Origin of the sequence: Oerskovia sp. NPDC057915, from assembly GCF_042887685.1 — a bacterium.
In the GTDB taxonomy this organism is placed as follows: Bacteria; Actinomycetota; Actinomycetes; order Actinomycetales; family Cellulomonadaceae; genus Oerskovia.
In genome coordinates, this window is sequence record NZ_JBHVOS010000026.1 from 1 (window position 1) to 57671 (window position 57671).

The window sequence follows — 57671 nt, forward strand, 5'->3', positions numbered from 1 at the left end:
GTGGGCCGGGTGAGGTCACCCGGCCCACGCCGTCCGTCGTTCGCGTCAGGTCGCAGGAGGACCGATCAGGTCCACTGCGTGAGCTTGCGCCCCTCCTTGTCGCGGAAGGCGCCGACGATCAGCATGACGAGGTCGATGAGCGTCCACACGCCCAGTCCGCCCGCGGTCAGGATCATCAGGATGCCCGTGCCGATCTTGCCGACGTAGAAGCGGTGGATGCCGATCGTGCCGAGGACGAGGCACAGCAGGACGGCGGGGAGAAGGAGCTTGGGGCTCGTGGTCTCGGCCTGGTAGGGGGCGGTGCTGGACATGGCTTCCTCCGAGGAGATGAGTGGCGGGCTTTCCGTCCGTCACGACGGCGGGCCGTAGCGTAGCGCGCACGAACCCGCCCAGGACAGGGCGTTCCTCGCACATCGCACGTTTTCACCCGCTCACGGCCTGCCGAGCGCCTGCGCCCGAGCCTCGGCCGCTCAGTAGTCAACCGGGTCCACGCGCCGGAGCACGATCGCGAGCAGCTCGCCGAGCTGGTCGCGCTGGTCGTCGGTGAGCCCGTCGAGCGCGGCCCGCTCGCGGTCGAGCTGGGCGGGGAAGAGCTCGTCCACGAGCCGTTCGCCCTCCTCGGTGAGCGAGAGCAGGATCCCGCGCCGGTCGCGCTCGACGACGGTCCGCTCGACCAGACCTTCGCGCTGGAGGTGGTCGAGCCGCTTGGTGATCGAGGCGCCGGGTGCTCGGGTGATGGTCGTGACCTCACGTGCCCGCAGGGGGCGCCCCGCGCGGCGGAGCGCGGTGAGGACCTCGAGCTCGGGCCGGGTCAGCGAGCGTTGCGCGAGGGCGGCGTCGCTCGACTCGGCCAGCAACGCAGCGATGCGCGTGATCCTGCCGATCGAGTCGACGGGCGAGACGTCGACGTCGGGCAGGCGCTCAGCCCACTGCTCCCGTAGGCGCTCCACGTAGTCCACGGGACCAGCCTAGGGCCTCGGCGAGGATAGTTCACTTGTGAAACATCTACGAACCAGGCGTACCCTGGACGGGATGCCCACCTCCTCCCCTCGCCTCGCTCCCCCGTCCACGCCGCTCACGCCACCCACGGCCACGCCGGCCCGGCAGGCGTCCGTACCGGCACCGGCCGTCCCTCGCTCGCCCGTCCGCGCCGCCGCGCGCGAGGTCCTCGACCCCGCGCACCTGCGCACCGCCCTGCGGCTCACCTCGGTGGACGCGACGCTCGTCGCGGCCCTGCTGTGCGGGGCGAGCGTCGCGATCACGCTCGTGATCGCTGCGACGAGCGGCCACGAGGACCTCGCGGGCTTCGCGGCTCTCGGCGCCCTGACCTCGCTGTACGGGCGCTTCGACCCGTACCGGCGCCGAGCCGCGCTGCTCGCGTCGGTCGGCGCGATCCTGGTCGGCTCGATCCTGCTCACGACCGCGGTCACGGCGGTCGGCGCCCCGACCTGGGTCACGCTCGCGGTCGTCGCGCTCCTCGCAGGCGGCATGACCGCGCTGTGCCAGCTCCTGCGCACGGGCCCTCCCGGCGCGACGATCGTCGTCTTCGCGGCGGGCGCCGGCCTCGCGGGGTCGCCCACGTTCGCCGACCTCGCACCCCGGGGGCTCGCCGGGCTCCTGGGCGTCGCGGTCGCCTGGGCAGTGTGCGTCGCAGGTTTCCTGTTCCGCCCGAGCGGGCCCGCGCGGCTCGCCGTGCGTCGCGCGACGCTCGCTGCCGAGGCTGCAGCCCTCGTTCCCGACGACCGTGGCGCCGTCGGGCGGGCGCGCGACGCCGTGGCTCACGCGCGGACCGTCCTCGCCGACGACGCGTCCCACCGGCGCACGCGCGCGACGGCGCTGCGTCTCGCGGACGAGCTCTCCGGTGCCGCCGGGACGACCGCCGCCCTGCCACCCCGCCAGACCCTGCGCGCGACCGCGCGCGCGTCCCTCGCAGCACCCGGCTGGCGCCTGCGCTCCGTGCGCGTGACCCTCGCGGCCGCCGCTGCGGCAGCGGTCGCGCACGTCGCGGGGTTCGGCCACCCCGCCTGGGCCGCGATGGGCGCGACCGCGACGCTCCAGGGAACGACGACGCAGCACGCCGTGGTCCGCGCGCTCCAGCGGGCGCTCGGCACGGTCGCCGGCGCCCTGATCGCGTGGCCGCTGCTCGACGCGCACCTCGGGTTCTGGGCGACCGCGGCTCTCGTCGTCGCGCTGCAGGTCGTCACCGAGATCGTCGTGGGGCGTCACTACGGCCTCGCGATGCTGACCATCACGCCCATGGCCCTGCTCATGACGTCGCTCGGAGGGTCGAGCGAGGGCATCGCGCTCGACCGGGCGCTGGACACGGCGGTGGGGGCGGTCGTCGGCATCCTCGCGGTCGTGCTGGTCCACGCGCGTCGCCGTCCAGTCCCTCAGAGCGCCGGGCGGGCCGCTGCCTGACGGGCGGGACGGCCTGAGGGGCGAGACGGCCCGCGTCGTGGCCCGGTCCCGCGGACCGGACCACGACGCGGGCCTGACCTGCCGAGGCTCAGACCTCGATGCTCTCCAGCATCTCGGTCACGAGCGCCGCGACGGGCGAGCGCTCGGACCGCGTCAGGGTCACGTGCGCGAACAGCGGGTGCCCCTTGAGCGCCTCGATGACGGCCGCGACGCCGTCGTGCCGACCGACACGCAGGTTGTCGCGCTGCGCGACGTCGTGCGTGAGGACGACGCGGGAGGACTGCCCGATGCGCGAGAGCACCGTGAGCAGGACGTTGCGCTCGAGGGACTGGGCCTCGTCCACGATCACGAACGCGTCGTGGAGCGAGCGTCCACGGATGTGGGTCAGGGGCAGGACCTCCAGGACGTCGCGGTCCACGACCTCGTCCATGACCTCCTTGGAGACGAGCGCGCCCAGGGTGTCGAAGACCGCCTGCGCCCACGGGTTCATCTTCTCGGCCTCCGAGCCCGGCAGGTAGCCGAGCTCCTGCCCACCCACGGCGTACAGGGGGCGGAAGACCATGATCTTGCGGTGCTGCCTCTTCTCCAGCACGGCCTCGAGGCCCGCGCACAGCGCGAGCGCCGACTTGCCCGTCCCGGCCCGACCACCGAGCGAGACGATCCCGATCTCCTCGTCGAGCAGCAGGTCGATCGCGATGCGCTGCTCGGCCGAGCGGCCGTGGACGCCGAACACGTCCTGGTCACCCCGGACGAGCTGCACGTGCTTGTCGGCCGTGACCCGGCCGAGCGCCGAGCCGCGCGGCGAGTGGATCACCAGCCCCGAGTGCACCAGGAGCGGCTCGGCGGCCGCGACCGTGGCGGCGTCGAGCGCCGAGAGCTCGACCGACTCGTGCTCCCACAGGCTGGCCATCTGCTCGTCGCTCACGTCGATCTCGCCCATGCCGGTCCAGCCCGAGTCGATCGCGAGCTCGGCCCGGTACTCCTCGGCACGCAGCCCCACCGCGGACGCCTTGACGCGCATGGGCAGGTCCTTGGACACCAGGGTCACGTCGCAGCCCTCGCTCGCGAGGTTGGCCGCGACCGCCAGGATGCGCGTGTCGTTGTCGCCCAGGCGGAACCCGGCGGGGAGCACGCCCGAGTCCGTGTGGTTGAGCTCGACGCGCAGCGTCCCGCCGACGGCCCCGACGGGCAGCGGGGCGTCGAGGCGGCCGTGCTTGACCCGCAGGTCGTCGAGCATGCGCAGCGCGCTGCGGGCGAAGTACCCGAGCTCGGCGTGGTGGCGCTTGGCCTCGAGCTCGGTGATGACGACGACGGGGAGGACGACGTCGTGCTCCGCGAAGCGCAGCATCGCTCGCGGGTCGGACAGGAGCACGGACGTGTCGATGACGAAGGTGCGACGCCCCGTGGGGGCGTCGGGGTTCGTCGTGTCAGGGGACGCGTCCCTGACGTCGGGTGCAGCTCCAGAAGCAGAAGCGGTTCGGACCACAGCAGGCTCCCTCCGGCGCGCGGCGCCGTTCGTGCTGGTGGGGCAGGCGACCGGCCGACGAAGGGCCGGTGCCGGCCCTCCTGCGCGGAGCAGAAACTCCATCGGATGGCCTCCCGGAGGACGACGTGTGTCGTCCGTCACGTTCGAAACTACGCCCGTGTGGTTCGCCGGTGTCGAGGCAACACGCCGCGCGTCCGAGATGTCACCTGCCGTTCACACGAGGACGTCCCGCCCACCCCCTGGGACGGGGTGGGCGGGACGTGAGACCCACCCGGCCGGCCCGACGACGGCGCTGGCGTGCCGCCGTCGGGCCTGGTGCGTGGTGGGCCGGCTCTGGTGGGCGCTCGGCCCGGCCGTGCTCAGTCCGCGTGCGCGACGTGCGTCGCACGCATGCTGAGCGCCGCGACGAGCCCGATCACCAGGACGCCCGCCGTGACGAGCAGGGTCTGGCCGACCGCGAGCGAGAACCCCTGGTGCAGGGCCGTGGTCGCGGCCTCGCGGATCTGGGCGGCCGCCTCGGGCGGGATGCCCGGCGGAAGCTCCATGTGCTGCGCTCCCCCGGTGAACGAGCCGCCCGCCGCGGCGAAACCGTCGACGAACTGCTGGCGGAGCTCAGCGGGCAGACCCGCCGAGGCGTCGCGCGCGGCGGCAGGCAGGGTCGCCGAGAGCCGGCTCGTGAGCGTCGCGACGATCGCGGCCGAGCCGATCACGCCGCCCACCTGACGGAACGTGTTGAACGCACCCGCGCCCGCACCGGCCGTGCGGTGGTCGAGCCCCGACGTCGCGAGGTTCGCGAGCGGCGAGAAGAGCGCGCCCGTCCCGATCCCGAACAGCGTCATGGGGGCGACGATCGCCCAGGCGCTCGCGTCGGGCGTGGCCGCGACGCTGAGCCACACGACCGAGGCCGAGAGCAGCGCGAAGCCCGTCGCGACGACCCACTTGCCCGGGACCCTGTCGGAGAGCCGGCCCGCGAAGGGGGCCACGACCCCGGACACGAGCGAACCGGGCAGGTTGATGAGCGCGGCCTCGAGCGGCGAGAGACCCAGGATCGACTGCAGGAAGATCGTCAGCGGGAAGAAGATCCCGATCATGCCGAACGACACGGCCATGCCCGACACGTTCGCGAGCGAGAAGTTGCGCGAGTGGAACAGCGTGAGCGGCAGCAGCGCCCGCTCGCCGAGGTGGCGCTGCCACAGCACGAAGGCCGCCAGGACCAGCACGCCCAGACCGATGATCGTCCAGATGTTCAGCGGCCCCACGACCGTGCCCCAGTGGTACGTCTCGCCCTCCTGCAGGCCGAACACGAAGAGGAACAGGCCCACGATCGACAGCGCGACCCCGACCATGTCGAAGCTGCGCTTGTTGGTCGGCAGGGACGGCAGGCTCCGCAGCGCCAGGACGAGGGCCACGACTCCCACGGGGATGTTGACGAAGAAGATCCACTCCCAGCCCCAGGTCTCGACGAACACGCCGCCGAGCAGGGGGCCTGCGATGGTCGCGACGCCCGCGACCGCGCCCCACAGCCCCATCGCGGCACCGCGCTGACGCGGCGGGAAGACGCGCGTGATCATCGACATGGTCTGCGGGGTCATGAGCGCGGCGCCCACGCCCTGGACCGCGCGCGCCACGATGAGCATCTCGACCGAGCCCGACAGGCCGCACCACAGCGAGGCCAGCGTGAAGACGACGAGACCGAGCACGAACACGGGCTTGGGACCGAAGCGGTCGCCCAGGCGCCCGGCGAGCAGGAGCAGCACCGCGTACGTGAGCAGGTAGGCGCTGTTGACCCAGCCCACCGCGGTCAGCGTCGTGTCGAACGTGTCGACGAGCGTCGGGACGGCGATGTTCACGATCGTCGTGTCGACCATGATCATGAAGAAGCCCAGGCACAGGGCCGGGAGGATGCTCCACGGGCTGCGCCCGCCGAGGTCGACGAGCGGGGGTCCGGCCGGCGCACCGGCGGACGGACCAGCGGGCGCGGTGGCCGCGGTGGACGGCGCGCCAGGGTCCGACGGTCCCGCGGACGCCGTGGTGCGGGTCGCGGGCAGGCTCCCTGAAGGAGGGGTCGTGGTCATGGGGTCCTCTGAGGTCGAAGAAGGGCAGGGGTGTTCAGGAGGCTGCGCGAGCAGCCGCGGCCGGGCGCGATCCCGGCCGCTGGTCAGGGCACGTGGTCCGTGGTCTGTGCCCGCGAACGGGCGGCGACGAAGTCGCGGAAGGACTGAGGGACGGGCTCCTCCCAGTCCAGGGCACCGGAGTCGAGGTCGGCGAGCAGGCCGTCGAGCCACGCGAGCTCGGACTCGATCCGGTGGAGGTCGTACTCGACGTCGAGCAGGAGGCGACGTGGCAGGCCGTGGCCCCGCACGACGTCGTACCTGCGGGTCCAGGCGGCGAGCTCCTCGGCCGTCGCGGCGCGTCGGTCCCGGAGCGCCGCGACCGCGCCCGACCGGTCGATCGCGTGGGCCTGCGACAGCGCGAGCGGGAAGCAGGGGTGCTCCTGCCGGGGTTCGCCGAGCAGCAGCGCCGTGCGAGCCGCGAAGGCCTCGCGCCCCGCCTCGGTCAGCCGGTAGGTGGTCCGCTGGGGACGATTCCCCTCGCGGTCGGTGCCGACGGCCTCGACGAGGCCGTCGGACGCGAGACGGTCCATGGAGTGGTAGACCGAGCCCGGCGTGATGCTCGCGAGCCGGTCGTCCCCGCGCTGCTTGAGGGTCTGGTGGACCTGGTACGGGTGCATGGGGCGCTCGTGGAGCAGCCCGAGGAGGAGGAGCGCAGCGGCGGAGAGCTCCTTGCGTGCCATGCGTCTCGCCTCCTCGTGGTCGTCGTTCCCGGTGGAATACTCCGGCTGGAATATACGCCTCGGGCAACCGTCAGGTCGAGGGTTCCGGGACGGTCGTGAGCGGCGTCACCTGCGATGCCGGGAACGGGCACGACGGCCCGACCTGCCCGCACCGAGGGCAGACGGGTGACGGCCTCCGGCGCTAGGGTCGGGGGAAGCAGGTCGCGACTCACGGACGGCGGAGCGTCGCTGCAGGTCAGCGCGCCCATCGGGCCGAGCCGACAGGCGGCCCGGAGTCCGCCCCGGTCCCGCCGCCGACGGCCGCGGGCATCATCGAGAACGAGCTCGACACGAGGAGACGCATGGACACGACCGCGGGCACGTCACCGACGGCCCCCTCGGCAGGAGGACCAGCACGTGAGACGCCTCGGGACCCCGAGGGCGACGGTGCGGCCCTCTCGCCCCTCGTCCCGCTGCCCGGCGGCTCGTTCCGCCGCGGCTCGACCGAGTTCTACCCCGACGAGGGACCCGTCCACGAAGCCAAGGTCGCGCCGTTCGAGATCGAGCGGCACCCCGTGACCAACGCGCAGTTCGCCGCGTTCGTCGCCGCGACCGGCTACGTGACCGTGGCCGAACGCCCGCTCGACCCGGCCGACTACCCAGGCGTCGCGACCGAGGACCTCGTGCCGGGGGCGCTCGTGTTCACCCCGACGGCGGGGCCCGTCGACCTCTCCGACTGGCGGCAGTGGTGGCGTTGGCAGCCGGGCGCCCGGTGGAGCGCGCCGCACGGTCCCGGGAGCTCGATCGAGGGCCGCGAGGACCACCCGGTCGTGCAGGTCTCGTTCGAGGACGCGTCGGCGTACGCCGCGTGGGCGGGCCGCTCGCTGCCGACCGAGGCCGAGTGGGAGTACGCGGCCCGGGGAGGGCTCGACGGCGCCCGGTTCGCCTGGGGTGACGACTACCGGCCCGAGGGCGAGCTCCTCGCCAACCACTGGCAGGGATCGTTCCCGTACCGCAACACGGGTGCGGCGGGATGGGTCGGGACGAGCCCCGTCGGGACGTTCCCCCCGAACGGCTTCGACCTGGTCGACATGATCGGCAACGTCTGGGAGTGGACCACGTCGTTCTACACCCCGAACCATGCGGCCGAGGCCCGGTCAGCGGCCCAGGTCGAGGCGGCCCGGTCCGCGCTCACGGTCGAGATGCCCGCGTGCTGCTCGCCGAGCGCCGACCAGGCTCGGCCTGCGCAGCACGACAGGGACGTCGCCCGCTCCCCCGCCGGCCCGTCCGAGGCGTCCGACGACCCGCGCGCCGCCGCGAGCGCCGAGCCCGGCTCGACGATCCCCCGCAAGGCCCTCAAGGGCGGCTCGCACCTGTGCGCGCCGGAGTACTGCCTGCGCTACCGGCCCGCGGCCCGCTCGCCGCAGGCGGTCGACACGGCGACGAGCCACATCGGCTTCCGCTGCGTGGTGCGTCCCCCGGTCGCCGTGGCCCCTGCCGCGGCATCGATGCCGGCCACCGCACGCAACCTGCTGGGCTGAGCCGTGACGTCGGGGTTCGCGGTCCTGCTGCGGGGCGTCAACGTGGGTGGCGGTCGCAAGGTCCCGTCGGCGGACCTGCGCGCGCTCGCGCAGGACGCCGGTTTCGCGGGGGCGCGCACGCTCCTGGCGAGCGGGAACCTCGTCGTGGCCCCGGGCACGTCGGGAGCCACGTGGCCCGACGACGTCACGCGCCTGGTGCGGGCCGGCCTCGCCGACCGCCTGGGCCTCGACGTCGACGTGCTCACGCTGACCGGCGTGGACCTGGCGGCCGCGATCGCGGCGAACCCGTTCGACGACGCCGCGCGCGAGGACCCGTCCCACCTGCTCCTGACGTTCCACCCGCACCCGCCCGCTCCCGACCGGCTCGAGGGCTTCGACCCCGCCCGCTACGGCATCACCCACATGGCGTGGTCGGGCGCCGTGAGCTACACGTGGTTCGAGGGCGGGGTCGGCACCTCGAAGCTCACGCCCGCCGTCCTGCTCAGGGCGCTCGGGGTGTGGGGCACGGCGCGGAACTGGAACACCGTGAACAGGCTGGCCGTGCTCGTGGACGACGCGGGCTGACCTCGCGGGCCTCAGGCGCGCCGCTCGACCCCGACCGCACCGGCCCCGGCCCCGTCGGCCGCCAGGCGCCAGTGCTGGACCGTGCCCTCGTCGCGCACGACGACCCCGATCGCCGCGAGGTCGTCGCGCACGTCACGGACGTGCGCGTCCTTGCCCGCCTCGAGGAGACCGGCCCGCGCACGGAGCAGCGCGTCCGCCCCGGCGGGCAGCGTCTCGTCGCCGACGTCCCATCGGCGGTACGCGGCGCGGAAGGGGTCCCCGCCCTCGCGCCACGGCCAGCCGTGGTCCGTGAACGCCGCCGCGACCTGCCGGGTCGGCAGGTCCGCAGGCCACCGGTGGACCTCACGGCCGCCGCGCAGCAGCACGATCTCGGTGCCCTCGACGAACACGTCGGTCACCTCGGTACGCCCGACCGTCTCGAGCGTGTCCTTGTTCTTGAACCCTGCCCCCGTTGCCGTGACCGCGATCCGGCCCATGTTCTCCACGAGGTGCTGCGCGAAGCACGCCCCGGCGACGGCGCCGAGGGCACCGAGCGCCACGAGGCTCCACGTGCCCCACACGTCGGCCAGGGCGTCGACCGAGCGGGCCAGCCCCTGCCACGGGACCCACGGCAGGCTCGCCATCCAGGCGGCCAGCCAGCGCAGCCCGACACCCGCCGCCACGCCGAGGGCCGGCACGACGATCCGGAGGAAACGGGTCTCGCCCGAGGCGGCCCCGACGACCGTCTCCGTGGGGTCGTGAGAGACGGTGTCCGTGGTCAAGGATTCGTGGATCTTCTCGTGCACCCCGTCATGCTCCCGTGGGTCGCGCGCCCGAGACATCCCCCTTTCGGCGGACTTCCGGTCCGGTCGACGTCCTCCTTCCGGCGTGCCGGGGCACCGCGGCTCGGCCCGCCGGGCCGACCTCCCGGTAGGATGGGAGGCTGGTGTGCCGGGAAGTCTGGTCGGCGTGACGTCGACGACCCCTCAACCACAGGAGACCTGTGACCGCGCACGAGCAGCACACCCCCACCCCGGACGAGACCCCCCGCACGGGCGACCCGACCCCCTCCACGGGAGCGACGGCGTCGGGTCCCCTGCCCCTCACGACGACCGACCGGCCGAGCGCCTCGCGCCGCTGGAAGCGCTGGGTCACCCAGGAGACCACGGGCGGTGCGCTCCTCATCGGTGCCGCGATCCTCGCGCTGCTGTGGGCCAACTCGCCCTGGCGCGCGGCGTACTTCGACCTCGCGGCGTTCACGGTCGGCCCCGAGGCGCTGCACCTGAACCTGTCGCTGTCGACGTGGGCCGCCGACGGCCTGCTGGCCATCTTCTTCTTCGTCGTGGGCGTCGAGCTCAAGCAGGAGTTCGTCGCCGGCTCGCTGCGCAACCCGCGCGAGGCGGGCGTGCCCATGCTCGCGGCCGTGGGCGGCATGATCGTCCCGGCGGTCCTCTACGTGACCGTCGCGCTGTGGGGCGGCGGCGCGGACGCCGTGCACGGCTGGGCCATCCCGACCGCGACCGACATCGCGTTCGCCCTCGCGGTCCTCGCGGTGTTCGGCCGCGGCCTCCCGACGGCGATCCGCACCTTCCTGCTGACGCTCGCCGTGGTCGACGACCTCCTCGCGATCGTCGTCATCGCCGTCTTCTACACCGACACCCTGCACTGGGCCCCGCTCGGCCTCGCCCTCGTCGGCGTCGCGCTGTTCGCGTTCCTCGTGCGCCGACGCCGCACGCACTGGTGGCTCCTGCTGCCGCTCGCCCTGGTCGTGTGGGCGCTCGTCCACGCGTCCGGCATCCACGCGACCGTCGCGGGCGTCCTGCTCGGCTTCATGGTCCCCGCCCTCGCGATCCACGGCGAGAAGACCTCCCGGACGCACCGGTACGAGCACCGCATCAAGCCCGTCTCCGCGGGGATCGCGCTGCCGATCTTCGCGTTCTTCGCCGCGGGCGTCTCCCTGGTCGACGGCGGCGGGATCGGCGAGATGATCGGCCAGCCGGTGGCGATCGGCATCATCGTCGGGCTCGTCCTCGGCAAGGGGATCGGCGTGCTGGGCGTCACGGCGCTCGTCACGCGGCTCACGCCGCTGCGCCTCGCACCGGGGATCGGCGTCCGCGACCTGCTGCCCGTGGGGCTGCTCGCCGGCATCGGCTTCACCGTCTCGCTGCTCATCGCCGAGCTGTCCTTCCCCGACTCCGCGCACACCGGGTCGGCCAAGGCGGCGGTGCTCCTCGCATCGGTCGCCTCTGCCCTCCTCGCCGCTGCCGCGCTGCGCTGGGACGCCCGGCGCAAGCGCTCCGACGACATGAACGAGGACGGGCGGCCCGACGACGTCACGACGTACATCGGTGACGCAGCCGACCAGGAACGCTGACCCGGCAGGTCTCCGTCGACGCTCCGCCGCCGGAGACCTGCTGACGCCCGGGGCAACTGCATTGAGAGAGCATGCGCGACTCTCTGACCTCGACCGTCGACCGCACCTGCACCGCCGGGTGCGACGAGAACCTGTGCCGGTGCGAGGCGTCGCCGGGCGCCGGACAGGCCCGACGACGTCGGACGCTCGGGGCCCGCCTCCTCGGGGTCGCTCTCGTCGTCGTCCTCGCGAGCGGGACGGCCGCGATCCCCGGCAACCCGGCGGTGAGCACGGGCAGCCCCCTGACCGCCGCGACCGGCGACACCGAGCGCGCGAACGCCCAGGAGAAGGCGAGCAGGTTCGTCGAGCGCGCGACCCGCACGGTCGAACGGGCCGCCGGGAAGGTCGACGAAGGTCTGCGGAGCGCGCTGCGGAGCGCGGTCGACGAGGTCGGCGTGCAGGCCGAGAGCGCCGCACGCACGCCCCGTCCTCTCCTCGCGCGAGGGCTCGCACGGCTCCGCAACGCCGTCGAGCACGCCGAAGGTCTCGACGCCCAGGTCCGCCTGGCGATCGCGACCTTCGAGTTCGAGCAGTCCCGGGTGGCCGCGGCGGAGAAGGCGGCCGCAGAACAGGCGGCAGCGGAGCAGGCAGCCGCCGAGCAGGCCGCAGCCGAACAGGCAGCGGCCGAGCAGGCCGCAGCCGAACAAGCCGCCGCGGAGAAGGCCGCAGCCGAACAAGCCGCCGCGGAGAAGGCCGCAGCCGAGCGAGCCGCCGCGGCTCAGGCGGCCGCCGCGCAGCAGGCCCCCGTCACCCCGTCCGCTCCTCCGGCCCCGTCGCAGTCCATCCAGGAGATCGGCGAGGCGACCCTGCGCAGCCTCCCCGGCAACGGCGGCGTCTCCCTCTCGTGGGACGACCCGGGCCTCTCGGGCCACCTCGGAGGCGTGTGGAAGGGCAACACCTCGACGATCCTCGTCAACGCGTCACGGCTCGCCGGTCAGCCGTCGAAGACGAAGGACGTCATCCGGCACGAGATGGCGCACATCTACCAAGGACGTCTCATGGCTGCGCACGGCATGTCGTGGTCGCAGATCGACGGTCTCCTCGCAGGCGCCTTCGGCTCCAACGCGAGCGAGAAGGTCGCAGACTGCGTCGCGATCCGCTTCGGCGCCTCCTGGGTCAACTACACGAGCGACTGCTCGGGCGGGGACAAGCAGGCATGGGTCGACGCGCTCATCGGCGGCTACCTGCCCTGAGCGGCATGTCCCGCCCGCAGCGCTCTCGGTGGCGCGATCCCACCAGCCCCGTACGATCGCACCCGTGACGCCAGACGCCCCGCGCCGGTCGGAGACCGCCCCGAGCACCACGACCGCGACGGCCGCGGAGGACGTCCTCCCGGCCGGTACGGCAGCCGCTCCCGACCCCACGACCGCCCCGGGCGCGTCGAGGCAGGACACGCCCCCGGAGGGCGAGCGACCCGCCCGACCCCCGCTGCGCCGTCGGGCGTGGGCGTGGCTCCAGCACTACGCCCGGCGCTTCTCCACGACCGGCCTCGTCCTCGCCCTCCTGTTCTTCTGCTACTCCCTGACCCCCTCGCTCATCCCCCGCGCCTGGTACTACCAGGCGCTCATCACGGGCATGAGCATGGTCGGCGGGTACGGCATCGGGGCGTTCGTCGAGTGGTTCGCCCTCAAGGTCGGGCTGCGGATCCGGTGGAGCCCGCGCGTGAGCCGCGTCGCGTGGTGGGTGCTCGGCGCCGCGACGCTCGTCCTCGTGCCCCTGTTCCTCGTCCTGGGCGCGCGCTGGCAGCACGAGCTGCGCGACCTGTTCGGCATGCCCGAGCAGCCACCGGCCAACGACGTCGCGACCGTGTTCGTGGCCCTGATCATCGCGATCGGCGTGCTGCAGCTGGGTCGAGCGCTGCGGCGCGTCGCGCAGTGGGTCAGCCTGGTGGTCGACAACGTGATGCCCAAGCCGATCGCCCGCTTCCTGAGCGGGGTCATCGTCGCGGTCGTGGTCGTGCTGCTGTTCAACGGCGTGATCTGGGCCGGTGTGCTGCACATGCTCAACAACGTCTACGCGAGCGCCAACGAGCAGATCGACCCGAACCTCTCCCCGCCGACCTCCCCCGAACGGTCCGGATCCCCGGCGTCCGGCTCGTCGTGGGAGTCCCTCGGTGCCGAGGGCCGACGCTTCGTCACGCTGGGCCCGACCCAGGACGAGCTCGCCGAGTTCGCGGCAGGCGGCGACGTGGTCGACCCGGCCGACGTCCAGGTGCCGATCCGCGTGTACGCGGGCCTCGACCCTGCGGGCGACCTCGACGCGACCGCGCAGCGCGTCGTCGACGAGCTCGACCGGACGGACGCGTGGGACCGGTCGGTCCTCGTCGTGGCCACCACCACGGGCACCGGCTGGGTCGACCCCGGCATGAGCAACTCGCTCGAGCTCATGCACGGCGGCGACACCGCGATCGCCTCGATGCAGTACTCGTACCTGCCGAGCTGGATCAGCTTCGTGGGTGACCGCAGCACGCCGCCGGACGCGGGCAAGGCCCTCTACGAAGCGGTGTACGCGGCCTGGTCCGAGCAGCCCGAGGACTCCCGGCCGAAGCTCATGGCGTTCGGGATCTCGCTCGGATCGTTCGGCGCGCAGGGCGCGTTCAGCGGCCTGCAGGACATGACGACCCGTACCGACGGCGCCATGTTCGTGGGCACGCCCAACTTCACGCCCAACTGGACCTACTTCACCGCGAACCGCGACCCGGGCTCGCTCGAGTACTCGCCCGTCTACGAGGAAGGACGCCAGATCCGCTGGGGCACCGAGGTCTCGAGCGCCGCGAACATCTGGTCCGTCCCCGGCAGTTGGGAGTCCCCGCGCGTCGTGTACGTCCAGCACGCGTCCGACGGCGTCACCTGGTGGTCGCCCACGACCCTGTGGTCCGAACCCGACTGGATGCGCGAGCCCCGCGGCCCCGACGTGCTCGACGCCGTGCAGTGGCGCCCCGTGGTCACGTTCTGGCAGCTCACGGGAGACCTCTTCGTCGCGGCCGCCTCCGACATCCCCGCAGGTCACGGGCACGTGTACTACCTCGAGTACGCCGACGGCTGGTCGGCGCTCAACGCCCCCGACGGCTGGACGGACGCGGACACCGCGCGGCTCAAGGAGCAGATGCTGACCAAGCAGCCGGCGGCGTCGAGCTCGACGGGCTGAGGCACCCGCCCTCCCGACGGCGGCGCGCACCTTCCCAGGGTGCGCACCGCCGTCGGCGCCCGTGGGCGAGCACGCCGGTCAGGGGCGCGCGACGCCCGCTCGCGCCGACGGCAGCGCAGTGGCGACGACCAGCGCGACGAGCCCCACGACGGCAGCGAGCCCGAAGGCCGCCGAGAACGGGGTCGTCGACGAGACGGTCCCGCCCTGGGCCACGGCCCCGGCCAGGAGCGCGGTCGTGACCGGCGCCGCGACGGCCGACCCGACCGTGCGCAGCACCGCGTTGAGCCCCGTGGCGGCCGCGACCTCGTCGGCCGGCGAGAGCATCGTCACGAGCTGTGCGCACACCGCGAACCCGATCCCGTTGCCGAGACCGAGAACCGTGAAGAACACCAGGACCGCCCCCATCTCGCCGGGCCGGACGGCGAGCCCGGCCCCGGCGACGGCCATGACCAGCACGGCCGTGATCGCCAGCGACTTGGCACCGAACCGGATGCTCAGCGCCGGGGCGACCCGGCCTCCCACGAACACCAGGACCGCGCTGGGGAGCAGCACGAGTCCGGTCTGTGTGACCGTGAGCCCCGAACCCGCGTCGGGCTGCGCCTGGAGGATCAGCGGCAGGCTCACGTAGAAGACGTAGGGCACGAACCCGAGCGCGAGGGTCAGGACGCTCGTGATCACGAGGGACCGGTTGCGGAACGTGCGCACGTCGACCAGGGGCGCGGCCGATCGCAGCTCGACCAGGACCAGCACGACCAGGGCGCAGACCGCCACGAGCCCGACCCCCCAGGTCAGCGGCGAGGCCCACCCCCACGACCGCCCCTGGGAGACGGCGAGCAGCAGCCCGGAGAGACCTCCCGCGAGCAGGAACGTCCCTGCCCAGTCGGTGCGCGTCGCGCGTCCCTCGGGCCGGACACCAGCGGCCGGGACCCAGGCGAGGACCATCGCGAGCGCGACCAGGACCAGGGTGGCGGTCGACCAGAAGAGCCAGTGCCACGAGAGCGACTCGACGATCAGACCGCCCAGGACGAGCGCGACGCCTGCCCCGACCCCGACCATCCCGGACAGCCACCCGAGGGCCGTGACGAGGTGCCGACCGTCGAGCGACCGGCGCGAGATCGCGAGGGCCAGCGGGAAGGTCGCGGTGCTCACGCCCTGGACCACGCGTGCCGCGAGCAGGACGCCCAGGTTCGGCGCGAGCGCGGCGACCACCGTCGCAGCGGCGAAGACGACGAGCGTGACGACCAGGACCCGGCGGTGCCCGTAGCGGTCGCCGAGCGAGCCGACGACGGGGGCGAGCACAGCACCCGCGACCAGGAAGGCCGTGAGGATCCATCCCGTCCCCTGTGGACCCGCCCCGAGGGCCTCCCCGAGCGTCGGGAGGGCCGGCACCAGGAGCGTCTGCATGAGCGAGAAGGCCAGGACCGCGGTCGACAGGGCCAGGATCGTCAGAGCGGGCCGGGCCGGGGGGCCCGGGACGCTCTCGCCGGGCGGGACCTGCAGGGCCTGGGGCGGCGTCGAGGCCGGTCGGGGCGTCGAGGCCGGGTTCGCGCCGGGACGGGTGGTCGTGGACGTGGGGGCAGGACGGGTCACGGGCGCGGCTCTCGGTCGGTGGCCGGCGAACCGGCGGACGATGAAACGGAACGGAATCTTCGTTCCGTTCCAAACTAGCACCCGGGACGGCTACCGTGAAGACATGCCTCCGGACCCGACGTCGCCGCCGCTCGCCGGTCGCAAGCGCGAAGCCCTCGCCAACGACCGCAACGTGCTGGTCGCAGCACGCGAGGTCTTCTCCCTCCACGGCCCCGAGGCGACGATCGGCCAGGTGGCCGAACGGGCAGGGGTGGGCGTCGGCAGCATCTACCGCCGCTACAGCACCAAGAGCGCCCTGGTCCGCGCCCTGCACGTCGCGGCGATCGACGACCTCGCGCAGATCGCGCGCGAGTGCGCGGAGGGAGCCAAGGACACGGAGGGCACGGCGGCCACCGGTCAGGGCGCCCCGTCCGGGGCCGTCGAGACCTTCCTGCGGCGGCACATCCTCGAGTCGTTCGGCCCGCTCATCATCTCCTCGGGCGAGCACCCGCCCGCGACGCCCGAGGTCGACGCCGCGTCGGCCGCCCTGCACGAGGCGCTCGAGCGGGTGCTCGCGACGGACCGGGAGGCCGGCCTCGTGCCCAGCACGTTCACCCCGGCGGACCTGATGCTGCTCATCACCCACCTTCGCCCACCCCTCCCTCTACCTCGCGAGCAGGCCGACGCCCTCCACCTGCGCTATCTCGGCGTGGCGCTCTCCGGGCTCGCGCAGGCCGCGTCGACCGTCGCGTCGGCAGCCTCGGCCCCGGCCTCGCCGGCGGGTGCCACCACCTCCACCGCCCTGCCCCCCGGCCCCTCGTGGGAGGACTGGCTCGCGATGTGGACCTCTCGTGACCCCGGGGTTGCCGCGGACGGCTGAGCGACCCCGTCCACGAACAGCTCGACGGCCGCTCCTCCCCCGACCACCGCGAGCCGCTCCGGAAGGTCGGCCAGGCCGTCGACCTGCTCGACGTGCCGGACCCCCGGCGACACGTGCCCGGCGACGACCGCGAGCGCCACCTCGGCCGCGACCAGGCCGGTGACCCGCCCCTGGCCGTGCGCGACGAGCGAGACCTGCGCCTCTCGCTCCCCGTTCCGGGCCGTCGCGGCGAGCGCGAACCGGTCCCCGCCGACGTGCACGGCACCGAACAGCGCCGCGAGCAGCCGTCGACCGTGCTCGCTGCGGAAGGCGCGCAGGAGCCCGGCGCGGCGCGAGCCGAACAGCACCGCGGTGAGCGCCCGGGAGTCGAGCGCGAACCGCGTCGTCACCCGGGGCACGTCGAGCGTGCGGCGCAGGGCGTGCTGGTCGGAGAAGTCGAACGGATGGACGGTGCGCCCTCCGAGCGCGGGCAGCAGGACCCGGCGAGGGCCGCCGTCGGGCGCTCTGCCTCGCCGGCCGCCCGGGCGAGGGCTCACCAGCCCGTCGACCGTCCAGCGGATCGCGTCCGCGCCGTGCGCCTCGCCGCCTCCGAGGACGACCGCGACGTCGATCTCCTGGGCGCCGCCCACGAGGTCGTGCGCACGACGCGCGAGCAGGTTCGTGAGTCCCGGCGCGACGCCCACGCTCAGCACGGCCGCGGCTCCCGTCTCGCGGGCGACGTCGTCGAGGCGTTCGGTCGCCTCGAGCTGGGACCGCGACGCCGAGACGTCCACGAGCGAGATGCCGCGCCCGAGGCAGGCCCTGGCGACGCGGTCGTCGCCGGGCTCGACGGCCAGGACGACGAGCCCCACGCCGTCGAGCGCGGCGTCGAGGGTCGGGGGGTCGGCGAGGTCGACCCGCGCGGCGCGCGGCGAGCCGAGCCGTCGGGCGAGCGCCTGCGCGGCGTCGAGGCTGCGCCCGGCGGGGATCACCCGGCCGGGGACGACCTCGGCGAGCCGTTCGCACACGACGGTGCCGACCGCGCCGTAGCCGCCCACGACGAGGACGTCCGGAGAGTTCACTAGAGTCATGCTCTAGTGAATATCACTGTAGTCTCACTACAGTCAATCGTCCGTGCTCGTCCCCGGGAGCCTCATGTCCCCCACCCGCGCCGAGAAGGCCCGCGCGACCCGCACCCGCATCCTCGACGCGGCGCGCGCGCTGTTCGTCCGGAACGGCTGGACACGCACCTCGGTCGAGGACGTCGCGCGCGCCGCGGGCGTCGCGACCCAGACGATCTACTACACGTTCGGCAGCAAGCACGCGCTCTTCAAGGAGCTCCTCGACGTGAGCGTCGCGGGCGACCACGACGACGTCGCCACGCTCGAGCGCCCCTGGGCCCTGGCCGTCCTCGCCGAGCCCGACGGCGCCACCCACCTCGCGCTGCACGTCGCCGGGGCGCGCGCCGTGCTCGACCGCGTCGCCCCGCTCCTGCGGGTCCTGCGCGACGCGGCGCCCGCCGTGCCCGAGCTCGGCGAGCTGTGGGCCGCGAACCAGGCGCAACGCCGCACGGTCGCCGCGACGCTCACCCGGTCGCTCGCCGACAAGTCGCCCCTGCGGACGAGCACCGAGGTCGCGAGCGACGTGACCCACGCGCTGCTGGGACCCGACACGTACGGCACGCTCGTGCTCGACCTGGGCTGGTCGCCCGAGGCCTGGCAGGACTGGGCCACCGACGCGCTGCGTCGCCAGCTCCTGCCATGACGCACCGGACGACGCTGCTATGGTCGACAGCATGAGCTTCTCGTCGACCGTCATGATGCGCCCCACCCGGGGCCCTTCGTGATGCGCTGACGCGCTCCACCACCCAAGGCCTCGCCGCAGCGAGGCCTTTCGTGTGTCCGGGCCCGGTGCGGTCGAGGCGCCGCAGCACCCCTCATGGGTGCCCGTCGTCCCGAGAGGACTCCCGCCATGACCACCCGGACCGCCCCCGCAGGCGCAGCCGCCCTGCCGACCTTCTACGTCACGACCGCCATCCCCTACGTCAACGGCGACCCGCACCTGGGCCACGCGCTCGAGCTCGTCCAGACCGACGTCCTGGCCCGCCACGCGCGCCTGCGCGGCCGACCGACCCGCTTCCTCACGGGCACCGACGACCACGCGCTCAAGAACGTGACGGCGGCCCGGGCCGCGGGTCGCGAGGTCGGGGAGTTCGTCGCCGAGCACGTCGAGGACTTCCGTGCGCTGCGTCCGGCGCTCGCACTGTCCACCGACGACTTCCTGTCGACGTCGACCGACCCCCGGCACCGCCCCGGCGTCGAGGCGCTCTGGCGGCGGTGCGCGGAGGCCGGTGACTTCTACCGCCGCTCCTACGAGGGCCTGTACTGCGCGGGCTGCGAGCAGTTCTACGCACCCGACGAGCTCGACGCGTCGGGCCGCTGTCCCGAGCACCAGCCCCTGCCCGAGCGCGTGGTCGAGGAGAACTGGTTCTTCCGGCTGTCCCGCCACGCCGACGCGGTCCGCGACGAGATCACCTCGGGGCGAGTGCGCGTCAACCCTGCCGCCAAGCGCAACGAGGTGCTCGCGTTCCTCGACGCCGGGCTCGAGGACTTCAGCGTCTCGCGCCCTGCGACCCGCTCGGACGGCTGGGGCGTCCCGGTCCCCGGGGACCCGTCCCAGGTCGTCTACGTGTGGTGGGACGCGCTGACCAACTACGTCACCGCGCTGGGCTACGGGTCGGACCCGACCGACCCGGGCGCCGCGGGCGACTACCGCACCTGGTGGGCCGACGGCGACGAGCGCGTGCACGTGATCGGCAAGGGCATCACGCGCTTCCACGCGGTGTACTGGCTCGCGCTCCTGCTCTCGGCGGGCGAGCCGTTGCCCACCACGATCCACGTGCACGACTACGTCACGGCCGGGGGCGCCAAGCTCGCCAAGTCGGCGGGCACCGCGGTGCACCCCGTCGGCCTCGTGGACGCGTACGGCACCGATGCGCTGCGCTGGTGGTTCGCGCGCGAGGTCCCGCTCCTGGGCGACGCCGAGTTCACGACCGAGCGCCTCGTGGCCCGGCACGACGACGAGCTCGCGCACGGTGCGGGGAACCTGGTGAACCGCACGCTCACGCTCGTGCACAGGTTCCGCGACGGCGTCGTGCCCGTGCTCCCCCGCGCCCTGGCGACGGGGCCCGACGAGCTGGGCGCCGCCGTCGGGCAGGTGGAGGCCGCCGTGGACACCGCCCTCGCGGACGCCGACCTGCGCGGTGCGACCGGTGCCGTCTGGCGGATCGTCGACGCGGCCAACCGGTACGTCAACGCCGAGAAGCCGTGGGAGCTCGCGGCCCGCGAGCGCGCCGGAGAAGCGGGCGCCTCCGTGCACCTCGATCAGGTCCTCGCACGGCTCGTCGAGGCGTGCCGGGTCGTGGCGGTCGAGCTCTCGCCGTTCGTGCCCGACGGCGCCGCGCGCCTGCGCGAGCAGCTCGGCCCCGTGCAGGACGGACAGGCAGCCGGACCCGACCGCGTGGGCACCCCGGAGCCGGTCTTCCCCCGCCTGGGCTGACCGACGCCCCCGCTGGGGGCGGAGCACGTGTCGCGGCACACCGGGGCCGCACGACACGCGCTCCGCACCCGGCGGACGGCGGCTAGCGCAGCGCCGGGGCGTGCGACTCCAGGAACCGGAACACCTCGGTCTGGTCCACGCCCGGGAACGCCCCGACCGGCATCGCGGCGAGCATGCTCGCGTGCGGGCGCGCGCTCGGCCACGACCGGTCCGCCCAGCGTTCGGTCAGCTCCACGGGCGGGCGCCGGCAGCACGACTCGTCCGGGCACCGCGAGACCGTGCGCTCGGTCGTCTCGCGCCCGCGGAACCACTTGACGTGCCCGAACGGCACGCCCACGCTGACCGAGAACTGGCCGTCGTCGGAGTCCTGGACGCGCGAGGTGCACCAGTAGGTGCCGGTCGGGGTGTCGGTGTACTGGCTGAAGGGGCTCAGCCGGTCCTCGACCGCGAACACCGTGCGCGCGGTCCAGTTGCGGCACACGTACTGCCCCTCGACGGCCCCGAGGGGATCCGCGGGGAAGCGCACGCCGTCGTTCTCGTACGCCTTGTGGATGATCCCGGACTCGTGGATCTTCATGAAGTGCACGCCGATGCCCAGGTGCGTCGTGGCGAGGTTCGTGAACCGGTGGGCCGCGGTCTCGTAGGACACCGAGAACGCGTCGCGCAGGTCCTCGACCGAGATCTCGCGGGCGTCCTTGGCCTCCTTGAGGAGCTTGACGGCGTCGCGCTCGGGCAGCAGGAGCGCGGCCGACAGGTAGTTCGCCTCGACGCGCTGGCGCAGGAACTCGCCGTAGTCGCGCGGCTCGTGGTGACCCAGCACGTGCGACGCGAGCGCCTGGAGCAGGGCCGAGCGCGGGTCGCTCGACGCGCGCGTGCCCGTGCTCGGCAGGTACACGCGGTGGTGCCGGAGGTCGATGACCGAGCGCGTCGAGTGCGGCAGGTCGTGCACGTAGTGCAGCGAGAAGCCCAGGTGCGTCGCGAGGTCCGCGGCCACGCGCTGCGACATGGGTCCGCGGGCGTGCCCGACGCCGTCGAGCAGCTCGCGCGCGGTCGTCTCGAGCTCGGGGAAGTGGTTGTCCTGGGCGCGCATGGTCGCGCGGAGCTCGGTGTTCGCGCGTCGGGCCTCCTCGGGGGTCGCGGCCCGCTCGGTGTGCAGGCGCTCGAGCTCGCGCTGGAGACCGACGATCGCCTCGAGGGCGTCGCTCGGCAGCGACTTGCCGACCCGTACGCCGGCCAGCCCGAGCGACGCGAACAGCGGGCCGCGCTGCGCGCGCTCGAGCTCGATCTCCAGGGCGGCGCGGCGCGTGGGCGGCTCGGCCGAGAGCAGGTCCTCGACGCTCGCGCCGAGGGCTCGGGCGATGGCCTGGAGCTGGGAGAACTTGGGCTCGCGACGCCCGTTCTCGATCACGGACACCTGCGAGGGCGCCCGGCCGATCGCGGCCCCGAGCTCGTCGAGCGTCATGCCCCGCTCGGTCCGCAGGTGCCGGACGCGACGGCCGATCGTGAGGGCGTCGGCCTCCTCCTCGACCGGCAGCGTGGTGGCCAGGGGCGTCCCGCCCTGCCGTCCGGGGAACTTCTGTGCTGACTGCGCGTCAGATGCCATGACTGAGGGTGACACACGCCACTCCTTCCGCACAACAGAAGAAGCGCACTTCTTCTGTTGAAGAAGTCCTTGTGGACCCCTTGCGCGGCGAAGGAAGGTCGTTCCACGGCCACCGCTCGTCCGGGCGGCAGGCCGGGACGAGTACCACCGCACGCAACGAAGCTCTGGAGGCACCCCGTGACCACCCCGCCCATCATCAGCCGCCGCTCCGAGAACGAGTACGCCACGCCCCGGGCGTCCGCGACCTCCCGGTCCGGCGCCGTCACGGCCCCCGTCCCCTCCCCCACGCCCGTCGGCACCGGCCACACCCCCGGGCACGCGCCGTCACGACCCGGCGACCAGCGTCAGACCGCGGCCGACCTCGCCCTGTCCTGGGCGACCGACCCCCGCTGGGCCGACGTGCAGCGCGACTACACGGCCGAGGACGTCGTGGCCCTGCGCGGCTCGGTGCGCGAGGAGCGCACCCTCGCCCGCCGCGGCGCCGAGAAGCTGTGGGACCTCATCCACACCGAGGAGTGGGTCGCCGCGCTCGGCGCCATGACCGGCAACCAGGCCGTGCAGCAGGTGCGTGCCGGCCTCAAGGCCATCTACCTGTCCGGCTGGCAGGTCGCGGCCGACGCCAACCTGTCCGGCCAGACCTACCCCGACCAGTCGCTGTACCCCGCGAACTCGGTCCCGGCCGTCGTGCGCCGCATCAACAACGCCCTGCTGCGCGCCGACCAGATCGAGACCTCCGAGCGGTCGGGGTCCCCCGCCGGGCAGACGCCCGAGCGCGACTGGATCGCGCCCATCGTCGCCGACGCCGAGGCCGGCTTCGGCGGGCCCCTCAATGCCTACGAGCTCATGCACTCGATGATCGAGGCGGGCGCCGCGGGCGTGCACTGGGAGGACCAGCTCGCGTCCGAGAAGAAGTGCGGCCACCTGGGCGGCAAGGTCCTCGTCCCGACCGCGCAGCACATCCGCACGCTCAACGCGGCCCGCCTCGCCGCCGACGTCGCGGGCGTCCCGACCGTCATCATCGCCCGCACCGACGCGCTCGCCGCCGACCTCATCACGTCCGACGTCGACCCGCGCGACCAGGAGTTCCTCACGGGCGAGCGCACGGCAGAGGGCTTCTACCGCACTCGCCCGGGTATCGACACGGTCATCTCGCGCGGCCTCGCGTACGCCCCGTACGCCGACCTGATCTGGGTCGAGACGGGCGAGCCCGACCTCGAGCTGGCCCGCCGGTTCGCCGAGGTCGTCCACGCGCAGTACCCCGACAAGAAGCTCGCGTACAACTGCTCGCCGTCGTTCAACTGGAAGAAGCATCTCGACGACGCCCAGATCGCGAGCTTCCAGAAGGAGCTCGCCGCGATGGGCTACGCGTTCCAGTTCATCACCCTGGCCGGCTTCCACGCCGTGTCCCACTCCATGTTCGAGCTCGCCCGCGGCTACAACGACCGCGCGATGAGCGCCTACGTCGAGCTCCAGGAGGCCGAGTTCGCCTCCGAGTCCGACGGCTACACGGCCACCCGCCACCAGCGGGAGGTCGGCACCGGCTACTTCGACCGCGTCGCCACGGCCCTCAACCCCGACAGCGCCACCCTCGCGCTCGCCGGGTCCACCGAGACCGCCCAGTTCCACTAAGCCCCGCCCCGCTCGCCGAGCCAGAGGTCTCGCGTCGGGGTGGAGGGCTCCGGCCCTCCACCCCGACGCCTCGCCTCCACCTCGCGGCACAGACCATCGGAGCCATGCCATGCCCATCACCCTCACGACCCACTCCTCCGGCCCGACGACGTCACGCACCTCGTCCGACCGGCCCGCCTCGACCGGCCCCCGCGGGGGGCGCGACGACGACGCGCGGCGTGCGACGCCGTCGGGCACCCTGGACGTCACCGGGCGCCTCGGCGAGCGCTACCGCGAGATCCTGACCCCGGGCGCCCTCGACTTCCTCACCGCGCTGCACGACCGCTTCCTCGCCGCCCGCCACGGGCTGCTCATGGACCGCCAGCAGCGCCGCCAGGACGTGGCCGACGGGATCGACCCCGACTTCCGCGCCGCGACCCGGCCCGTGCGCGACGACCCGACGTGGCGCGTCGCCGGCTCGCACGGCGCCCCCGGGCTCGAGGACCGCCGCGTCGAGATCACCGGCCCCACCGACCCCAAGATGGCGATCAACGCCCTCAACTCCGGCGCCAAGGTGTGGCTCGCCGACCAGGAGGACGCGTCGTCGCCCACGTGGCGCAACGTCGTCGAGGGCCAGCTCGCGCTGCACGACGCGATCCGCGGCACGCTCGCGTTCACCTCTCCCGAGGGCAAGGAGTACGCGCTGCGCTCGACCGAGCTGACGGACCTGCCGACCATCGTGTTCCGGCCCCGCGGCTGGCACCTCATCGAGAAGCACCTGCGCTACGTCGACCGCGCGGGCGTGGCGGTCTCGGCGTCGGCGTCGCTCGTCGACTTCGGGCTGTACTTCTTCCACAACGCCCGCGAGCTCGTCGAGCGCGGCCGCGGCCCGTACTTCTACCTGCCCAAGCTCGAGGGCTACCGCGAGGCACGCGTCTGGAACGACGTGTTCGTGTTCGCGCAGGAGTACCTGGGCATCGAGCAGGGCACGATCCGTGCGACCGTGCTGATCGAGACCCTGCCCGCGGCGTTCGAGATGGACGAGATCCTGCACGAGCTGCGCGACCACTGCGCCGGGCTCAACGCGGGCCGCTGGGACTACCTGTTCTCGGTCATCAAGTCCTTCCGCACGCGCGGCGACCAGTACGTCCTGCCCGACCGCTCGCAGGTCCCCATGACCGCCCCCTTCATGCGGGCCTACACCGAGCTCCTCGTCGCGACGTGCCACAAGCGCGGGGCGCACGCGATCGGCGGCATGAGCGCCTTCATCCCCGACCGCCGCCGACCCGACGTGACCGAGAAGGCCTTCGAGCAGGTCCGGGCGGACAAGCGACGCGAGGCGGGCGACGGGTTCGACGGCACCTGGGTCGCGCACCCCGACCTCATCCCCGCGGCGCGCGCCGAGCTCGACGCCGTCCTGGGCGACCGGCCGAACCAGGTCTCGCGCCTGCGCGACGACGTGAACGTGGGCCAGCACGAGCTGCTCGACATCGGGTCGGTGCGCCGCGCCGGTGCCACCGTGACCGCGGCCGGGCTGCGGTCCAACGTGTCGGTGGGCGTCCGGTACATCGAGTCGTGGCTGCGCGGCGTGGGGGCCGCCGCGATCGACCACCTCATGGAGGACGCCGCCACGGCCGAGATCTCGCGCTCGCAGGTGTGGCAGTGGATCGCGTCCGGCACGCGCACCGAGAACGGGGTGCCCATCACGCGGGCCCGCGTCGAGGCGCTGCTCGCCGAGGTCGTCGACGACCTGCCCCGCGGTGAGGGCAACCGGGTCGACGACGCCGCGCACGTGTTCCGCGCCGTCGCGCTCGCCGAGGACTTCCCGACCTTCCTGACCATCGGGGCGTACTCGCAGTTCCTGGTCGGGTCGGCCGTGGACGGGCCGCGCGAGGGCTGACCGCCTCTCGCAGCCCGGTGCCGGTACCGGGTCGCCCAACGGCCCGGTGCCGAGGACGGGGTCGAGGTCGTCATCGAGGGGATGACGACCTCGACCCCGTCCTCGTGCGCGCGAAACCCCGTCCTCGAAGGGCGGTCACCACGCGAGCGCGTCGCGCAGCTCGTCCTCGAGCCGCGTCGACAGCGCGAGGTCGTCACGCACCGCGGCGCGCTCGGCCACGGCACGGCGCGGACTGCTCGTGATGATGCCGTCGACGCCGCCGCGCAGCTGCGCGCGCATCGCGGCCGGGTCGTTGACCGTCCAGACGTAGACGTCGATCCCGGCCGCGCGAGCCTCGGCGCGCACGCGGGAGGAGTCGGAGGACTGCTCGATCGCCACGAAGTCGACCGGCAGGTCGCCCAGTGCTCCGCGCAGGAACGGGACGACGAGACCGACCTCGATCTCGGGTCCGAGGACCCGCACCTCGTCGACCTGCTCGGGGTAGATCGACTGGACGAGGTAGTCGTGGGCGACGCCCTGCGCCCGCAGGAGCGCGACGACGTCCGCGACGAACGTCGGCGTCTCGTGGCCGTGCGCCTTGAGCTCGACCAGGAGCGGCACGTCGAGCTCGCGCGCGCGCTCGACGAACTCCTCGAGCGACGGGATCGTCGCCTCGAACCCGCCCTGGCGGATCGTCGTCGAGGTCAGCTCGTCGAGGGTCATGGTGTGCACGGCACGGTCGGAGCCTGCGAGGCGGCGCAGGGTCAGGTCGTGGAAGACGACGAGCCCGCCGTCCGCGGCCTGGAGCACGTCGAGCTCGACGTGGTCCGCGCCGAGAGCCGCGGCCGACTCGAGCGACGCGATCGAGTTCTCGACGCCACCGCCCGGGTCGCCCCGGTGCGCGATCACCGCGCCGGGCTCCTCGCGCGCGAGCGTGGTCATCGCACGGGTGTTGGCCACCGTGAGGGCGAGGAGCACCAGCACGGCAGCCAGCCCGACGGCGGCGCGCACCGCACGCGGTCGGCCCACCAGGCCGCGACGAAGGACGGGCGGGACGCTCGGCTCGCGCACCGGCCCGGCGACGTCGTCGGGCCGCGGCACCCCGTGCTCCGCCGACACCGCGACCACGACCTGCGTCAGGACCGCCGTGACGAACCCCGCGAGCACGAACCCGACGACCTGCACGACCGTGAGCGTCGTCCCCGCGACCACGGGCGCGAGGCCTGGCGCGTGCAGGTCCGCGACCCGCGTCGGCACGAGCGCGAGGGTCACCACCCCTGCGGCGACCACGAGCACCGCCAGGCCCACGACCGCGAACGCACCGAGGAGGCGTGGCCACGACCGCCGGGTCGCGCGCCAGCTCGCGGCCATCGCTCCCGCGACGGACGTGTCGGAGGTCAGCAGGATCGCGAGCGTCAGCACCAGGCGGAGGTTGAGGAACAGGACGCCCGCGAGGAACACGAGGTAGACGTACAGGCCACCGTCGAACTTGAGGACCTCCCCGACGACGAAGTCCGGGATGGCGATGCCCCGCACGAGGAACGCCGCCATCCCGAACCCGCCCACCGGGACGAGCACGAAGAAGTACCCCACGAACAGCACGAGCTGCGGGCCGAGGAGCCGTCGGCTCGCGCGGACGAGGTCGTGCGCGACGCCGCGCGGCGAGACGGGCACCCCCGCTCGCACGCGCACGCCGATCGCGAGGAACGCTCCCTGCTGGACGAGGACCGTGACCGAGGCGACCAGCGCCAGCAGCACCAGCAGGAGCACCGCGCCCGGGCTGGACAGGACCCGTACCGCGTCGAGGTGCGTGAACGACGGGACACCGGCGACCGCGAGCGCCCGGTCGAACAGCCGCACCATGAGCGGGACGACGACCAGGGCCGTGACGCCCTGGAGGAGGACGACGGTCAGGAGGTAGGTCGGCAGGTGCGCGCGGACCGTGCGGGCCGCGGGGAGCAGCAGGCCGGGCCTCGCCCCGTCGTCGAGGGGGCGCGCGGCTGGTCGGGCGACGGAGGGCACGAGCGCAGCCTACGGGCGTGGCGCCCGGTGGCGGCGGGCGCAGCGGGTCGTCAGCCGCTCCGGCCGAGACTTCACCCGGCCGCCGGGTACGTGATGCGGGTGGTCGGGAGGGCGCCCGTCGGGCCACGGTCCGTCGGGACGCCCTGCGCCCGGACGGCCGCAGGACCGCCCTCACCCAGCCCGACGACGAGCTCGGTCACGAACGTGAGCACGATCAGCGGCAGCAGCAGGGGCAGCGCGACCAGCCCGATCCCGACCGCGCCGAGCACGCTGCCGGACGCGGCGGGCACCCAGCGGACGCGCTCGTCGCCGCCCGGGACCGGACGCGACTCGACCCCGGTCCAGAGGGCCAGGCCGAGCAGGACACCGAGCGAGGCGGCAGCCACGACGACGGCTCCCCCGAGCCACGGGCTCCCGTAGGTCCCCGCACCGGCCGCCCCCAGGCCCAGCGCGACGATCCCGGCGACCACCGCCAGCAGGAACACGACCGCGACCGGCAGGCTCCCGAAGATCCGGACCGCGGCCCACATGAGCCACCGCCGGACGGGGCCCGTGCCGGTCTCGCGCAGGGTGCCCCGGAAGAGATGGTCGGCGTCGCGGCGCGCGGCCCGCCTGCTGCTCGCGGGCCGGCCGGAGTCCGCGAGCGCCCGCGACGTCGCGTCGTGCAGGATCGCGGGGAGCGTCTGGCGACCGTAGCTCGCGACCACTCCCCACAACGGCATGGGCACCGAGGCGAGGTCGGTCACGAGACCGGTCGGGACCCTCTGCTCGACCGATCCCCGGTGCCACACCGGCCCGGTCGGTGTCCGCTCGTCCGCGGGACGCGAGGTGTACCCGAACGGGGTCAGGACCTCGAACCAGACCTTCCACCGACCCGACACCGGCAGCTGGCGCAGGTCGACCGTCGCGGCCGGGACCCAGCGGTCCAGGTCGCCCGCCAGCGGCGCGACGAACGGCACGGGGACCGCCTCAGCCGACCGGGGTGGGCGTGGACGCGTCCACGGTGGGCTCCGACGGGACCGCCGTCACCTCGTTCGTCACGCCGTACGGCACCAGGACGCTCGCGACCTCGCGCGCCACCGGGTCGAGGTGCCCGCGCTGGTCGTCGAAGAAGATGTGCGGGCGCAGGACGCGCAGCACGCGCCCCTTGTCGGCGCCGCCCAGGAAGAACGCGTCGTTGACGGTCACGCCCCACGAGCGCAGCGTGTTCACGGCCCGCTCGTGCGACGGGGCGCTGCGCGCCGTGACGATCGAGACGCGCACCCGGGGCCTGTACGTCGGGTCCTCGGCGACGCGCTCGTCCTCGCGGCGCTGGATCGTGCTCAGCGCGCGCAGGAACGGCAGGATCGGCCCCGCGTGGTGCTCGGTCACCTTGCGCGCGCTCTCGTACTGGTGGAACTGCTCGAGCCCGTCCGACTGGAAGATGCGCTCGGCGCTGTCGTCGGCGAGCACGCCGTCGAAGTCGAAGGCCACGCGCAGCTCGGCCGCGTCGTCGGCCGCCACCTCCGCCTCGCCCGCGGTGACGGGCGCTCCGGGCGGGTGCTCCGCCGTCGGGCCGGCTGCGGCGAGGTGCCCGACGGCGGCGCTCCCCAAGACCTGCCCGGCCGGGTGTCCCAGCGTGGTCGCCCTGCGCACGTCGCCCGCGTCCCCCGACAGGAAGAGCGAGATGTTGAGCGCCGGGATGTACGCGTACGGCGCGAGGCCCTGCGTGAAGATCGCCCGGCTGATGGGCAGCCCGTAGGCCGCGACCGAGCTCATGACCCGCAGCCCCGTCGACGGGTCGTTCTTGGACAGGACGAAGACCTCGACGAGAGGGTCCTGCGCGTCGGGCGACAGGTCGTTGAGACTCAGGAGGCGCTGGACGAACTCGAACGCGACCCCGCGCCGCAGCGTGCGGTCACGGTACCGGTCCTGGTAGGCGCGGTACGCCTCGATCCCCTGCTCGTCGAAGACGCGCTGGGACGTCGAGAGGTCGAACAGGGCGCTCGAGGAGACACCGACGACGAGCCGGTGGTCGAGGTCGTAGGGCGGCACGGCGCTCCTTCGTCGGGGACGGCAGGCGGTCAGGGCTGGTCGGTCGGTCGACGCACCGGGTCCTGCGGGTGGCGGCGACGGTACCGCACGACGCACTCCTTGCACATCGGCATGGTCGGCAGGCGCGCGGCCTCGCGCGGCGTCATCTCACCGATGACCTTCGCGCCGCACAGCCCCCGGTCCGGGTGCACGATGTGCCCCCACTCCGACTCCCAGCGGTACCCGAAACGGTAGGGCGGGCGCACCTGGAACTCCCGCACCTGCGGCGCCGACCGCAACGCCCTGGCCTTGTCGATGCCGTCCTCGCCGCCCGCGCCGTACCCGTGGGGCTGGCGCTGGCACACGTGCCGGACCCGGAACGGCATGGTCGGCCTGTACGCGAGCTGCGTGCCCGGCACCGCCCCCCGGTTCGACGTCAGGAACCAGCGCACCTCGTCCCCCGCGTGCACGCTGCGGACCTCGTCGAGGGCGAACGCCCGACGACGGCCGTCGTAGCACGGCAGCCACTGCACGTCGCCGCCGCACTGCTCGCAACGGCCCAGGCGGACCTCGCTCATGCGCGCAGGCTCGTGGTGTCGACGTGCATGCTGCCTCCGGTGATCGGTACGAGCGGACCGATGACACCCTACGTCGGGCGCGCACCCCCGGCGGCGGGACTGGGCCCTCCCCCGGCCCGCGGCTACCCCGTGACCGCGAAGAACCCGTGAGCGCCCCGCTCGGCGTCGATCATCGCGTGGCTCACGAACGGGTACCTGCCCGCCTCGGGGAACGCCATCTCGACGAACCCGCCCTGCGCGACCGCGAGCCCCAGCACCTGCGAGCCGCCCGCCTCGGCGTTGCCGGGACGCAACCGGTAAGCACCCTCGCTGAAGACCGTGTCGAACTGGCCCCCCACGACATGGAACGACGTCCCCCGGTTGGGCCCCGCAGGAAGCACCCACACGCGCACCCGCTCGCCCACGCGCGCCGGGAGCGGGTCCGCGTCGTACTGGTTCGCGTAGCCGTTGAACGCGACGACGTCGGGGTCACCCGTCGCGAGCCGGTCCATGTCGACCTCACCCCCCTGCGGGCCGAGGTAGTACTCGGACTGCACCAGCAGGTACTCGCGGTCGACCGGGGCGAGATCCGGCGGATCGATCACGACCGCACCGAACATGCCGTTCGCGATGTGCGCCGACATGGGCATGGTCGAGCAGTGGTACATCCACACGCCGGACCGGGTCGCGGTGAACGTGTAGGTCAGCTCCTCGCCCGGAGCGATCGTGCGCATCGGTCCGTCGGGCGCGAGGGCCCCCGCGTGGAAGTCGATCGAGTGCCCGATCGTGCCGTCGTTGACCAGCGTGATCTCGAAACGGTCCCCGACCTTGCCGCGCAGCGTCGGGCCGGGCGCCGTGCCCCCGAAGGTCCAGAGCCTCTGCGTGACCCCCGGCGCGACCTCGGTCACGACCTCCGCGACGGGAAGCCGCACCCGGTGCACGGTCTCGGCGCTCGCGGGCGGCAGCTCGGCCGGGTGCGCCGCGAAGTCCTTGCCCGGCGTCGCCAGGAGATCCAGGTCCTCGGCGGCGCTGGGCCCGGCGCCGCCGCTCGCGCCGCTCGCTCCGTGGTCCGTACCGGCCATGCCCTCGTGGTCGCCCGCACCCCCGGCGGGCGCTGCGGTGCCTGGCGCGGCGGCGTCCGGTCCCGCGGCGTCCGGCACGGCGCCCGCGCCCGTCGGCGTGATCGTCAGGACCATGCCCATCTGCCGGTGCCCCACGACCGTGCACCAGCCGTCGACCGGGCGCCCCACGACACCGACCTCGAACGTCTCGGTCTCCCCGGGGGCGATCCGACCGCTCGTCCGTCCGGTGTCGAGCGCGAGGTCGTGGACCGTGGTGTCGGTGTTGGTCACGACCAGGACCAGGGTGTCACCGGCGGGCACCTCGATCTCGCTCGGGACGAAGCGCATGTTCGCGGCCTCGACCTCGACCGTCGTGGTCCGGCCCGTCGCGGCGACCGTCCCCTCGGCACCGGCCGCCGCCGACGTCGCACCGCTCCCGGTACCGAGCGCGGCCGGGTCGAGGGCGACTCCCCCGGCCGCCACGAGCAGCAGCACGCTCAGCGCAGCCACCGCCAGGCCCTTGCGGCGCGGCCCCGTCACCGCTTCGACGGGTGGCGCCTGGCGACCACCGGCCCGGTCGTGCACCTCGCGCCCGAGCGCGTGGGCGGCTGCGACGTCGTCGGGAGTCGGCGGGACGAACGGGGTGCGACGCGCACGGCGATGAGCGAGCACCGCACCGACGAGAAGGGGCAGGAACGCCACGAGGGCACCCAGCGCGGTGAGCGAGGCGAGCACGTGCACCAGGCTCGGCGCGGGCAGCACGAAGAGCGCGAGCGCCCCGTTGAAGAGCACGACCCGCACGACGGCCCCCCGTTCGAGGACGGCCGTGGTCGAGCGCACGGCGGCGGGTCCCCCGCCCAGCACCACGGGCACGAGATAGGTCAGCGCCCCGAGCAGGACCTGGGCCGCGAAGCCCGCGACGAGCGGCACGGTCACGATCCCCCCGCGCACGGTCGCCGTCGCCCAGTCCCCGCTGAGCGCGAGCACGCCCGTCAGCGTCGCGAGCGACCCCAGGAGCCACCCGAGGGCGCACGCCGCCGACCACGTCGCGAAGGTGGCGGGCGGACGCCGTCGGGCCGCGGTCAGCAGGGGGCGGACCGAGACCAGGACGCCCGCGAGATACGTCGCCAGCCCGAGGGCCGCGACGGGCGGCACGGCGACCAGGACCCCGACGATCCCGCCCGCCAGCCCGACCAGCATCAGGACGAGGGTCGTGCGCGCGGCGCGCGGCGCGTCGTCGGCCATCCTGGTCCGCAGCATGGTCGGCCACAGCGTCAGGAGCGTGCCCATGACCGTCAGGCCCACGAACCCGAGCAGGTTGAACCCCGCGTGGGCCAGCACGACGCGTACGTGCCAGGCCTCGTCGAGACCGCGCGCGAGCGTCGCGCCGAGCCCCGCCCCGACCGGCAGGAGCCACGCCGCGGCGACGTAGAACGCGACGCAGACCCGGAAGCGGGCCGCCAGCGCACGGCGCGACTGGAGCCACAGGGCCGTGCCGTGCGCCGCGACCGCGATCCCCACGCCGACGGCCCCGACGAGCGTCACGACCCACGTCGCGGTCACCATGCCCGCGACCGTCGCGGCGACCGCGACGTTGAGGAGCACGAGCCGGGCGACCTGCCACCGCCGCGACGCGGGCGTGGCCCGGCGGCTCAGCAGCGCGTCGGTGAAGTGCTGGCTCCACACGCAGATCGCGTTCGTCACCGCGCCGAGCAGCAGCAGGTGCACGAGCAGCCAGGGCGAGGCGGGGATCCACCGGTGGCCGACCGCGACCACGACCGTCGCCAGCAGCCACCCGACCACGGGTGCGTTGGCACGCAGGTGCCACGCGCTGCGGTCGGACAGGGGACGCAGCGGGGCGGGGGCGGCGGACAGCTCGAGCTTCACGGGGCGGTCTCCTCGAGCAGGGCAGGCGAAGGCCCGACGGCGTCGCGCGGGTCGGGCGGGGAGGCGGCGGGCGCGGCGGAGCGCAGGTTCGCGCGGACCCCGACCGTGACCATCAGGGCGATGAACGCGAGCAACGACACGACGTTCAGGACACCGCCGACCTGGTGCGCGACGGGGAGGTCGCGCGCGTCGCCCAGGCCGAGCCGGACCACCAGGCCCACGTGCAGGAGCGCGGCCGGCCCGTACATCAGCGAGGTGTACGGCAGCCGGACCCGCAGCACCGCCGGCAGGATCACGGGCGCGTGCGCCATGATCATCGAGATCGTGAAGCCGAGGAAGATCGCGTGGATCACCGCGTCGTAGCCGGGGCCCGTGACCTGGCGCCCCGCGAGGAGCCAGACCGCACCCGCGACCGCGAGCCACGCGTAGGCCGCGAGCAGGCATCCGGCCATGTAGCGGGTGAGGCCTGTCGAGCGGATGGTGCGCCGCGCGACGTCGTGCGCGGCGAGCCAGCCGCACAGCGTCAGGACCGCCGCGCCCAGGATCGCGTAGCCGACGCCCGGCCACAGCAGCGAGGCCACGCACCCGACCGCGAGCGCCCAGCAGACCCACAGGACCATGTCCGCACCGCGCGCGCCCAGGAAGGCGACCCGCGCCAGCTCGAGCCGCTCGCCCGCGATCGTCGCCACCACGAAGCACGCGAGCCACGGCAGCACGTCCGCGACGCCCACCCCACCGAGCCACAGCAGCGCACCGCACGTCGCGAGCACCGCACCGAGGAGCTGGACGAGGACGGCGTCGTCGTGCTGGCGGCGCCACAGCGGGACGTACACCGCGCACAGCGCGGCGCATCCCGCGACGAGGAGCGCCTGCCCGACGACGAGGGGCGCGGGGCTGAGCAGCGCCAGCGCCCCCGCCCCCAGCAGGCCTGGGGCGACGAACCCCCAGCGGGTGCGCAGCGCGACGGCGCGTTCGAGGGCGATCACGGTGCCGACGAACCCCAGGACGAGCAGGACCCCGTGCACCACGGGCAGGCGCTCGGTCGTGACGGGAGCCGGGAGGTCCAGGAGCAGCAGGGCCGCGTCGAGGCCCGCGAGGAGTGCGAGACCGGCGGGCAGGACGAAGACCGCCCGGCGCATCACGAGCGGCCTCGCGCACCGGGCCGTCGGCCGGCCGGCGTCCCACGCTCGGCCCGCAGGTGCAGGCGGCACGCGCCCGGCTCGGCGAACGGCAGCAACGACGTTCCCTCGCGCGGAGCCCCCAGGCGTTCGAGCGCCCCCTGGGCGAGCCCGAGGTGCACCGAGCAGACGACCTCCGGGTTGCGGTACGCGGCCTCGAGCAGCGGGCACCGGGTCAGTGCGACCGAGGCTGCGTCGTCGTCGGCCACGGGTGCGAAGCCGAGCCTGTCCAGCAGGGCGACGACCTCGTGGCGCGCGGCGCTCGCGACGTCCGGGCTGGGTACCCCGCCGTCGGCTTCGCCCGCTCCGTCCGCGCCGCCCTTGCCGCCCGGTGGCGTCGTCGAGGGATGGCGGGCGGCGCCGTCGGCTCCCTCGCCGTGCGGCGCGTGGCCGCGCACGCCGGACGGGTCGTCGTGCCCTCCGACGAGGTCCGCGCCCCACGCGCGGCCCGCTGCCAGGGCGTCGCCGACCGGGTCGGCGCTCGACCGGGCGATCTGGGCCGCGAGCGCCGAGGCGAGGCCCGCGTACTCGACGGCGCCTGCCGTGGTGGGTGACTCCGTGGCCGGTGAGTAGAGCCTGGCCGGGCGCCCGCGCCCGTGCGCGGGAGCGTGCTCGCTGGTCGCGAGCCCGGCCTCGACGAGGCCTTCGAGATGCTCGCGCACGGTGTTGGTGTGCTGGTCGAGCGCCGTCGCGACCGAGGCGACCGAGCAGGGCTCGGGCTGGGCGGCGAGGACGTCCAGCACCGCGAGCCGCGCCCTGGACAGTCGGGCGGGGCGGACCGCGCGCCGGGTCGGCGGGGGTCCGTAGCCGGGGCGCGGCGAGGTCGCTCGTCCTGCCGGGGGGAGAGGCTCCGTATTTTCCACGGAATAAAGTGTACTAATGTCGGAGGCGTTCAGGAACCACGCCTCCGGAGGTCCACCGTCATGAGCAGCATCGTCCTGGCCACCTCGGCCGAAGACTCACGTGCGGTCGAGGCCGTCGTCGCCCACCACACCGAGATGAACGGGACCCTCGGCCTCCTCGTCGAAGCACTCGTCCAGGCCGCCGAGGCGGGCGACGCGCCGGCCGCCGCGACAGCCCACCGACGGCTCGTCGACTGGACCCGCGCCGACCTCCTGCCGCACGCCCAGGCCGAGGAGGCGGCCATGTACCCGCACGCGCACCGCGACCCGCAGGCCCGCCTCCTCGTCGACGCCATGATCGCCGAGCACGGCGTGATCGGCGGCCTCGTCGACTCGCTCGCCGACGCGACCGACCCCGTGCGCGCGGCAGCGCTGGGGCGCGCGCTCCAGGTCCTCTTCGAGGTCCACATGACCAAGGAGAACGACCAGGTCCTGCCGCTGCTCGCCCTGTCCTCGGACGTCTCGCTCGCGGGCGTCCTCGACGGCATGCACGAGCTGCTCGGTGGGCACTCCCACGGGACCGAGGGGGCCGGCGCGCCGGAGGCGAGCGGTGGTTGCGGGTGCCGCGACGGAGGCTGCGGAGGTGGCGGTGGGACGGCAGAGGTCTCGGCCGCACCTGCACCTGCCCCTGCCCCGGAGCGGCACTCGTGCGGCTGCGGCGGGCACGACGACGCCGGGAACCTCCCCGTCCTCGACGCCCGCGCCGTGCCCCACGCGATCCGGCACGCGACGATCTTCGGCGCGCTCGACGGCGTCGCCCCCGGCGCCGGCATGGTGCTGCTCGCCCCGCACGACCCTCTGCCGCTCCTGGCCCAGGTCGACGCCCGCTGGCCGGGCACGTTCACCGTCGACTACCTGGAACGCGGCCCCGAGACGTGGGCGCTCGCGTTCACGCGCTGACGCCGGGTCCCGTCGGCCGCACTGGCGCGGAGAGCCGCACCGGTGGCCCCCACGGACCCGCAGTGCCACGATCGGCCTCATGGGCACGAACACCACCGGATGGACCGAGGGAACCGTCGAGGTCGACGGGCATCCCGTCTTCTACCGGCGCAGCGCGGACGTCCCCGGCAGCCTGCCGATCGTCCATGTGCACGGCTTCGCGATCTCGGGCACCTACCTCCTGCCGACGGCGCGCAGGCTCGCGTCCCGGGGTGCGAACCTGGTGCCCGACCTGCCCGGCTACGGCAAGAGCGAGAAGTGGGACTTCACCCTCGGCATCCCTGCCCTGGCGCACGCGCTGCTCCGCATCCTGGACGCCCTCGAGCTCGAGAAGGTGGTCCTGGTCGGCAACTCGATGGGTTGCCCCATCAACCTCGAGGTCGCGCACAGCGCACCGGACCGCGTCGACCGGATCGTCCTCGTGTCGCCCGCCGGCGGGGTCCACAACCAGGGGCTCGCGCGGGCCGTCCGGCAGCTGGCGATGGACGGCCCGCGGGAGAGTCGTCAGATGGCCCGCGTGGCGGTCCCGGACTACGTGCGGTTCGGACCGATCAACACGTTCCACCTGTTCAGCGAGCTCACCCGGTTCCCCTCCTTGGAGCGCATCGTCACGTCGGCCGTGCCGACGCTCGCGGTCATCGGGAGCCGGGACCCGCTCATGCCGCCCCCCGCGCGGGTGCGTGAGGTGAGCCGCCTCGCGGGCGACCAGATCACGATCGCCCTCATCGAGGGGGCCGCTCATGCCATCAACTTCAGCCACCCCGGCGAGCTCGCGCACGTCATCGGGTCCTGGTTGGACGGCGTCGAGATCGTCGACGACCCGGACTCCCCCGGTCTGACGCGCGTCCTGCAGCTGCCGCGCACCTAGTCGGGGCCGGCAGCCTCGCCCGGGTCGACGTGGTCGGTCAGGAGGTCACGAAGCCTGTGGCCCGACGATCGTCTCGACCAGGAGCTCGTGGAGCCGTGGGTCGGCGAGCGGCCGGAAGTGTCCCGGGGTCTCGAGCACGACGTCGTGCGCGCCGTCGAGGAAGCTGCCCGCAGGGATGTGCGGGTCCCACCGGCTGTGCACCGAGGTGATGCGTTCGTTGACGGCGCGCTCGGCGGAGAGGGCGACGATCGTCGCGTCGCTCGGGACGAACGCGCGGATCGAGGGCTGGACGAACCAGCGCGCGTAGGCCGAGCCCGCGAAGGGCGTGTTGATCGCGATCATCGACGCGATCCTCCCGCCCGGGCTCTCGCGCACCATGGCGAGCTTCCCGATGAGCCCGCCCTTGCTGTGCGCGACGACGACGACGTCGCGCAGGTCCTGCTCCCGGAGGTACCGCGCGAGGAGGACGGCACCGTCGGCGACGGGGCGACGGTTGTCACGGAGCTCCGGGAGCACGTGCACCGCGACGCCATGGTCGCGCAGGAGCGTGGCCAGGGGCAGGAGGAAGTGCCAGGACTCGTACACCCCGGGGACGAGGACGACGGGTGGGCCGACCGGACGGTCGGGTCGGCGCAGGTCCTCAGGTTCCACCCGGGCCATGAAGCCGGTCGCCTGCCAGCGCAGCACGCAGGCGTAGTCGCGGACGCGCCACCAGGTCTGTCGCGGGCTCAGGCCGAGACGCTGGCCCAGGTCCCGGCTCCCGTCGCGCATGGTTCCCCTGTCGTCGTCACCTGCGGTCGCCGTCGGCACCGGTCACCGTCACCCTCGGCGGTGGAAAGCGTCACCCTCGGCGGCTCCCACCCGATACTCGCGCGTCAGGAGCCGAAGCGCGCGTTCGTCGGCACGATCTGCTTGCCGAGCGGCAGCAGCGAGACCGGGATCATCTTGAGGTTCGCGATGCCCAGCGGGATGCCGATGATCGAGACGAACAGCGGGATCGAGGTGACGACGTGCCCGATCGCGAGCCAGATCCCCGCGAAGATCACCCAGATCACGTTGCCGATCGTGGAGAACGCACCGGCCGTGGGCTTGTCGACGACGGTGCGCCCGAAGGGCCACAGCGCGTACCCGGCGATGCGGAAGCTCGCGATGCCGAACGGGATGGTGATGATGAGGATGCAGCAGACGATCCCCGCCACGACGTACCCGATCGCGAGCCAGAGCCCTGCGAAGATCAGCCAGATGACGTTCAGGATCGCGTTCATGCCCCGATTCTGCCTCACGGACGTCGGCCGGACGCCCGGCCCGGTGACGCCGTCGGAAAACTAGACTGCTCCCGTGCCCTCCCCCACTCCTGCCTCGCCCCTCGACGTCCCTGCCGAGCCGTCTCGGACGATCGCCGACCGCTACGAGGCCGTGCGCGCACGCATCGACGCCGCGGCGCTCGCCGCGGGCCGGGCCCCGGCGGAGGTGCGGCTTCTCGTGGCGACCAAGACGCAGGGTCCCGCGGCGGTGCGCGCGGTCGTCGCCGCGGGCGCGACGCTGATCGGCGAGAACCGCGTCCAGGAGCTCGTCGCCAAGGCGCCCGACCTCGCCGACCTGGTCGCGGACGGCTCGGTGCGGGTCCACATGATCGGGCACCTGCAGCGCAACAAGGTCAACCAGGTCCTGGCCACGGCCACGGGTGTCGAGTCGGTCGACTCGCTCGCGCTCGCCGAGGCGCTCGCGAGCCGGTGCGCGCGCGAGGGCCGCACGCTCGACGTCATGGTGCAGGTCAACGTGTCGGGCGAGGAGTCCAAGGCGGGCGTGGGGCCCGACGACGCCCCGCACCTCTCCCGTCAGGTCGCCGCCCTGGAGGGTCTTCGCCTCACGGGGTTCATGACGATCGGGGCGAACTCGCCGGACACCGCGCTCGTGCGCGCCGGGTTCGAGCGGCTGCGCGGGATCCGTGACGAGGTGCTCGCGAGCGGTGCCCCGGGGACCGGTGAGGCACGCGAGCTGTCGATGGGCATGAGCGGCGACCTCGAGGCGGCGATCGCCGAGGGCGCGACGATCGTGCGCGTGGGGACCGCGGTGTTCGGGGCGCGTGCCGGCACCATACCCGTCGCCTGACCGGCACGGGCACGGCCCGGGCACGGCCCGGGCACGGCCCGGGCACGGCCCGGGCACGGCCCGGGCACGGCCCGGGCACGGGACCGGCCCCTGTCAGGGACCGGTCCCACGCCCGTGCGGGGCGCCCTTCGGCTACGACGTCGTGACCTGCTGCAGGTGCGCCAGGACGACGGCTTCGACGGCGCTGCGCGTCCCCAGCACGGCACGGTCGACGCGCGGCATCTGCTCGGCGTGATAGTTGGGTGCGTCGGCCGACCAGTGCACGATCGCGTTGCCGACCAGCACGTAGCCGTTGTACCCCTCGGTCACCCAGTAGGCGTCGGCGGAGAGACGCGCGTCCTGGGCGAACGAGGGGAAGGTCACGGTGGTGTCCGCGGTGCCCGAGACCTCGACGCTGATCGGGTCCCCGGCGCTGACGTAGTCGATCGTCACGGAGGGGCACGACGACGCCCGGTCATGGACGACCGCGTACGCGGACTCGGCCGCGGCCGCGTCGGTGAAGAGGTGGGCTTCCTGCTGGATCCGCCCACCGGGGCTCATGGTGTCCTGCAGGGCGTAGCCCCCGGTGCCGAGTCCCGCGAGGATCGCCGCGATGTCGCAGTCTGCCGGGGACCGGGTGTTCGCCGGGGGCACCCGGGGCTCGTCCCGAAGGATCGTCATGACGTTCCCCTGGATCGCGGGGATGCCGCTGAGGATCCCGGCTTCCGGCAGGAGCAGGGACCGGATCGCGGACGGGTCGATGTGAGGTGGCGCAGGCGCCACGACGGACGCTCCCAGCTCGGCGGTCACCTGCGCGACGTCGTCCCCTGCCGAGGGCACGGTGATCGTCCCGGCCGTCTCGACGGGACCTTCGCTGTCGGCGGGCGCCTCGGTCGCGCACGCTGCGAGGGTCGCGCCGAGGACCAGCACGAGGCCCGCCCTCTGCGTGGCCCGGCCGAAGGTCGTGGCGGGCCCTGCTCCGACCGATGGACGACGGTGTGCTTCCATGACTCCCCCAGAATGTCCGGACGTCACCGCGTGGCGCGGTGAGATGTCCCCATTCTCGACCGTAGGACACGCGTACCGCATGGCGGCCCGATAACGATTCAGCGCCCAATGCCGCGATCCGACCTTCCGGCCGTCCGCTTCCCGGGTCCCCCCTCTGACCAGGGTCGTCGTGCGACCGGGCGCCTAGCCCCCCAGCAGCTCGAGCGCGCGGCGCACGCCGGGCGCCCCGGCCCCGCGCAGGGCCTCGCGGGCCTCGTCGGGGCCGACGCTCGCGAGCAGCATGACGAGCGCGACGTGGATCTCGCCGCCCGCCCGTGCGAGGACCTGCTCGCACTCGTCGGTGCCGAGTCCCGTGGCCTGCACGAGCATGCGCACGATGCGTGCCCGCAGCTTCTGGTTGGTCGGGCGAACGTCGATCATGAGGTTCGAGTAGGTCTTCCCGAGCCGGATCATGGTCGCGGTCGAGAAGGTGTTGAGGACGAGCTTCTGCGCGGTCGCGGCCTTCATGCGGGTCGAGCCCGTGACGACCTCGGGGCCCGTGTCGAGGAGGATCGCGACGTCGACGCGCGAGGCGAGGCGCGCCTGCGGGTTGGCGCTCACGAGCACGGTCGCGGCGCCCCGCTCGGCGGCGACGTCGAACGCACCGCCGACGTAGGGGGTACGTCCGCTGGCCGCGAGGCCCACGACCAGGTCGCCTGCGCGCACGCCGTCGGCGTCGCGCCGTCCGAGCTCGACGTCGTCCTCGGCTCCTTCGACGGCGAGCATCATGGCGCCGGCGCCGCCTGCGAGGTGCGCCTCGAACCACTCGTCGCCCACCCCGTAGGTGGGCAGCAGCTCGACCGCGTCGAGGACGCCGAGGCGTCCCGAGGTGCCGGAGCCGAAGTAGTGCACCTTGCCGCCGCCGCGCAGCGCGGCCACGGCCAGGTCGACGGCCGCGGTGATGTGGTCGGCCTCGGCCCGGACGGCGTCGGCGACGCCCGCGTCCTCGTCGGTGATGCGGCGCACGACCTCGGCCGTGGGCAGCAGGTCGATGTCCGTGGTGCGCGGGTTGCGCTCCTCGGTCGGCGACGCGAGCCGGAGCACCTCCTGCCAGTCCTCGGCGGAAGCGTGTCCGGCCGCGCGGTCCACATGGGCGGCGGGTCGGGTGTCGGTCATCGGTGCGTTCCCTTCGGCATCGGGGCGAGCCCGAACGGGGTGTTGGCCAGCACGAGCCGGCGGATGGGCCCGGTGAACGCGGGCCAGACGAGCGGGGTGGGGGGCGTGAGCGAGCCGAGGACCGCGGCGCGGCGGGCGCCGGTCGAGCGGCGGCGCTGGACGCCCTTGGCGGTGCCTGCGACCCCGTGCGCCGACAGGAAGCCGAGGAGCGCGAACAGGTACGCCTCCTTGGCGTCGATCGGCATGCCGAGCTGGTCGGCCGTGAGGAGCTCGCAGCCCTCGGGCAGGTAGGCGCGGAGACGGGCGAGCAGCGTCGGGTTGTGCGCGCCGCCGCCCGAGACGACGACGCGGCGCACCTCGCGCTGACGGTCGACGTCGGGGTCTGCGTCGGGGTCGGCCCCGGGGCGCCGGTCGGCGGACGTGCTCTGGGCGACCGTGAGGAGACCCTCCGCGATGGTGACCGCGGTGAGCTCGGTGAGGGTCGCGACGAGGTCGGGCCCCGTGAGGTCGGGGCGCACGGACGCGAGCTTGCGCGGCACGTAGGTCGCGTCGAACAGCTCGCGGCCGGTCGACTTGGGGGCCTTGGCCGCGAAGTACGGGTCGTCGAGCAGGGCGCGCAGCGCGGCCTGGTCCACGGTCCCGGCGGCGCCCAGGGCTCCGTCGCGGTCGAACGGCTCGCCCGTGAGCCGGCGGGCGGTGAGGTCGATGAGGCAGTTGCCGGGTCCGGTGTCCCACCCGGTCACGGGCGCCTCCACCTCGCCGACGAGCGTGACGTTCGCGATCCCGCCGATGTTGAGCGCAGCGCTCAGCCCGGCCGGCGCGCCGTCGGGCGACTGCGGGTCGCGGCCGAGCCACAGCGCGTCGAGCACGCTCACGAGCGGCGCTCCCTGGCCGCCCGCGGCGATGTCGGCGACGCGGAAGTCGCTGATGACGGGCCGCTTGGTGCGCTCCGCGATCCAGGCGGCGTTGCCGAGCTGGAGGCTGCCGTGCGCGCGGGCGCCGACGACCCAGTGGTAGAGCGTCTGCCCGTGCGACGCGACGAGGTCGACGTCACCGCCTGCGACGTCGTCGATGGCCTGGCGTCCGGCCTTGCCGAACTCCTGCCCGATGAGCGTGTCGAGCTGCGTGACCTCGCCCATGTCGACCGCGGCGGGCGGCAGCGCCTTGAGGATGCGTTCGCGCAGCGCGGCGGGCCACTCGTACTCGGTGTGCCCGAGGGGCCGCATGCGCAGGACCCCGTCGGGCCCGAGGTGGAAGTCGGCGGCGGCCGCGTCGATCGCGTCGACCGACGTGCCGGAGGACAGGCCGAGGACGATCATCGGGTCACCTCCGAGGTGAGCGCGGTCAGCTGCCCGACGGCGGCGCGCGCGTTCGCGCGTCCGGTGCCGCAGGCGACGACGACGGTGGTCCGGTCCCCGAACCAGGCGGGGACGGCGTCGGGGAAGCCGGTGTGGATCGCGACGAGGCCCGGCCGCGCGGCGCGCAGGGCGTCGAGCATGCCTGCCTCGCGGCTGCCCGGGACGGGCTCGCGCGTCACGACGACGAGCGGTCGCTCGGTGGTGGCCGAGATCGTGGCGAGCACGCCCTCCCACCCGGCCGGGTCGGAGAAGGAGTGGAGGGTCGTGTCCGGGAAGGCCGCGACGAGCGCGGTCTGGACGTGCTGGGCGGTGCGCCCGGCGGCGTGGTCGAACCGCTGACGCAGGTCGACGACGTCGGGCGCGGGGCCTGCCGGGTCGAGGTGCGTGGCGGGTCCGTGGACACGCACGGCACGCTCGGCGGCCTCCTGCCCGACGGCGGCGAGCGCCTCGAGCGCGGCCGTCGCCTCCGCGGGGCCACAGGTCGTGCCGGCGGACGCCTGGCGCTCGCGCACCCGGCGCACCGTGCGTGCGGTGCGGGCCGCGGACGCGCGGAGCCGCTCGATCGTGACGCGGCCGTCCTCGACCGCGGCGAGGAGCGCGGCCTGCGCCTGGCGGAACAGCGCCTCGTCGTCGCGGCCGACGGTCGTGCCGAGGCACAGCAGGTCGGCGCCGCCCTCGATGGCCTGGACGGCGACCTCGCCGATCCCGTCACCGCCCGTGACGGCACCCATGTCGAGGGCGTCGGTGATGATGGGGCCCTCGAAGCCGAGCTCGCGCGCCAGGACGGCCGCGGCGGGCTCGAGCGAGACAGGTCGAGGACCGATCGCGGGAACCAGCAGGTGCGCCGTCATGATCGAGTCGATGTCGACGTCGGGCTCGAAGGCCCGCACGAACGGCGGCAGGTCGCGCTCACGGATCGTGGCGAGCGGGTCGTCGACCACGGGCAGCGACAGGTGGGAGTCCACGTCGGTCGCGCCGTGCCCCGGGAAGTGCTTGCCGCACGCCCCGACGCCCGCACGGTGCAGGCCCTGGACGAACGCGGCGCCGTGCCGGGAGACCAGCCCGGGCGTCGCGCCGAACGCACGGACGCCCACGACGGGGTTCTCGGTCCGGGAGTTCACGTCGAGCACCGGGGCGAGGTCGAGGTCCACCCCGGTCGCGGCGAGGAGCCGTCCGAGGGCGAGCGCGACCCGCTCGGTGAGGTCCTCGTCGTCGACCGCCCCGAGGGCCGCGGCCCCCGGGATGCTCGACCCCGTGACGGCCTCGAGGCGGCTGACGTCCCCGCCCTCCTCGTCGATCGTGATCAGCAGGTCGGGCGAGACCTCGTGGAGGTGGGCCGAGAGCCTGGCGGTCGTGGCGACGTCGGGCGTGTTGTACGCGAAGTAGACGACTCCCGCGAGCCCCTCCTCGCAGGCCGCGAGGAGCCAGCCCGGGGCGTCGGTCCCCGTGAAACCGGGGAGCAGGACGCCGTTGACGGCGCGCAGCGCGTCGTGGTGCACGGTGGTCATCCCTTCACCGACCCAGCGGTCAGGCCGGAGGACAGGTTGCGCTGCACGAGGACGAAGAAGACGATCACGGGCAGCGTGATGAGGGTCGAGGCAGCCATGACGGCGCCCCAGTCGGTCGTGTTCTCGCCGAAGAACTTCTGCAGACCGATCGGCACGGTGTACTTGGCCGACTGCTGCAGGAACGTCAGGGCGAAGATGAACTCGTTCCACGCGGTGATGAAGGAGAAGACGCTCGTGGCGACCACGCCGGGGGCGACGAGCGGCAGCAGGATCTTCCAGAACATGCGACCCCACGAGGCGCCGTCGAGGTACGCGGCCTCCTCGAGCTCGACCGGGACGGCCGCGACGAAGCCGCGCAGCATCCAGATCGCGAACGACAGCGAGAAGGCGATGTAGACGATCGTCAGCCCGAGGAGCGAGTTCAGCATGCCCAGCGTGCGCATCTGGAGGAACAGCGGGATGACGAGGGCCTCGAGCGGCACCATCTGCACCATGAGGACGAGCACGAGGATCGACTTGCGGAAGCGGAACGTGAAGCGGCTCACGGCGACCGCTGCGAGCAGCGCGAGCACCGACGAGAACACGACCGCGCCGATCGCGACGACGATCGAGTTGCGCAGGTAGTGGCCGAACCCGCCGTCGTCGATCACGGTCACGAAGTTGTCCCACGTGACCCCGGCAGGCAGGATCCGCGCGCCACGCGTCGCGGCCTCGGGGTCGATCGCCGAGGAGAACATCCAGTACGCGGGGAACAGCGCGAAGGCGAGCAGCGCGACGATGCCGACGACCTTGCCCGCGGTGGGCAGGGGACGCTTGCGCGCCTTGACCCGCAGGAGCTGCGGGGGGCGCGGGGCGAGCGAGGCACGGTCGTCGGTCGCTCCGCCCCCGGAGCCACCGGCCGCGGACGGGGTGCTGGACGGGGTACCGGTCAGGGCGCTCACAGCTCCTCCTCCTTGAACAGGGTGCGCATGTACACGACGGTGATACCGAGCAGGATCAGGGTGAGCAGCACGGCGATCGCCGATCCCATCCCGTACTTGCCCTGCGCGAAGGACTGGATGTACGACCACACGCCGAGGTTGAAGACCTCCTTGTTGCCGCCGTTGCCGCCGGGCATCAGGTAGATCTGCGTGAAGACCTTGAAGTCCCAGATGGTCGACAGGATCGTCACGACCGCGAAGACAGGGCGCAGGATCGGCGCGGTGATGGTCCAGAACCGGCGCCAGGGCGTGGCCCCGTCCATCATCGCGGCCTCGTGCAGCTCCTTGGGGATCGTCAGCAGTCCCGCGAGGACCGTGATCGCCACGAAGGGGAACCCGTGGTGGACGACGTTGAGGGTCGCGATCGCGTAGAAGCTCAGACGCTCGGTGAACCAGTTCGTGGTCGCCGGGTCGATGAGACCGACCGAGTCGAGCACCGAGGAGACCAGACCGTTGAGCGGGTCGAAGATCCAGATCCACACGTACGTGCCGGTGATGGCCGGGACGGCCCAGGCGACCATGATCGCCGTCGAGCAGACCGTGCGCCAGAGCGTCCCGAGGTTGTTGAGGAACAGCGCGACGGCCGTGCCCAGGACCACCGTCAGGACCACGCACGCGACCGCGAAGCCGATCGTGTTGGGCAGGACGACGGTCCACAGGAACGAGTCGCCGAAGATCGCGGCGTAGTTGTCGAAGCCGACGTAGTTCGACTCGCCCGAGGCGATCTGCCGCAGGCCGTAGTCCTGCAGCGAGATCATCACGACGCGGGCCAGAGGCCACAGGAGCAGGACGCCGAGGACGCCGAGCGCGGGGGCCAGGAGCAGCCAGGGGCGCAGCGGCGACTTGTGGCCGAGCACGCCGTGCATGCCACGTCGGCCGACGCCGCGGCGCGGGCTGGAGGAAGGGGCCGGGGCCGGTGCCCGGCGCGTCAGCTGGTCGGCCGACGCGCCGGGAACCTGGTGCAGATCTGCCATGGGTTCGTCAGGACCCGAAGGTCTCGTTCATGTCGGCGGCCGCGGTGTCAGCGGCCTCCTTGACCGTGGCGCTGCCCGAGAGGATCGACTGCAGCATCGTCTCGACCGTCTTCTTGCCCTGGATCTGGCCGTAGAGCGGCGTCACCGGGACGGAGGCGCCGGCCTCGACCATCTGCTGGGCGAACGGTGCGACGAGCGGGTCGTTCTCCTCGATGACCTTCTCCAGGAGCGAGGTCTGGCCGGGGAAGTAGCCGGACTGGTTGCCCCACTCCTGCGCGAACTTGCCGGTCGTCATCATCTCGACGAACTCCCACGCGAGGTCCTGCTTCTCGCTGGCCGCGAAGACACCCAGGTGCGACCCGCCCAGGAACGAGTCCGACAGCCCCTCGGTCTCGCCCGGGATGGGGAACGCGCCGATCTTGTCGGCCATGTCCGGGACGTCCGTGAGGATCTTGCCCGGGGTCCAGCTGCCGGAGATCATCATGCCGACGTTGCCCTGCTCGAAGTTCGACAGGAGGTCGGTCTCCTTCCAGGTCGTCGCCGCGGCGGTCGACAGACCCGCGTCGGTCGCGAGGCCCGTGTAGAACTCGAGGCCCTTGACGGAGTCCGCGGAGTTGATCTCGGACGTCCAGGTGTCGCCGTCCTTGACGGCCAGGTCGCCGCCCGCACCCCAGATGAAGGGCATGGCGCCGTACTGGGAGTCACCGGCGATCGGGAAGGGGATGAGGCCAGGGTTGGCGGCCTTGAGCGTCTCGGCCGCGGCCTGGAGCTCGGCCCACGTCGTCGGGACGGCGATGCCGGCCGCCTCGAAGAGGTCCTTGCGGTAGACGACCGAACGCACCCCGGCGTACCAGGGCATGCCGTACTGCGCGCCGTCGAGCGTCGCGGACTCGACGAGCCCGGGGACGAGGTCCTCCTCGAGGCCCGCGTCCTTGATCCGGTCGGTCAGGTCGGACAGCGCGCCGACGTCGGCGAACTCTCCCGTCCAGGTGGTGCCGAGCTCGGCGACGTCCGGCGTGGTGTTGCCCGCGATGGAGGTCGTGAACTTGTCGTGGGCGCTGGCCCACGGCTGGAACTCGATCTGGAGGTCTGCGCCGGTCTCTTCCTTGAACGCGGTGGTGACCTCGTCGAAGAAGGCGTCCCCGTCGGGGTTGGTGCCCTCCATGATCCAGACGGTGAGGGTCTCGCCGGTGTGGTCGGCGGAGGCTGCGTCCCCCGTGGCCTCGCCGCCGCTGTTGTCCCCGCCGCCACACGCGGTGAGGCCGAGCGCCAGGAGGAGGGTGCCCGTGACGGCCACCGTGCTGCGTCGCTGCATGCCGTGACTTCCTTTCTGGTCGGCTGCCGCGTCGCGGCCAGCCGTTCGTCCCTGCGGACCTGATCGTTCGTGGGGGCGCCGGATCGTCGGCGCCCTTCGACTCTGAAACAAACTTACATCAGGTTGGGTGTTCGTGAAGATTACCGCCAAAGAGAGGCAGAGGGAAGCCGCTCGCGAAGTTGTGACCTGTTGGTGACCTCGGCCCGGCGGCACGTGCCGCCGCAGGCGGGGCCGGCAGTGGAGCCACCGGGCGAGGCCACGGGCCAGGTCGCCGAGCGAGACCGCCGGACAAGGCCACCGAGCTTGGCCGCCGGGCGCGGCAGGCCGGCGCCCGGCGACGACCCGACGGCTGCCACGTCACGGCACGCGCGCGGTCCACTCCTCGGTCCCGAACTTCGTGCGCACGAGCTCCTCGGCCTGCGCACGCTCGTCAGCGGTCACCGCGCCGTCGACCGTGCGGTACCGCGACCGGAAGTGCGCCTTGAAGGCCTCGATGACCTCCTCGCGCGCCATGCCCGTCTGCGAGCGCACGGGGTCGACCCGCTTGTTGGCGCTCTTGGTGCCCTTGTCGCTCATCTTCTCGCGACCGATCCGCAGGACCTCGAGCATCTTGTCCGCGTCGATGTCGTACGCCATGGTCACGTGGTGCAGCACCGCTCCCCCGCGCAGACGCTTCTGCGCGGCGCCCGCGATCTTGCCCGCCGGGGACGCGATGTCGTTGAGCGGCTTGTACGTGGCGTTCACGCCGACGTCGGCGAGCGCCCCCAGCACCCAGTCGTCGAGGAAGGCGTACGAGCGCTCGAAGCTCAGGCCCTCGAGGAGCGAGGCCGGCACGGTCAACGAGTAGGTGATGGTGTTGCCGGGCTCGACGAACATGGCCCCGCCGCCCGAGATCCGACGGACCACGGTGATGCCGTGCTTCGCGGCCCCCTCGGGGTCGACCTCGTTCTTGAGCGACTGGAACGACCCGATGATGACGGCGGGCGCGCCCCACTCCCAGATGCGCAGGGTGGGACCGCGCCGACCTGCGTCGAGCTCCTCGGTGAGGACCTGGTCGAGCGCGAGGTGCATCGCGGGCTGCTCGGGCCCCTCGTGGATGATCTCGAAGACGTGGTCGTCCCAGCCGGTCGCGTGACCGAGCGCGCGGCGCACGGCGATCGCGACGGCCTCGGGCGAGAACCCGACCATGGTGATGTCGTCCGTGAGGACGGCCTCGATCGCATGCGTCAGGTCGGCGACCGTCGACGTCTCGGGCAGCCCCGTCAGGGCGGCGTTGATGTCGTCGAGCGCGTCGTCGGGCTCGAGGAAGAAGTCTCCGCTCAGCGCGACGCGGGACAGCCTCCCCTCGTCGGTCTCGACGTCGACCGCCACGAGCTTGCCACCGGGAACCTTGTACTCGCCTCTCATGGTCTCCACGGTACGTGCCGCAGGACGAGGGTCGTCGCCCCTGGGTCGTCCGGGCCGACGGGCACCTGGTGACCTGGACCACACGCAGGAGTAGCCTCCAAGCAGCGGGGTCGCGCCCCGCGCCCGAGGAGCCGGCCGAGGACGTCGTCGAGGATCCGGCCGGGAGCCCGGTGCAGAGCGCGGTCGAGGGCCCTGCGGAGAGCCCGGTCGACGGTGCCGCGCGAGACCCAGGCGCGAGGTCGGGTGAACCTCCTGGCACTTTTCTCCGCAATGTGGCGCCGCTGTGAAACTTCATGCCACAATGAGGCGTGACCAGCACGCAGGACCCCGACCCCGCCCGCCCGGAGGCCCGTGCAGACGTCCCGGCGACGCCCACGGGCCCCTCCCGCTGGATCGTCGCGATCGACGTCGGCGGGAGCGGCAGCCGCCTCGTCGCGGCAAGGCACGACACCGCGACCGGCGCCGCCACCACGGCGCACCGTACGAGCCTCACCGGCCGCCCGGTCGCGATCGGCCCTGAGGGCAGCAACGTCGCCGAGGTCGTGCACGACCTCGGTGCGGCGTTCGTCGCCGCCTGGACCGAGACCCACGGCGAGCCTCCCGTGGTCGCTGCCGCCGCGGTCGGCGCGACGGGTGTCGCGACCCTCGTCCCGGACCCGGCCGTGATCCACGACGCGCTCCGCGCGAGCCTCGGGGCCGAGCGCACCGCGGTCGCCGCCGACGCCGTGACCGCCCACCTCGGCGCGCTCGGCGGCCGGGCCGGGGCCGTCGTCGCGGTCGGCACGGGCACGATCGCCCTGGGCACCGACCTCGCCGGGACCTGGCAGCGCGTCGACGGCTGGGGGCACCTCCTCGGCGACCTCGGTTCGGCGTCGTGGATCGGCGCCCACGGGCTGCGGGCGGCGCTCGCCGCGCACGACCGCCGGTCGACGGGCGGCTCGCGCCCGTTGCTCGCGGCCGCCACGGCGCGGTTCGGCCCCGCGCCGACCTGGCCCGCACAGCTCTACACACGGCCCGACCGCGCCCAGGTCCTCGGGTCGTTCACGCCCGACGTCGCGGCAGCCGCCGCCGCGGGCGACCCCGCAGCCGTGCAGATCCTCACCGAGGCCGGACGACACCTGGCCGAGTCGCTCGCAGCGGCCCTCGTCCCCGGGCTGCCACCGCTCGCCGCAGCCACGGGTGGCGTCCTGGCCGCAGGCCCGTCCCTGACGGGCGCCCTCGCGCGCCGCTTCGCCGCGCTGCGCCCCGACGCCGAGCTCGTCCCCTCCGCAGGCACCCCGCTCGACGGTGCGCTGCACCTGGCCCGGCTGCTCGCCGAGGGCGCGGGGAGCGCCGACGGCGCCGAGGGTGCAGGGAGCGTCGACGGCACCGCAGCGCTCGTCGCGCACGAACCGTGGCTGAGCCTGGGAGGCTATGGCCCGGAACCGGCGCCCGCACCCGACTCCGGCAAGCGAACCGCCAGCCACCCCGACAGCCACCCGGCACCGATCACAGGAGATCCGACATGACAGGTGATGGACTCGTCCGCATCCGGCAGGCCCTGCCGACCCTCCGCCCGGCCGAGGCCCGGATCGCGGAGGCCGTGCTCGCGGACCCGGTCGCCGTCGTCGGCTCCACGATCAACGAGCTCGCGGCGCGAGCGGGCGCCTCGCAGGCCACGGTCGTGCGGTTCTGCCGCGCGATCGGCTACGCCGGCTACCCCGAGTTCCGGATCGACCTCGCCCAGGCCACGTCGCGGCGCGAGATGGAGCTCGAGCGATCGAACGTCGCGCACGGCGAGATCAACGAGACCGACACGGCCGAGGACGTCGTCGCGAAGATCGCGTTCCACGAGGCGCGCACGATCGAGGAGACCGCGCGCATGCTCGACCTCGGCGCGCTCGAGCAGGTCGCTGCGGCGGTCGCGGCCGCGCCCCGGGTCGACGTGTTCGGCGTCGGGTCGAGCCAGCTCACCGGGCAGGACCTCGCGCAGAAGCTCCAGCGGATCGGGCTCGTGTGCTTCGCCGCGCCCGACCCGCACCTCCAGCTCCAGTCCGCGGCGCTGCTGCGCCCGGGTGCGGTCGCGATCGGGATCTCGCACAGCGGGCAGACGGTCGAGACCAACCACGCGCTCGGCATCGCGCAGGCGCGCGGGGCGACGACCGTCGCGATCACGAACTTCCCCGAGTCGCCCCTGGGGCAGGAGGCCGCCATCGTCCTGGGCACCACGGCGCGCGAGACGCAGTTCCGCTCGGGCGCGCTGTCGAGCCGCATCGCGCAGCTCGCGGTCGTCGACTTCCTGTTCGTCCGCGTGGCCCAGCGCCTGTACGAGCAGACCAGCGCCAACCTCAAGGCGACCTACGACGCGGTCCAGCCCCACCGGCTCGACGGGGAGCGCAAGGCCCGGGCATGAGCGTCTCCGCCGCGACGACGCGGGCCCTCGAGATCCGGACCGACCTCCTGACGCGGGTCGCCCAGGCGCACGACGCGTCGCACTACCTGCTGCGTCCCGAGGCGGTGGCCCGCGCCCAGGACGTGCCCGACGTCGTCGCGGCCTTCGCCGAGGCTCGTCGCCGCGGGCTGTCGGTCACGTTCCGCTCGGGCGGGACGAGCCTGTCGGGTCAGGCGTCGGGCGCAGGCCTGCTCGTGGACACGCGGACGCGCTTCACACGCGTCGAGGTGCTCGACGACGGCGCCCGCGTGCGCTGCCAGCCGGGCGTGACGCTGCGCTCGGTCAACGGGCGGCTCCTGCGTCACGGGCGGCGGCTCGGTCCCGACCCGGCGAGCGAGATCGCCTGCACGATCGGCGGGGTCGTCGCGAACAACTCCTCGGGCATGGCCTGCGGGACGGTCGACACCGCGTACCGCACGATCGAGTCGATGACCCTCGTCCTGCCCAGCGGGACCGTGCTCGACACGGGCGCCCCGGACGCGGACGAGCGGCTGCGCGCCCTCGAGCCTGCGCTGCACCGTGGTCTGGCCGCGCTGCGCGACCGGGTGCGTGCGAGCGCGTCGATGCGCGCCACGATCGCGCACCAGTACTCCATGAAGAACACCATGGGCTACGGCGTCAACGCGTTCGTGGACCACGACTCCCCCGTCAAGATCCTGGAGCACCTGGTCGTCGGGTCCGAGGGGACGCTCGCGTTCGTGGCGGACGTGACGTTCCGGACCGTGCCCTTGCTGCCCGCGGCGTCGACCACCCTCCTGGTCTTCGACGCGCTCGAGCACGCGACCGACGCCCTGGCGACGATCACCGCCTCGGGCGCGCGCGCGATCGAGCTGCTCGACGCGGCGTCGCTGCGCGTCGCGGCCGCCGACCCGCTCGCCGACGCCTCGATGCGGGCCTTCGCGACCGCGACGACCCAGACTGCCCTGCTCGTCGAGTACCAGGCCACGACCGCCGACGGCCTCGAACCGTTCGAGGAGGCCGCGCGTCGCGTCATCGGCGACCTCGATCTCGCGACGCCCGCCGACCTCACGCGCGACCCCGCGGCACGTGGGCGTCTGTGGCGCGTGCGCAAGGGCCTGTACACCGCGGTGGCCGGTGCCCGGGCGCCGGGCAGCACGGCCCTGCTGGAGGACCTCGTCGTCCCGGTCCCCGACCTCACCGCGACGGTCGGCGACCTGGGCGGGCTCTTCGTGCAGCACGGCTACGACGACGCCGTGACGTTCGGGCACGCCAAGGACGGCAACCTGCACTTCATGATCACCCCGCGCCTGTCCGACGACGGCGAGCTCGACCGGTTCGCGGCCTTCACCGAGGACATGGTGTCCCTGGTGCTGGACCGCGGCGGCTCGCTCAAGGCCGAGCACGGCACGGGTCGCATCATGGCGCCGTTCGTCCGTCGGCAGTTCGGGGACGACCTCTACGCCGTGATGCGCGAGGTCAAGGCGCTGTGCGACCCGACCGGCCTGCTCAACCCGGGTGTCCTCCTCACGGACGACGACGAGGCGCACCTGGCGCACCTCAAGCTCGTGCCTCCCGTCGGGAAGCCGGCAGCGGGAGACCTGGCCGAGGTCGTGGACCGGTGCGTCGAGTGCGGCTACTGCGAGCCCGCGTGCCCGTCGCGGACCGTCACGACGACCCCGCGCCAGCGCATCGCGCTGCTGCGCGAGATGGTCACGGCTCCCCCGGCAGAGCTCGCGGAGCTCGAGCGCGCCTACGAGTACTCGGCCGTGGACACGTGCGCCGTGGACTCGCTGTGCGTGACCGCGTGCCCGGTCGGGATCGACACGGGCAAGGTCATGAAGGTCCGCCGCGCGCAGCGGCACGGCGCAGTCGTCCAGCGCGCCGGGCGCGCGGCGGCCGACCACTGGGGCGGCACGGTCACCGGCCTGCGCGGGGCGCTCGGCGTCGTCGACCACCTGCCCACCCCGCTCGTGACCGCCGCCTCGAAGGTCGGGCGGGCCGTGCTTGGTGCGGACGTGGTGCCGCTCGTCGGGTCCGACCTGCCCGGACCGGGACCACGCCGCGTGGCGTCGGTCGGGGCAGGCGCGGACGCGTCGGTCGTCTTCTTCCAGTCGTGCATGGGCTCGCTCTTCTCCCCCGCCGAAGCCTCTCCCAGCCCGGGCGGCGTCGGCCCCGCGTTCCTCGCGCTGTGCGAGCGCGCGGGGATCACGGTCGCGATCCCCGAGGGGATCGCAGGACTGTGCTGCGGCACGCCCTGGGTCTCCAAGGGCCTGACCGACGGCGCCGCCGCGATGGCCGAGCGGACCTTCGACGCGCTCTGGGCCGCGACCGACGGCGGCCGCCTGCCGGTCGTCTCCGACGCGTCGAGCTGCACGCACGGGCTCGAGGGGATCGGCTCGCACCTGACCGGTGAGGCGCACGAGCGGTTCGAACGGCTACGTGTCCTGGACGCCGTGACGTTCGTGCGCAGCGACGTCCTGCCCGCGCTCGAGGCGAGCGGCCGCTCACCCCGGGCCGTCGGTTCGACGCTGGGCTCGCTCGTCCTGCACCCGACGTGCTCGTCGATCCACCTGGGGGTCGTCGGCGACCTCGAGGCGGTCGCGCGGGCGGTGGCCGACGACGTCGTGCTCCCGCTCGACGCCGGATGCTGCGGGTTCGCCGGCGACCGCGGCATGCTCCACCCCGAGCTCACCGCGGCGGCGACGCGCGCCGAGGCCACCGAGCTCACGGCCCACGCACGCGATCACGGTCCCGCTGACGCGTACGCGTCGAGCAACCGGACGTGCGAGATGGGGCTGAGCCGGGCGACGGGGCAGGACTACGTGCACGTCGTCGAGCTGCTCGAGGCGGCTACCCGGCCCTGACAGGTCCCCGCCCCCGACCGGTCAGGAGGAGCGCGACCCGGAGGTCACGCTCCTCCTGACACTGTGCACGCTGGCGTCCGGGGCGGGCTGCGGCGGTGGCGCAGGCTCAGCGCGGCTGCACGCCCGCGTGGATCAGCCCGTAGATCGCCGAGTCCGTCAACGCCTCCCAGGCGGCCTCGATCAGGTTCGGCCCGACGCCCACGGTCGACCAGGACGTCGCCCCGTCGGTCGTCTCGATGAGGACGCGCGTGATGGCGTCCGTCCCCTGCTCGGTGTCGAGGATGCGGACCTTGAAGTCGATCAGCTCGAAGGCCTCGATCTCCGGGTACACGCGACGCAGCGCGAGCCGCAGCGCGTGGTCGAGCGCGTTGACGGGGCCGTTGCCCTCGCCCGTCTTGACGATGCGCTTGCCGCCGGCGTGCAGCTTGACCGTCGCCTCCGCCGTCGCCTCGGTGCCGCGTCCCCCGGCCCGCTCGACGATCGTGCGCCAGCTCTCGACCCGGAAGAACTGCGGCCGCTCCCCCGCGATCTCCTCGCGCAGGAGCAGCTCGAACGAGGCGTCGGCAGCGTCGAACGTGTACCCGCGGGCCTCGGCGTCCTTGACGCGGTGCGTCACGCGCGAGAGCACGTCACCCTGGTCCGAGAGGTCGAAACCCATCTCGCGCCCCTTGAGCTCGATCGACGCGCGGCCCGCCATGTCCGAGATGAGCATGCGCATGTCGTTGCCGACGAGTGTGGGCTCGATGTGCTGGTAGAGGTCCGGGTCGACCTTGATCGCCGAGGCGTGCAGCCCGGCCTTGTGCGCGAAGGCGCTCGCCCCCACGTACGGCTGGCGCGCGTACGGCGAGATGTTGGTGATCTCGCTGATGGCGTGCGCGATGCGCGTGGTCTCCTGCAGGCCCCCGTCGACGAGCAGGCTCCGGCCGTGCTTGAGCTCGAGGTTCGCGACGACCGTGATGAGGTCCGCGTTCCCGGTGCGCTCGCCGTAGCCGTTGACCGTCCCCTGGACGTGCGCGGCGCCCGCCGCCACAGCGGCGAGGGAGTTCGCGACCGCGCAGCCCGAGTCGTTGTGCGCGTGCATCCCGAGCAGGGGGTCGCCCGCCTGGGCGTGCAGCCCGTCCGGGATCCCGACGGCGTCGCGCAGCTCCGTGACGATCTCGCCGACCCACTCCGGCAGCATGCCGCCGTTGGTGTCGCACAGCGCGACGACCTCGGCCCCCGCCGCGAACGCGGCCTCGACCGCCGCGCGCGAGTAGGCGGGGTCGAACCGGTAGCCGTCGAAGAAGTGCTCGGCGTCCAGCACGACGCGACGCCCCTCGGCCACGAGGAACGCGACCGTGTCGGTGATCATGGCGAGGTTCTCGGCGCCCGTGGTCCGCAGCGCACGCTCGGCATGGCGGATGTCGGACTTGGCGACGAGCGTGATCACGGGCGCCTGCGACGCGACGAGCGCCCGGACCTGCTGGTCGTCGGCGGCCCTGATCCCGGTCTTGCGGGTCGCGCCGAACGCCGCGAGGACCGCGTTCTTGAGCGTGAGCTCCTTCGCGGCACGGGAGAAGAAGTCCGTGTCCTTGGGGATGGCACCGGGCCAGCCACCCTCGATGAACCCGACGCCCAGCTCGTCCAGGAGCGGGGCGATCGCGAGCTTGTCGGCGACCGAGAGGTTCATGCCCTCCTGCTGCGCGCCGTCACGCAGGGTCGTGTCGTAGACGTGGAACGTCGAGGGTGCGCTCGCTGTGGCAGGAGCTACGGGGTTCACCTGGGAAGTCATCGTGCCGCTCTCTGGGGAGATCTCGGGGTCCAGCGGTGCCGCCTGGGCGAGACCACTCTAGGTGGATCGGGCGATCCGCTTCCGCGCTCGCCCGGAGGGTTCCTCGGTCCCACGCGCCGGGCGGTCGCTCTCGTGAAGCTCGTGCCCGGCGCTTCGATGCCCGACGGGGGTGGTGCCAGGCAACAAAAAAACCCCCCGAGGGTGCGGGAGGTTTGCGCGTCCGGTGTGATGGCCGGGCGCGCTACTCGATAATGAGGTGGGAGACGAGGTGTGTCACAGGACACATGCTGCCACAGCAGCCGCCAGGATGGAACGGTGTCCACGGACTGAGCACGCCACACGCACCGAGCGCCCGGAACAGCAGCCTGCAACGACAGGAGACGCACCATGAGCGACCCGAGCTTCCCTCCCCACGGCAACGTCCCGCCGTCCGGTTCGCCCGGTCACCCCCAGGGGGTGCCGCCCGCGATCCCGCCGGTGGTCCCACCCGATCCTCGCGCGGACTTCCCCGCCCCGCGCGAGCCCGTCAACCCGGCCGACCCGCGCCTCGCGGTCGAGGTCGGCCGCTTCTGGGCGGGCGCCGCCGCCACGGCGCTGGTGGCCGCGCTCATCGGCCTCGTGGCCGTGATCATCCTCGAACGGATCTTCTCGTTCACGCTCGTGCCACCGCCGGACATCTTCTCGACCGCCTCGCACCAGGCCGCGTTCGCGATCGACGGGGCGATCCTGGCCCTGCTCGCCGCGGGGCTGCTGCACGTGCTGATCCTCACGACCCCGCGTCCGCGGGCGTTCTTCGGCTGGATCATGGCTCTCGTGATCGTCGTCGTCACGGCCCTGCCGTTCGCCTGGACCACGGACACGACGTCGGCGGTCCTGTCCGGGCTCGTGAACCTGCTCATCGGGGTCGCGGTCTGGTCGCTGCTCGCGGGCGTCGCGGGCAGGACGATCGTGCGCCGCCCGGCCTGACCCGCGTTGAGCCGGCCTGCCCCGGGCCGACACGCCGAGTGCGGAGCACCTGTCGTCGATCGCGTCGATCGGCGACGGCTGCTCCGCACTCAGCGGGACGTCGGGAACCTCAGGCCAGGCGCGTCATCCAGCCGTGGCGGTCCGCCGCCCGGCCGTTCTGGATGTCGGTGAGCTCGCCGCGGATCGCCAGGGTCAGCTCGCCCGCCGCGCCGTCGGCGATGGTGTGGTCGAAGTTCGACCCGCCCAGGCGGCCGATCGGCGTGACGACCGCAGCCGTGCCGCACGCGAACACCTCGGTCACCGCGCCGGACCGGATGTCGGCCAGGAGCTCCTCGAGCGGGATACGCCGCTCGGTGACCTCGTGGCCACGGTCGTTGAGGAGCTGGATGATCGACGAGCGCGTCACGCCCTCGAGGATCGACCCCGTGAGCTCGGGCGTCTCGACCGACCCGTCCGCCTTGACGACGAACACGTTCATGCCACCGAGCTCCTCGAGGAACGTGCCCGTCGACGAGTCGAGGAAGCAGACCTGCTCGAAACCCTTCTCCTGCGCGAGCGTCTGCGGGAGCAGGCTCGACGCGTAGTTGCCGCCGCACTTGGCATCGCCAGTGCCGCCGGCACCGGCGCGGCTGAACTCGCGGTCGACCCAGATCGAGACGGGCTTCACGCCGCCCGAGAAGTACGGGCCGACGGGCGAGGCGATCACGAGGTACTCGGCCTCGAGCGAGGCCCGCACGCCGAGGAACGACTCCGAGGCGTACATGAACGGACGCAGGTACAGGCTCGCCTCCTCGCCGCTCGGGACCCACTCGACGTCGGTGCGCACGAGCGCGGTGATCGAGCCGATGAAGTCGTCGACCGAGAGCGCCGGCAGCGCCAGACGGTGCGCCGACCGGGCGAACCGGGCGGCGTTGGCCTCGGGACGGAACGTCCACACGGACCCGTCCTGGTGCCGGTACGCCTTGAGGCCCTCGAAGATCTCCTGGGCGTAGTGCAGCACCGCGGTCGCGGGGTCGAGCTGGAGGGGGCCGTACTTCTCGATGCGGCGGTCGATCCAG

45 protein-coding genes and 1 pseudogene (1 of these 46 running past the window's edge) are annotated in these 57671 nt (G+C 73.5%); 18 read left to right on the plus strand and 28 right to left on the minus strand.

The genetic code is table 11. From position 1 onward, the window contains the following. Positions 1 to 65: 65 nt before the first annotated feature. Positions 66 to 311: a TM2 domain-containing protein gene (locus tag ACFVQ3_RS16110; protein ID WP_387641070.1), complete on the minus strand. Its 246-nt coding sequence runs from the start codon at positions 309 to 311 to the stop codon at positions 66 to 68. A 159-nt stretch (positions 312 to 470) separates the two neighbouring features. Then, the gene (locus ACFVQ3_RS16115; RefSeq protein WP_387641072.1) at positions 471 to 959 is read right to left on the minus strand and encodes a MarR family winged helix-turn-helix transcriptional regulator; all 489 of its coding nucleotides are present in this window, start codon (positions 957 to 959) and stop codon (positions 471 to 473) included. Between the two features lie 73 nt (positions 960 to 1032). Here ACFVQ3_RS16115 and ACFVQ3_RS16120 point away from each other — a divergent pair, with 73 nt between their 5' ends. Then, complete coding sequence (locus tag ACFVQ3_RS16120) at positions 1033 to 2418, plus strand: FUSC family protein (protein WP_387641075.1); 1386 nt, start codon at positions 1033 to 1035, stop codon at positions 2416 to 2418. An 88-nt stretch (positions 2419 to 2506) separates the two neighbouring features. On the opposite strand, the gene ACFVQ3_RS16125 is transcribed toward ACFVQ3_RS16120, so the two are convergent. From ACFVQ3_RS16125 to ACFVQ3_RS16135, 3 genes are all read right to left on the minus strand, one after another. Then, positions 2507 to 3766 (minus strand): PhoH family protein, encoded by a 1260-nt coding sequence (locus ACFVQ3_RS16125; RefSeq protein WP_387641207.1) that lies wholly within the window; start codon positions 3764 to 3766, stop codon positions 2507 to 2509. A gap of 497 nt (positions 3767 to 4263) precedes the next feature. Further along, entirely contained in the window at positions 4264 to 5979 is a 1716-nt protein-coding gene (locus ACFVQ3_RS16130; protein WP_387641078.1) for a DHA2 family efflux MFS transporter permease subunit, read from the minus strand. 83 nt (positions 5980 to 6062) lie between these two features. Beyond that, a complete protein-coding gene (locus ACFVQ3_RS16135; RefSeq protein ID WP_387641081.1) occupies positions 6063 to 6698 on the minus strand; it encodes a PadR family transcriptional regulator in 636 nt (211 codons plus the stop codon). Between the two features lie 341 nt (positions 6699 to 7039). Here ACFVQ3_RS16135 and ACFVQ3_RS16140 point away from each other — a divergent pair, with 341 nt between their 5' ends. Continuing rightward, a complete protein-coding gene (locus ACFVQ3_RS16140; protein ID WP_387641083.1) occupies positions 7040 to 8218 on the plus strand; it encodes a formylglycine-generating enzyme family protein in 1179 nt (392 codons plus the stop codon). 3 nt (positions 8219 to 8221) lie between these two features. Beyond that, a complete protein-coding gene (locus ACFVQ3_RS16145) occupies positions 8222 to 8782 on the plus strand; it encodes a DUF1697 domain-containing protein (RefSeq protein WP_387641085.1) in 561 nt (186 codons plus the stop codon). Between the two features lie 11 nt (positions 8783 to 8793). On the opposite strand, the gene ACFVQ3_RS16150 is transcribed toward ACFVQ3_RS16145, so the two are convergent. Then, positions 8794 to 9543 carry a hypothetical protein gene (locus tag ACFVQ3_RS16150; protein ID WP_387641087.1) on the minus strand — a complete coding sequence of 250 codons (750 nt, stop codon included), beginning with the start codon at positions 9541 to 9543 and terminating at the stop codon, positions 8794 to 8796. A 221-nt stretch (positions 9544 to 9764) separates the two neighbouring features. Between ACFVQ3_RS16150 and nhaA the strand changes: the two genes are divergently transcribed. The 3 genes from nhaA to ACFVQ3_RS16165 all read left to right on the plus strand — a co-directional run bounded on the left by nhaA (position 9765) and on the right by ACFVQ3_RS16165 (position 14321). Continuing rightward, positions 9765 to 11135, plus strand: a complete 1371-nt coding sequence (gene nhaA, locus ACFVQ3_RS16155) for a Na+/H+ antiporter NhaA (protein ID WP_387641089.1) — start codon at positions 9765 to 9767, stop codon at positions 11133 to 11135. 71 nt (positions 11136 to 11206) lie between these two features. Continuing rightward, complete coding sequence (locus ACFVQ3_RS16160) at positions 11207 to 12367, plus strand: hypothetical protein (protein ID WP_387641092.1); 1161 nt, start codon at positions 11207 to 11209, stop codon at positions 12365 to 12367. A gap of 64 nt (positions 12368 to 12431) precedes the next feature. Beyond that, a complete protein-coding gene (locus ACFVQ3_RS16165; RefSeq protein ID WP_387641095.1) occupies positions 12432 to 14321 on the plus strand; it encodes an alpha/beta hydrolase in 1890 nt (629 codons plus the stop codon). A 78-nt stretch (positions 14322 to 14399) separates the two neighbouring features. On the opposite strand, the gene ACFVQ3_RS16170 is transcribed toward ACFVQ3_RS16165, so the two are convergent. Then, on the minus strand, positions 14400 to 15911 hold the full coding sequence (locus ACFVQ3_RS16170; protein ID WP_387641098.1) for an MFS transporter: 1512 nt from the start codon (positions 15909 to 15911) through the stop codon (positions 14400 to 14402). 103 nt (positions 15912 to 16014) lie between these two features. On the opposite strand from ACFVQ3_RS16170, the gene ACFVQ3_RS16175 reads away from it, so the two are divergent. Beyond that, on the plus strand, positions 16015 to 16770 hold the full coding sequence (locus ACFVQ3_RS16175; protein WP_387641100.1) for a TetR/AcrR family transcriptional regulator: 756 nt from the start codon (positions 16015 to 16017) through the stop codon (positions 16768 to 16770). Between the two features lie 710 nt (positions 16771 to 17480). Here the strand turns inward: ACFVQ3_RS16175 and ACFVQ3_RS16180 are convergent. Further along, a pseudogene (locus ACFVQ3_RS16180) lies at positions 17481 to 17840 on the minus strand (saccharopine dehydrogenase NADP-binding domain-containing protein); the annotation flags it as partial. A gap of 64 nt (positions 17841 to 17904) precedes the next feature. Here ACFVQ3_RS16180 and ACFVQ3_RS16185 point away from each other — a divergent pair. Beyond that, positions 17905 to 18513, plus strand: a complete 609-nt coding sequence (locus ACFVQ3_RS16185) for a TetR/AcrR family transcriptional regulator (protein WP_387641103.1) — start codon at positions 17905 to 17907, stop codon at positions 18511 to 18513. A gap of 207 nt (positions 18514 to 18720) precedes the next feature. Next, on the plus strand, positions 18721 to 20307 hold the full coding sequence (locus tag ACFVQ3_RS16190; RefSeq protein WP_387641106.1) for a methionine--tRNA ligase: 1587 nt from the start codon (positions 18721 to 18723) through the stop codon (positions 20305 to 20307). A gap of 82 nt (positions 20308 to 20389) precedes the next feature. Here ACFVQ3_RS16190 and ACFVQ3_RS16195 read toward each other — a convergent pair whose 3' ends face one another. Further along, positions 20390 to 21910 carry a helix-turn-helix domain-containing protein gene (locus tag ACFVQ3_RS16195; RefSeq protein ID WP_387641108.1) on the minus strand — a complete coding sequence of 507 codons (1521 nt, stop codon included), beginning with the start codon at positions 21908 to 21910 and terminating at the stop codon, positions 20390 to 20392. A 177-nt stretch (positions 21911 to 22087) separates the two neighbouring features. On the opposite strand from ACFVQ3_RS16195, the gene aceA reads away from it, so the two are divergent. Both aceA and aceB read left to right on the plus strand, forming a co-directional pair. After that, entirely contained in the window at positions 22088 to 23539 is a 1452-nt protein-coding gene (gene aceA / locus ACFVQ3_RS16200; protein ID WP_387641111.1) for an isocitrate lyase, read from the plus strand. 109 nt (positions 23540 to 23648) lie between these two features. Then, a complete protein-coding gene (gene aceB, locus ACFVQ3_RS16205; protein WP_387641114.1) occupies positions 23649 to 25418 on the plus strand; it encodes a malate synthase A in 1770 nt (589 codons plus the stop codon). 135 nt (positions 25419 to 25553) lie between these two features. Here aceB and ACFVQ3_RS16210 read toward each other — a convergent pair whose 3' ends face one another. From ACFVQ3_RS16210 to ACFVQ3_RS16240, 7 genes are all read right to left on the minus strand, one after another. Continuing rightward, on the minus strand, positions 25554 to 27419 hold the full coding sequence (locus ACFVQ3_RS16210; protein ID WP_387641117.1) for a glycerophosphoryl diester phosphodiesterase membrane domain-containing protein: 1866 nt from the start codon (positions 27417 to 27419) through the stop codon (positions 25554 to 25556). 71 nt (positions 27420 to 27490) lie between these two features. Then, positions 27491 to 28378 carry a DUF1353 domain-containing protein gene (locus ACFVQ3_RS16215; protein ID WP_387641119.1) on the minus strand — a complete coding sequence of 296 codons (888 nt, stop codon included), beginning with the start codon at positions 28376 to 28378 and terminating at the stop codon, positions 27491 to 27493. Between the two features lie 10 nt (positions 28379 to 28388). Then, on the minus strand, positions 28389 to 29453 hold the full coding sequence (locus ACFVQ3_RS16220; RefSeq protein WP_387641122.1) for a 5'-nucleotidase: 1065 nt from the start codon (positions 29451 to 29453) through the stop codon (positions 28389 to 28391). Positions 29454 to 29482: 29 nt separating this feature from the next. Further along, positions 29483 to 30010, minus strand: coding sequence for a hypothetical protein (locus ACFVQ3_RS16225; RefSeq protein ID WP_387641124.1), 528 nt, complete (start codon positions 30008 to 30010; stop codon positions 29483 to 29485). Between the two features lie 122 nt (positions 30011 to 30132). Then, positions 30133 to 32937 carry a multicopper oxidase domain-containing protein gene (locus ACFVQ3_RS16230; protein WP_387641126.1) on the minus strand — a complete coding sequence of 935 codons (2805 nt, stop codon included), beginning with the start codon at positions 32935 to 32937 and terminating at the stop codon, positions 30133 to 30135. Further along, positions 32934 to 34076, minus strand: a complete 1143-nt coding sequence (locus ACFVQ3_RS16235; protein WP_387641129.1) for a hypothetical protein — start codon at positions 34074 to 34076, stop codon at positions 32934 to 32936. Before ACFVQ3_RS16235 ends, ACFVQ3_RS16230 begins: the two co-directional genes overlap by 4 nt. Further along, entirely contained in the window at positions 34076 to 34978 is a 903-nt protein-coding gene (locus tag ACFVQ3_RS16240; RefSeq protein WP_387641131.1) for a helix-turn-helix transcriptional regulator, read from the minus strand. The genes ACFVQ3_RS16235 and ACFVQ3_RS16240 overlap by 1 nt, the downstream gene beginning before the upstream one ends. Positions 34979 to 35038: 60 nt before the next feature. On the opposite strand from ACFVQ3_RS16240, the gene ACFVQ3_RS16245 reads away from it, so the two are divergent. Then, positions 35039 to 35917 carry a DUF2249 domain-containing protein gene (locus tag ACFVQ3_RS16245; RefSeq protein ID WP_387641135.1) on the plus strand — a complete coding sequence of 293 codons (879 nt, stop codon included), beginning with the start codon at positions 35039 to 35041 and terminating at the stop codon, positions 35915 to 35917. A gap of 79 nt (positions 35918 to 35996) precedes the next feature. Next, complete coding sequence (locus ACFVQ3_RS16250) at positions 35997 to 36824, plus strand: alpha/beta fold hydrolase (RefSeq protein ID WP_387641138.1); 828 nt, start codon at positions 35997 to 35999, stop codon at positions 36822 to 36824. Positions 36825 to 36869: 45 nt separating this feature from the next. On the opposite strand, the gene ACFVQ3_RS16255 is transcribed toward ACFVQ3_RS16250, so the two are convergent. Together ACFVQ3_RS16255 and ACFVQ3_RS16260 are read right to left on the minus strand one after the other, a co-directional pair. Further along, positions 36870 to 37595, minus strand: coding sequence for an esterase/lipase family protein (locus ACFVQ3_RS16255; protein WP_387641140.1), 726 nt, complete (start codon positions 37593 to 37595; stop codon positions 36870 to 36872). A 104-nt stretch (positions 37596 to 37699) separates the two neighbouring features. Continuing rightward, the gene (locus tag ACFVQ3_RS16260; RefSeq protein WP_387641143.1) at positions 37700 to 38089 is read right to left on the minus strand and encodes a YccF domain-containing protein; all 390 of its coding nucleotides are present in this window, start codon (positions 38087 to 38089) and stop codon (positions 37700 to 37702) included. A 73-nt stretch (positions 38090 to 38162) separates the two neighbouring features. On the opposite strand from ACFVQ3_RS16260, the gene ACFVQ3_RS16265 reads away from it, so the two are divergent. Then, the gene (locus tag ACFVQ3_RS16265; protein ID WP_387641146.1) at positions 38163 to 38936 is read left to right on the plus strand and encodes a YggS family pyridoxal phosphate-dependent enzyme; all 774 of its coding nucleotides are present in this window, start codon (positions 38163 to 38165) and stop codon (positions 38934 to 38936) included. 132 nt (positions 38937 to 39068) lie between these two features. Here ACFVQ3_RS16265 and ACFVQ3_RS16270 read toward each other — a convergent pair whose 3' ends face one another. From ACFVQ3_RS16270 to ACFVQ3_RS16305, 8 genes are all read right to left on the minus strand, one after another. Then, a complete protein-coding gene (locus ACFVQ3_RS16270) occupies positions 39069 to 39845 on the minus strand; it encodes a hypothetical protein (protein WP_387641149.1) in 777 nt (258 codons plus the stop codon). Between the two features lie 261 nt (positions 39846 to 40106). Next, positions 40107 to 41078, minus strand: coding sequence for an N-acetylmuramic acid 6-phosphate etherase (locus ACFVQ3_RS16275; protein WP_387641152.1), 972 nt, complete (start codon positions 41076 to 41078; stop codon positions 40107 to 40109). Further along, a complete protein-coding gene (locus ACFVQ3_RS16280) occupies positions 41075 to 42397 on the minus strand; it encodes an anhydro-N-acetylmuramic acid kinase (RefSeq protein ID WP_387641155.1) in 1323 nt (440 codons plus the stop codon). Before ACFVQ3_RS16280 ends, ACFVQ3_RS16275 begins: the two co-directional genes overlap by 4 nt. Then, a complete protein-coding gene (locus tag ACFVQ3_RS16285; RefSeq protein WP_387641157.1) occupies positions 42394 to 43944 on the minus strand; it encodes a glycoside hydrolase family 3 N-terminal domain-containing protein in 1551 nt (516 codons plus the stop codon). Before ACFVQ3_RS16285 ends, ACFVQ3_RS16280 begins: the two co-directional genes overlap by 4 nt. Continuing rightward, on the minus strand, positions 43941 to 44777 hold the full coding sequence (locus tag ACFVQ3_RS16290) for a carbohydrate ABC transporter permease (RefSeq protein ID WP_387641209.1): 837 nt from the start codon (positions 44775 to 44777) through the stop codon (positions 43941 to 43943). The genes ACFVQ3_RS16285 and ACFVQ3_RS16290 overlap by 4 nt, the downstream gene beginning before the upstream one ends. A gap of 104 nt (positions 44778 to 44881) precedes the next feature. Further along, positions 44882 to 45898 carry a carbohydrate ABC transporter permease gene (locus tag ACFVQ3_RS16295; protein ID WP_387641160.1) on the minus strand — a complete coding sequence of 339 codons (1017 nt, stop codon included), beginning with the start codon at positions 45896 to 45898 and terminating at the stop codon, positions 44882 to 44884. Between the two features lie 7 nt (positions 45899 to 45905). Next, positions 45906 to 47213 (minus strand): sugar ABC transporter substrate-binding protein, encoded by a 1308-nt coding sequence (locus ACFVQ3_RS16300; RefSeq protein ID WP_387641162.1) that lies wholly within the window; start codon positions 47211 to 47213, stop codon positions 45906 to 45908. 357 nt (positions 47214 to 47570) lie between these two features. Then, positions 47571 to 48620, minus strand: coding sequence for a biotin/lipoate A/B protein ligase family protein (locus ACFVQ3_RS16305; protein WP_387641165.1), 1050 nt, complete (start codon positions 48618 to 48620; stop codon positions 47571 to 47573). A 308-nt stretch (positions 48621 to 48928) separates the two neighbouring features. On the opposite strand from ACFVQ3_RS16305, the gene ACFVQ3_RS16310 reads away from it, so the two are divergent. Genes ACFVQ3_RS16310 through ACFVQ3_RS16320 form a run of 3 tightly spaced genes read left to right on the plus strand, consistent with a single transcriptional unit; the run spans position 48929 to position 53876 of the window. Further along, positions 48929 to 50128 (plus strand): BadF/BadG/BcrA/BcrD ATPase family protein, encoded by a 1200-nt coding sequence (locus ACFVQ3_RS16310; RefSeq protein WP_387641168.1) that lies wholly within the window; start codon positions 48929 to 48931, stop codon positions 50126 to 50128. After that, a complete protein-coding gene (locus tag ACFVQ3_RS16315; protein ID WP_387641171.1) occupies positions 50125 to 51012 on the plus strand; it encodes a MurR/RpiR family transcriptional regulator in 888 nt (295 codons plus the stop codon). Before ACFVQ3_RS16310 ends, ACFVQ3_RS16315 begins: the two co-directional genes overlap by 4 nt. Beyond that, positions 51009 to 53876 carry an FAD-binding and (Fe-S)-binding domain-containing protein gene (locus tag ACFVQ3_RS16320; protein ID WP_387641174.1) on the plus strand — a complete coding sequence of 956 codons (2868 nt, stop codon included), beginning with the start codon at positions 51009 to 51011 and terminating at the stop codon, positions 53874 to 53876. Before ACFVQ3_RS16315 ends, ACFVQ3_RS16320 begins: the two co-directional genes overlap by 4 nt. Positions 53877 to 53982: 106 nt before the next feature. Here ACFVQ3_RS16320 and cimA read toward each other — a convergent pair whose 3' ends face one another. After that, positions 53983 to 55647 carry a citramalate synthase gene (cimA, locus tag ACFVQ3_RS16325; protein ID WP_387641177.1) on the minus strand — a complete coding sequence of 555 codons (1665 nt, stop codon included), beginning with the start codon at positions 55645 to 55647 and terminating at the stop codon, positions 53983 to 53985. Between the two features lie 387 nt (positions 55648 to 56034). Between cimA and ACFVQ3_RS16330 the strand changes: the two genes are divergently transcribed. Then, positions 56035 to 56613, plus strand: a complete 579-nt coding sequence (locus tag ACFVQ3_RS16330) for a DUF6069 family protein (protein ID WP_387641179.1) — start codon at positions 56035 to 56037, stop codon at positions 56611 to 56613. Between the two features lie 109 nt (positions 56614 to 56722). On the opposite strand, the gene ACFVQ3_RS16335 is transcribed toward ACFVQ3_RS16330, so the two are convergent. Then, positions 56723 to 57671: the 3' portion of a branched-chain amino acid aminotransferase gene (locus ACFVQ3_RS16335; protein ID WP_387641182.1), read on the minus strand. It continues 182 nt past the right edge of the window; 949 of the gene's 1131 nt are visible here — the last part of the coding sequence; its start codon lies beyond the right edge, outside the window; the stop codon is at positions 56723 to 56725.

Bases quoted from the DNA above. Each gene is read 5' to 3' on its own strand.
- ACFVQ3_RS16285 (WP_387641157.1), bottom strand. From the start codon at position 43,944: ATGACCACCGTGCACCACGACGCGCTGCGCGCCGTCAACGGCGTCCTG.
- ACFVQ3_RS16295 (WP_387641160.1), bottom strand. From the start codon at position 45,898: ATGGCAGATCTGCACCAGGTTCCCGGCGCGTCGGCCGACCAGCTGACG.
- ACFVQ3_RS16305 (WP_387641165.1), bottom strand. From the start codon at position 48,620: ATGAGAGGCGAGTACAAGGTTCCCGGTGGCAAGCTCGTGGCGGTCGAC.
- ACFVQ3_RS16110 (WP_387641070.1), bottom strand. From the start codon at position 311: ATGTCCAGCACCGCCCCCTACCAGGCCGAGACCACGAGCCCCAAGCTC.
- ACFVQ3_RS16250 (WP_387641138.1), top strand. From the start codon at position 35,997: ATGGGCACGAACACCACCGGATGGACCGAGGGAACCGTCGAGGTCGAC.
- ACFVQ3_RS16320 (WP_387641174.1), top strand. From the start codon at position 51,009: ATGAGCGTCTCCGCCGCGACGACGCGGGCCCTCGAGATCCGGACCGAC.
- ACFVQ3_RS16275 (WP_387641152.1), bottom strand. From the start codon at position 41,078: ATGACCGACACCCGACCCGCCGCCCATGTGGACCGCGCGGCCGGACAC.
- ACFVQ3_RS16135 (WP_387641081.1), bottom strand. From the start codon at position 6,698: ATGGCACGCAAGGAGCTCTCCGCCGCTGCGCTCCTCCTCCTCGGGCTG.
- ACFVQ3_RS16130 (WP_387641078.1), bottom strand. From the start codon at position 5,979: ATGACCACGACCCCTCCTTCAGGGAGCCTGCCCGCGACCCGCACCACG.
- ACFVQ3_RS16185 (WP_387641103.1), top strand. From the start codon at position 17,905: ATGTCCCCCACCCGCGCCGAGAAGGCCCGCGCGACCCGCACCCGCATC.
- aceB (WP_387641114.1), top strand. From the start codon at position 23,649: ATGCCCATCACCCTCACGACCCACTCCTCCGGCCCGACGACGTCACGC.
- ACFVQ3_RS16160 (WP_387641092.1), top strand. From the start codon at position 11,207: ATGCGCGACTCTCTGACCTCGACCGTCGACCGCACCTGCACCGCCGGG.
- cimA (WP_387641177.1), bottom strand. From the start codon at position 55,647: ATGACTTCCCAGGTGAACCCCGTAGCTCCTGCCACAGCGAGCGCACCC.
- ACFVQ3_RS16315 (WP_387641171.1), top strand. From the start codon at position 50,125: ATGACAGGTGATGGACTCGTCCGCATCCGGCAGGCCCTGCCGACCCTC.
- ACFVQ3_RS16330 (WP_387641179.1), top strand. From the start codon at position 56,035: ATGAGCGACCCGAGCTTCCCTCCCCACGGCAACGTCCCGCCGTCCGGT.
- ACFVQ3_RS16140 (WP_387641083.1), top strand. From the start codon at position 7,040: ATGGACACGACCGCGGGCACGTCACCGACGGCCCCCTCGGCAGGAGGA.
- ACFVQ3_RS16175 (WP_387641100.1), top strand. From the start codon at position 16,015: ATGCCTCCGGACCCGACGTCGCCGCCGCTCGCCGGTCGCAAGCGCGAA.
- ACFVQ3_RS16195 (WP_387641108.1), bottom strand. From the start codon at position 21,910: ATGGCATCTGACGCGCAGTCAGCACAGAAGTTCCCCGGACGGCAGGGC.
- ACFVQ3_RS16300 (WP_387641162.1), bottom strand. From the start codon at position 47,213: ATGCAGCGACGCAGCACGGTGGCCGTCACGGGCACCCTCCTCCTGGCG.
- ACFVQ3_RS16245 (WP_387641135.1), top strand. From the start codon at position 35,039: ATGAGCAGCATCGTCCTGGCCACCTCGGCCGAAGACTCACGTGCGGTC.
- ACFVQ3_RS16120 (WP_387641075.1), top strand. From the start codon at position 1,033: ATGCCCACCTCCTCCCCTCGCCTCGCTCCCCCGTCCACGCCGCTCACG.
- ACFVQ3_RS16190 (WP_387641106.1), top strand. From the start codon at position 18,721: ATGACCACCCGGACCGCCCCCGCAGGCGCAGCCGCCCTGCCGACCTTC.
- ACFVQ3_RS16280 (WP_387641155.1), bottom strand. From the start codon at position 42,397: ATGATCGTCCTCGGCCTGTCCTCCGGCACGTCGGTCGACGCGATCGAC.
- ACFVQ3_RS16235 (WP_387641129.1), bottom strand. From the start codon at position 34,076: ATGCGCCGGGCGGTCTTCGTCCTGCCCGCCGGTCTCGCACTCCTCGCG.
- ACFVQ3_RS16225 (WP_387641124.1), bottom strand. From the start codon at position 30,010: ATGAGCGAGGTCCGCCTGGGCCGTTGCGAGCAGTGCGGCGGCGACGTG.
- ACFVQ3_RS16125 (WP_387641207.1), bottom strand. From the start codon at position 3,766: ATGCTGCGCTTCGCGGAGCACGACGTCGTCCTCCCCGTCGTCGTCATC.
- ACFVQ3_RS16255 (WP_387641140.1), bottom strand. From the start codon at position 37,595: ATGCGCGACGGGAGCCGGGACCTGGGCCAGCGTCTCGGCCTGAGCCCG.
- ACFVQ3_RS16260 (WP_387641143.1), bottom strand. From the start codon at position 38,089: ATGAACGCGATCCTGAACGTCATCTGGCTGATCTTCGCAGGGCTCTGG.